The sequence below is a fragment of the Nocardiopsis sp. NPDC055551 genome (genome assembly GCF_053619415.1).
Window position 1 is genome coordinate 114,664 of record NZ_JBSHJJ010000004.1, and the last position, 56,095, is coordinate 170,758.

The 56,095-nt window shown below is 69.4% G+C and carries 54 protein-coding genes and 8 tRNA genes (2 of these 62 running past the window's edge); 24 read left to right on the plus strand and 38 right to left on the minus strand.

Annotated features, from left to right (window positions below):
- The 4 genes from ACWGSK_RS09050 to ACWGSK_RS09065 form a co-directional block, all read left to right on the plus strand.
- A protein-coding gene (locus ACWGSK_RS09050; RefSeq protein WP_452455591.1) for an NAD(P)-dependent oxidoreductase crosses the window boundary here: on the plus strand, positions 1-54 show its final stretch. Its footprint begins 837 nt before the window's first position; the window shows 54 of its 891 coding nt (coding positions 838-891); its start codon lies beyond the left edge, outside the window; its stop codon occupies positions 52-54.
- Positions 55-388: 334 nt separating this feature from the next.
- The gene (locus ACWGSK_RS09055; protein WP_452455592.1) at positions 389-1,897 is read left to right on the plus strand and encodes a flavin monoamine oxidase family protein; all 1,509 of its coding nucleotides are present in this window, start codon (positions 389-391) and stop codon (positions 1,895-1,897) included.
- Between the two features lie 33 nt (positions 1,898-1,930).
- Positions 1,931-3,133 (plus strand): cytochrome P450, encoded by a 1,203-nt coding sequence (locus ACWGSK_RS09060; protein ID WP_452455593.1) that lies wholly within the window; start codon positions 1,931-1,933, stop codon positions 3,131-3,133.
- A 72-nt stretch (positions 3,134-3,205) separates the two neighbouring features.
- The gene (locus ACWGSK_RS09065; RefSeq protein ID WP_452455698.1) at positions 3,206-3,961 is read left to right on the plus strand and encodes a thioesterase II family protein; all 756 of its coding nucleotides are present in this window, start codon (positions 3,206-3,208) and stop codon (positions 3,959-3,961) included.
- A gap of 400 nt (positions 3,962-4,361) precedes the next feature.
- On the opposite strand, the gene ACWGSK_RS09070 is transcribed toward ACWGSK_RS09065, so the two are convergent.
- The 3 genes from ACWGSK_RS09070 to ACWGSK_RS09080 form a co-directional block, all read right to left on the minus strand.
- Positions 4,362-4,435, minus strand: a tRNA-Val gene (locus ACWGSK_RS09070).
- Positions 4,436-4,449: 14 nt separating this feature from the next.
- Positions 4,450-4,520, minus strand: a tRNA-Cys gene (locus ACWGSK_RS09075).
- Positions 4,521-4,562: 42 nt separating this feature from the next.
- Positions 4,563-4,635: transfer RNA gene (locus ACWGSK_RS09080), tRNA-Gly, on the minus strand.
- Between the two features lie 182 nt (positions 4,636-4,817).
- On the opposite strand from ACWGSK_RS09080, the gene ACWGSK_RS09085 reads away from it, so the two are divergent.
- Positions 4,818-6,026 (plus strand): molybdopterin molybdotransferase MoeA, encoded by a 1,209-nt coding sequence (locus ACWGSK_RS09085; protein ID WP_452455594.1) that lies wholly within the window; start codon positions 4,818-4,820, stop codon positions 6,024-6,026.
- 117 nt (positions 6,027-6,143) lie between these two features.
- Here the strand turns inward: ACWGSK_RS09085 and ACWGSK_RS09090 are convergent, their stop codons facing one another.
- Positions 6,144-7,781, minus strand: coding sequence for an MFS transporter (locus tag ACWGSK_RS09090; protein ID WP_452455595.1), 1,638 nt, complete (start codon positions 7,779-7,781; stop codon positions 6,144-6,146).
- A gap of 192 nt (positions 7,782-7,973) precedes the next feature.
- Between ACWGSK_RS09090 and ACWGSK_RS09095 the strand changes: the two genes are divergently transcribed.
- Positions 7,974-8,525 carry a TetR/AcrR family transcriptional regulator gene (locus ACWGSK_RS09095; protein ID WP_358511436.1) on the plus strand — a complete coding sequence of 184 codons (552 nt, stop codon included), beginning with the start codon at positions 7,974-7,976 and terminating at the stop codon, positions 8,523-8,525.
- 11 nt (positions 8,526-8,536) lie between these two features.
- Here the strand turns inward: ACWGSK_RS09095 and ACWGSK_RS09100 are convergent, their stop codons facing one another.
- Entirely contained in the window at positions 8,537-9,034 is a 498-nt protein-coding gene (locus tag ACWGSK_RS09100; protein WP_358511433.1) for a GNAT family N-acetyltransferase, read from the minus strand.
- Positions 9,035-9,402: 368 nt separating this feature from the next.
- On the opposite strand from ACWGSK_RS09100, the gene manA reads away from it, so the two are divergent.
- Both manA and ACWGSK_RS09110 read left to right on the plus strand, forming a co-directional pair.
- On the plus strand, positions 9,403-10,587 hold the full coding sequence (gene manA / locus ACWGSK_RS09105; RefSeq protein WP_358511430.1) for a mannose-6-phosphate isomerase, class I: 1,185 nt from the start codon (positions 9,403-9,405) through the stop codon (positions 10,585-10,587).
- A gap of 76 nt (positions 10,588-10,663) precedes the next feature.
- A complete protein-coding gene (locus tag ACWGSK_RS09110; RefSeq protein ID WP_358511427.1) occupies positions 10,664-11,038 on the plus strand; it encodes an FKBP-type peptidyl-prolyl cis-trans isomerase in 375 nt (124 codons plus the stop codon).
- Positions 11,039-11,125: 87 nt separating this feature from the next.
- Here ACWGSK_RS09110 and ACWGSK_RS09115 read toward each other — a convergent pair whose 3' ends face one another.
- Positions 11,126-12,301: an acyl-CoA dehydrogenase family protein gene (locus ACWGSK_RS09115; RefSeq protein WP_358511425.1), complete on the minus strand. Its 1,176-nt coding sequence runs from the start codon at positions 12,299-12,301 to the stop codon at positions 11,126-11,128.
- 193 nt (positions 12,302-12,494) lie between these two features.
- Here ACWGSK_RS09115 and ACWGSK_RS09120 point away from each other — a divergent pair, with 193 nt between their 5' ends.
- Entirely contained in the window at positions 12,495-13,169 is a 675-nt protein-coding gene (locus ACWGSK_RS09120) for a TetR/AcrR family transcriptional regulator (RefSeq protein WP_358511422.1), read from the plus strand.
- Here ACWGSK_RS09120 and ACWGSK_RS09125 read toward each other — a convergent pair.
- A complete protein-coding gene (locus ACWGSK_RS09125; protein WP_358511549.1) occupies positions 13,162-13,743 on the minus strand; it encodes a TetR/AcrR family transcriptional regulator in 582 nt (193 codons plus the stop codon). The two genes, ACWGSK_RS09120 and ACWGSK_RS09125, sit on opposite strands and share 8 nt — an antisense overlap.
- A gap of 65 nt (positions 13,744-13,808) precedes the next feature.
- Here ACWGSK_RS09125 and ACWGSK_RS09130 point away from each other — a divergent pair, with 65 nt between their 5' ends.
- Positions 13,809-14,993 carry an MFS transporter gene (locus ACWGSK_RS09130; protein ID WP_452455596.1) on the plus strand — a complete coding sequence of 395 codons (1,185 nt, stop codon included), beginning with the start codon at positions 13,809-13,811 and terminating at the stop codon, positions 14,991-14,993.
- Here the strand turns inward: ACWGSK_RS09130 and ACWGSK_RS09135 are convergent.
- Entirely contained in the window at positions 14,974-16,632 is a 1,659-nt protein-coding gene (locus tag ACWGSK_RS09135) for a hypothetical protein (RefSeq protein ID WP_452455597.1), read from the minus strand. The genes ACWGSK_RS09130 and ACWGSK_RS09135 overlap by 20 nt on opposite strands.
- Positions 16,617-17,408 carry an ABC transporter ATP-binding protein gene (locus tag ACWGSK_RS09140; RefSeq protein WP_452455598.1) on the minus strand — a complete coding sequence of 264 codons (792 nt, stop codon included), beginning with the start codon at positions 17,406-17,408 and terminating at the stop codon, positions 16,617-16,619. Before ACWGSK_RS09140 ends, ACWGSK_RS09135 begins: the two co-directional genes overlap by 16 nt.
- 184 nt (positions 17,409-17,592) lie before the next feature.
- Between ACWGSK_RS09140 and ACWGSK_RS09145 the strand changes: the two genes are divergently transcribed.
- The 3 genes from ACWGSK_RS09145 (at position 17,593) to ACWGSK_RS09155 (ending at position 20,159) form a co-directional block, all read left to right on the plus strand.
- Positions 17,593-18,900 (plus strand): sensor histidine kinase, encoded by a 1,308-nt coding sequence (locus ACWGSK_RS09145; RefSeq protein ID WP_452455599.1) that lies wholly within the window; start codon positions 17,593-17,595, stop codon positions 18,898-18,900.
- Positions 18,900-19,589: a response regulator gene (locus tag ACWGSK_RS09150; RefSeq protein ID WP_452455600.1), complete on the plus strand. Its 690-nt coding sequence runs from the start codon at positions 18,900-18,902 to the stop codon at positions 19,587-19,589. Before ACWGSK_RS09145 ends, ACWGSK_RS09150 begins: the two co-directional genes overlap by 1 nt.
- A gap of 123 nt (positions 19,590-19,712) precedes the next feature.
- Positions 19,713-20,159, plus strand: coding sequence for a carboxymuconolactone decarboxylase family protein (locus ACWGSK_RS09155; RefSeq protein WP_358511410.1), 447 nt, complete (start codon positions 19,713-19,715; stop codon positions 20,157-20,159).
- Between the two features lie 33 nt (positions 20,160-20,192).
- On the opposite strand, the gene ACWGSK_RS09160 is transcribed toward ACWGSK_RS09155, so the two are convergent.
- The 3 genes from ACWGSK_RS09160 to ACWGSK_RS09170 form a co-directional block, all read right to left on the minus strand.
- The gene (locus ACWGSK_RS09160; protein ID WP_452455601.1) at positions 20,193-20,498 is read right to left on the minus strand and encodes a hypothetical protein; all 306 of its coding nucleotides are present in this window, start codon (positions 20,496-20,498) and stop codon (positions 20,193-20,195) included.
- Positions 20,495-21,307 carry a hypothetical protein gene (locus ACWGSK_RS09165; RefSeq protein WP_452455602.1) on the minus strand — a complete coding sequence of 271 codons (813 nt, stop codon included), beginning with the start codon at positions 21,305-21,307 and terminating at the stop codon, positions 20,495-20,497. The genes ACWGSK_RS09160 and ACWGSK_RS09165 overlap by 4 nt, the downstream gene beginning before the upstream one ends.
- A gap of 119 nt (positions 21,308-21,426) precedes the next feature.
- The gene (locus tag ACWGSK_RS09170; protein WP_358511406.1) at positions 21,427-21,924 is read right to left on the minus strand and encodes a DUF7144 family membrane protein; all 498 of its coding nucleotides are present in this window, start codon (positions 21,922-21,924) and stop codon (positions 21,427-21,429) included.
- 223 nt (positions 21,925-22,147) lie between these two features.
- Between ACWGSK_RS09170 and ACWGSK_RS09175 the strand changes: the two genes are divergently transcribed.
- Complete coding sequence (locus ACWGSK_RS09175; protein WP_358511404.1) at positions 22,148-22,663, plus strand: ArsR/SmtB family transcription factor; 516 nt, start codon at positions 22,148-22,150, stop codon at positions 22,661-22,663.
- Between the two features lie 47 nt (positions 22,664-22,710).
- Here the strand turns inward: ACWGSK_RS09175 and ACWGSK_RS09180 are convergent, their stop codons facing one another.
- The 4 genes from ACWGSK_RS09180 to ACWGSK_RS09195 all read right to left on the minus strand — a co-directional run bounded on the left by ACWGSK_RS09180 (position 22,711) and on the right by ACWGSK_RS09195 (position 27,813).
- Entirely contained in the window at positions 22,711-23,616 is a 906-nt protein-coding gene (locus ACWGSK_RS09180; RefSeq protein ID WP_358511401.1) for a carbohydrate ABC transporter permease, read from the minus strand.
- Position 23,617: 1 nt separating this feature from the next.
- Complete coding sequence (locus tag ACWGSK_RS09185; RefSeq protein ID WP_358511398.1) at positions 23,618-24,565, minus strand: carbohydrate ABC transporter permease; 948 nt, start codon at positions 24,563-24,565, stop codon at positions 23,618-23,620.
- Positions 24,565-25,908, minus strand: coding sequence for an extracellular solute-binding protein (locus ACWGSK_RS09190; RefSeq protein WP_452455603.1), 1,344 nt, complete (start codon positions 25,906-25,908; stop codon positions 24,565-24,567). Before ACWGSK_RS09190 ends, ACWGSK_RS09185 begins: the two co-directional genes overlap by 1 nt.
- Positions 25,909-25,971: 63 nt before the next feature.
- Positions 25,972-27,813 carry a glycoside hydrolase family 2 protein gene (locus tag ACWGSK_RS09195; RefSeq protein WP_358511392.1) on the minus strand — a complete coding sequence of 614 codons (1,842 nt, stop codon included), beginning with the start codon at positions 27,811-27,813 and terminating at the stop codon, positions 25,972-25,974.
- A 174-nt stretch (positions 27,814-27,987) separates the two neighbouring features.
- On the opposite strand from ACWGSK_RS09195, the gene ACWGSK_RS09200 reads away from it, so the two are divergent.
- The 6 genes from ACWGSK_RS09200 (at position 27,988) to ACWGSK_RS09225 (ending at position 33,877) form a co-directional block, all read left to right on the plus strand.
- Complete coding sequence (locus ACWGSK_RS09200) at positions 27,988-29,034, plus strand: LacI family DNA-binding transcriptional regulator (protein ID WP_452455604.1); 1,047 nt, start codon at positions 27,988-27,990, stop codon at positions 29,032-29,034.
- Between the two features lie 309 nt (positions 29,035-29,343).
- Positions 29,344-31,116 carry a sensor histidine kinase gene (locus ACWGSK_RS09205; protein ID WP_452455605.1) on the plus strand — a complete coding sequence of 591 codons (1,773 nt, stop codon included), beginning with the start codon at positions 29,344-29,346 and terminating at the stop codon, positions 31,114-31,116.
- A 101-nt stretch (positions 31,117-31,217) separates the two neighbouring features.
- Entirely contained in the window at positions 31,218-31,637 is a 420-nt protein-coding gene (locus tag ACWGSK_RS09210) for a roadblock/LC7 domain-containing protein (protein WP_358516240.1), read from the plus strand.
- A complete protein-coding gene (locus tag ACWGSK_RS09215) occupies positions 31,634-31,996 on the plus strand; it encodes a DUF742 domain-containing protein (protein ID WP_358516237.1) in 363 nt (120 codons plus the stop codon). The genes ACWGSK_RS09210 and ACWGSK_RS09215 overlap by 4 nt, the downstream gene beginning before the upstream one ends.
- Positions 31,977-32,603 (plus strand): GTP-binding protein, encoded by a 627-nt coding sequence (locus ACWGSK_RS09220; RefSeq protein ID WP_452455606.1) that lies wholly within the window; start codon positions 31,977-31,979, stop codon positions 32,601-32,603. The genes ACWGSK_RS09215 and ACWGSK_RS09220 overlap by 20 nt, the downstream gene beginning before the upstream one ends.
- 77 nt (positions 32,604-32,680) lie before the next feature.
- Positions 32,681-33,877 carry a cytochrome P450 gene (locus tag ACWGSK_RS09225; protein ID WP_358516246.1) on the plus strand — a complete coding sequence of 399 codons (1,197 nt, stop codon included), beginning with the start codon at positions 32,681-32,683 and terminating at the stop codon, positions 33,875-33,877.
- A 46-nt stretch (positions 33,878-33,923) separates the two neighbouring features.
- Here the strand turns inward: ACWGSK_RS09225 and ACWGSK_RS09230 are convergent, their stop codons facing one another.
- Positions 33,924-35,165, minus strand: a complete 1,242-nt coding sequence (locus ACWGSK_RS09230) for a cytochrome P450 (RefSeq protein ID WP_452455607.1) — start codon at positions 35,163-35,165, stop codon at positions 33,924-33,926.
- A gap of 171 nt (positions 35,166-35,336) precedes the next feature.
- Entirely contained in the window at positions 35,337-35,744 is a 408-nt protein-coding gene (locus ACWGSK_RS09235) for a nuclear transport factor 2 family protein (protein WP_358514626.1), read from the minus strand.
- Positions 35,745-35,876: 132 nt separating this feature from the next.
- On the opposite strand from ACWGSK_RS09235, the gene ACWGSK_RS09240 reads away from it, so the two are divergent.
- Positions 35,877-36,641 (plus strand): enoyl-CoA hydratase/isomerase family protein, encoded by a 765-nt coding sequence (locus ACWGSK_RS09240; RefSeq protein WP_452455608.1) that lies wholly within the window; start codon positions 35,877-35,879, stop codon positions 36,639-36,641.
- Between the two features lie 9 nt (positions 36,642-36,650).
- Here the strand turns inward: ACWGSK_RS09240 and ACWGSK_RS09245 are convergent, their stop codons facing one another.
- The 12 genes from ACWGSK_RS09245 to ACWGSK_RS09300 form a co-directional block, all read right to left on the minus strand.
- A complete protein-coding gene (locus ACWGSK_RS09245; RefSeq protein WP_452455609.1) occupies positions 36,651-38,075 on the minus strand; it encodes an acyl-CoA synthetase in 1,425 nt (474 codons plus the stop codon).
- Between the two features lie 120 nt (positions 38,076-38,195).
- Positions 38,196-40,136 (minus strand): ABC transporter permease/substrate-binding protein, encoded by a 1,941-nt coding sequence (locus tag ACWGSK_RS09250; RefSeq protein ID WP_452455610.1) that lies wholly within the window; start codon positions 40,134-40,136, stop codon positions 38,196-38,198.
- Entirely contained in the window at positions 40,126-41,664 is a 1,539-nt protein-coding gene (locus tag ACWGSK_RS09255; RefSeq protein WP_358514618.1) for a sugar ABC transporter ATP-binding protein, read from the minus strand. The genes ACWGSK_RS09250 and ACWGSK_RS09255 overlap by 11 nt, the downstream gene beginning before the upstream one ends.
- On the minus strand, positions 41,657-42,673 hold the full coding sequence (locus ACWGSK_RS09260) for a LacI family DNA-binding transcriptional regulator (protein ID WP_358514616.1): 1,017 nt from the start codon (positions 42,671-42,673) through the stop codon (positions 41,657-41,659). The genes ACWGSK_RS09255 and ACWGSK_RS09260 overlap by 8 nt, the downstream gene beginning before the upstream one ends.
- 243 nt (positions 42,674-42,916) lie before the next feature.
- Positions 42,917-43,879 carry an MsnO8 family LLM class oxidoreductase gene (locus ACWGSK_RS09265; protein WP_358514614.1) on the minus strand — a complete coding sequence of 321 codons (963 nt, stop codon included), beginning with the start codon at positions 43,877-43,879 and terminating at the stop codon, positions 42,917-42,919.
- A gap of 441 nt (positions 43,880-44,320) precedes the next feature.
- Positions 44,321-44,641 (minus strand): hypothetical protein, encoded by a 321-nt coding sequence (locus ACWGSK_RS09270; RefSeq protein ID WP_452455611.1) that lies wholly within the window; start codon positions 44,639-44,641, stop codon positions 44,321-44,323.
- A gap of 19 nt (positions 44,642-44,660) precedes the next feature.
- Positions 44,661-45,527 carry a metallophosphoesterase family protein gene (locus ACWGSK_RS09275; protein ID WP_452455699.1) on the minus strand — a complete coding sequence of 289 codons (867 nt, stop codon included), beginning with the start codon at positions 45,525-45,527 and terminating at the stop codon, positions 44,661-44,663.
- A gap of 696 nt (positions 45,528-46,223) precedes the next feature.
- A tRNA-Val gene (locus ACWGSK_RS09280) sits at positions 46,224-46,297 on the minus strand.
- Positions 46,298-46,318: 21 nt separating this feature from the next.
- Positions 46,319-46,393, minus strand: a tRNA-Cys gene (locus ACWGSK_RS09285).
- A gap of 50 nt (positions 46,394-46,443) precedes the next feature.
- A tRNA-Gly gene (locus tag ACWGSK_RS09290) sits at positions 46,444-46,516 on the minus strand.
- Positions 46,517-46,589: 73 nt separating this feature from the next.
- Positions 46,590-46,662: transfer RNA gene (locus tag ACWGSK_RS09295), tRNA-Gly, on the minus strand.
- Positions 46,663-46,808: 146 nt separating this feature from the next.
- A complete protein-coding gene (locus ACWGSK_RS09300; protein ID WP_358514608.1) occupies positions 46,809-47,240 on the minus strand; it encodes a roadblock/LC7 domain-containing protein in 432 nt (143 codons plus the stop codon).
- 365 nt (positions 47,241-47,605) lie between these two features.
- Between ACWGSK_RS09300 and ACWGSK_RS09305 the strand changes: the two genes are divergently transcribed.
- A complete protein-coding gene (locus tag ACWGSK_RS09305; protein WP_452455612.1) occupies positions 47,606-48,448 on the plus strand; it encodes an aminotransferase class IV in 843 nt (280 codons plus the stop codon).
- Between the two features lie 140 nt (positions 48,449-48,588).
- On the opposite strand, the gene ACWGSK_RS09310 is transcribed toward ACWGSK_RS09305, so the two are convergent.
- The gene (locus ACWGSK_RS09310) at positions 48,589-49,011 is read right to left on the minus strand and encodes an SsgA family sporulation/cell division regulator (protein ID WP_067605082.1); all 423 of its coding nucleotides are present in this window, start codon (positions 49,009-49,011) and stop codon (positions 48,589-48,591) included.
- A 485-nt stretch (positions 49,012-49,496) separates the two neighbouring features.
- Between ACWGSK_RS09310 and ACWGSK_RS09315 the strand changes: the two genes are divergently transcribed.
- Positions 49,497-49,570, plus strand: a tRNA-Val gene (locus ACWGSK_RS09315).
- A gap of 175 nt (positions 49,571-49,745) precedes the next feature.
- Here ACWGSK_RS09315 and ACWGSK_RS09320 read toward each other — a convergent pair.
- Positions 49,746-50,039 (minus strand): PGPGW domain-containing protein, encoded by a 294-nt coding sequence (locus ACWGSK_RS09320; protein ID WP_358514604.1) that lies wholly within the window; start codon positions 50,037-50,039, stop codon positions 49,746-49,748.
- 555 nt (positions 50,040-50,594) lie between these two features.
- On the opposite strand from ACWGSK_RS09320, the gene thrS reads away from it, so the two are divergent.
- The gene (gene thrS, locus ACWGSK_RS09325; protein ID WP_358514602.1) at positions 50,595-52,568 is read left to right on the plus strand and encodes a threonine--tRNA ligase; all 1,974 of its coding nucleotides are present in this window, start codon (positions 50,595-50,597) and stop codon (positions 52,566-52,568) included.
- 75 nt (positions 52,569-52,643) lie between these two features.
- Here thrS and ACWGSK_RS09330 read toward each other — a convergent pair whose 3' ends face one another.
- From ACWGSK_RS09330 to ACWGSK_RS09355, 6 genes are all read right to left on the minus strand, one after another.
- Positions 52,644-52,799, minus strand: a complete 156-nt coding sequence (locus ACWGSK_RS09330; protein ID WP_452455613.1) for a hypothetical protein — start codon at positions 52,797-52,799, stop codon at positions 52,644-52,646.
- Between the two features lie 97 nt (positions 52,800-52,896).
- Positions 52,897-53,571 carry a hypothetical protein gene (locus tag ACWGSK_RS09335; protein WP_358514598.1) on the minus strand — a complete coding sequence of 225 codons (675 nt, stop codon included), beginning with the start codon at positions 53,569-53,571 and terminating at the stop codon, positions 52,897-52,899.
- Between the two features lie 294 nt (positions 53,572-53,865).
- A complete protein-coding gene (locus tag ACWGSK_RS09340) occupies positions 53,866-54,759 on the minus strand; it encodes a serine/threonine-protein kinase (protein ID WP_358514596.1) in 894 nt (297 codons plus the stop codon).
- A 74-nt stretch (positions 54,760-54,833) separates the two neighbouring features.
- A complete protein-coding gene (locus tag ACWGSK_RS09345) occupies positions 54,834-55,241 on the minus strand; it encodes a type II toxin-antitoxin system VapC family toxin (protein ID WP_358514594.1) in 408 nt (135 codons plus the stop codon).
- Positions 55,234-55,497, minus strand: a complete 264-nt coding sequence (locus ACWGSK_RS09350; protein ID WP_358514592.1) for a type II toxin-antitoxin system Phd/YefM family antitoxin — start codon at positions 55,495-55,497, stop codon at positions 55,234-55,236. The genes ACWGSK_RS09345 and ACWGSK_RS09350 overlap by 8 nt, the downstream gene beginning before the upstream one ends.
- 105 nt (positions 55,498-55,602) lie before the next feature.
- On the minus strand, positions 55,603-56,095 hold the final stretch of the coding sequence (locus tag ACWGSK_RS09355; RefSeq protein WP_358514590.1) for an acyl-CoA dehydrogenase family protein. It continues 665 nt past the right edge of the window; only the last 493 of its 1,158 coding nucleotides appear in the window; the start codon falls outside the window, past its right edge; the stop codon is at positions 55,603-55,605.

Here is a 56,095-nt window from a genome sequence, read left to right on the forward strand (position 1 = left end):
GACGCCGAGAACAGCTACGCGTCCATGGTCAAGCAATTCCGCCGGAAGGCGTGAACCCTCGCCGTCAGACCGCCGGCACCGTCGTGTGAGCGGGCGGTCCCGGCGTTAGCCGCCCGCATCGGGTGAAGCGGCGCATCTGCGGACGCCGATGCCGGCCCACGGGCAGACCGGGCCGGCCGGTATCGGCGATCCCCGCGCCGCCGCGGGGCCGAGGGCGGGCGGCAGGTGGACGATCACATCGTCCACGGGGCTACGACCACCTCGGTTCCATGAATGAACGCGAACGCGGGAACGAGCGATCGGTCCAGGACCGGCGAGACCCGTCCGATGGCTCGTTCCGGCGTCCGTTGATTTCTGGTTGAAATTTCAGTTCATCTCGGGGGAAACAATGTCTGAGAACGGAAGACGCCGCAGACTGACCGGGCGGCACCTGTCAAGACGGAACATACTGAAGGCGGGCGGCCTCGCCGTCGCGAGTTCGGCGGTGGGTCTGGTGACGCCGGCGGTGGCCGCGGCCACCGAATCCACCGAGTCCAGGGGGTCATCCGACTACGACACGATCATCGTGGGTGCCGGCCTGGCCGGACTCACAGCGGCGCGAGAGCTCCGGCGCAAGGGGAAACGGGTGCTCATCCTCGAGGCGCGCAGCCGCATCGGCGGCCGCGCCTGGACGGATCGGTTCAACGACCATCAGATCGAGCGCGGCGGTGCATGGCTCGATCCACTCCAGCCGCACGCCTGGCGCGAGGCATCGAGATACGACCTGAAGATCGTCGCCGATGAGGGGCCCGAACGAGTCCTCATGCCGACTCCGGACGGCTTCGAGGAATTCGATCCGGTCACCGCCTACACCCGCCAGGCAGAATTGTTCACCCCGTTCTTCGACGGCTCCGAGGACTACTTTCCCGAGCCGTACGATCCGTTCGCGCGCGAAGACCTCATCGCTCCACTTGACCGGCTCTCCCTTCGCGACCGCCTGGACCAGCTGTCTTACCCGCCCGAGGACGAGATGCGCATGACCGGAACCACCGGCATGTACGGGGCGCCGACCGCGCGCGGGTCGATGCTGCACTTGGCCCAATGGTGGGCATTGGCCGGTTGGAACTACACAGGATTCTCCGGGGTGAACACCTTCCGTATCGAGCGTGGCACCGTCGCACTCGCCGACGCGATCCTGGCCGACGGCAAGCCGGACCTGAAGCTGAATTCGCCGGTCGAGTCGGTGTCGGAGAACAATGGCCGGGTCACGGTGACCACACGCGGCGGTGGTTCCCACACGGCGCCCGAGGTCATCATGGCGGTTCCGGTGAACGTCTGGAAGAACATCACGTTCACACCCCGGCTTCCGCAAACACACCGTGACGCCACTCAGCAGGGTTATGGTGTGCCCCGCCAGCGCAAACTCTGGCTCGACCTCGCTCTGCCCGAGGATCGATTCATCGTCGAGGCGCCCGAGGATTACACGTTCACCATCATGGGGCGTCTCAACGAGAACGCTCCCGTCGTGGCCTTCACGATCGACGACAGCGTGAATTTCGACAACCCCGCCGAGGTCGAGGCGGCGGTTCACCAGATGATCCCGACGGCGTCGCTGCGCGATTACATGGTGTGCGACTGGCAAGCGGAGGAATTCTCTCTCGGTGGCCCCGCGTATCGTCGGCCCCTGCACTTGACGCAGCTGCACCGCGCCATCAACGAACCGTCCGGCAAGGTCAAGTTCTGCGGTGACGACCTCGCACTCGGTTGGTGCGGATACATGGACGGCGCCATCGAGTCGGGCCTGCGCGTCGCCGGGTCGCCGACACTGTCACCTCATCCCGGCGCGGAACCCGACCTTTCCGGTCTTGCGGTTCCCGACGTCGACCGCACTGTCTACCGTCCTCTTCTTGCGCTGTGACGACCCGATAAGATACCAGATCAGGGGAATGCAATGAACGAAATTGGCTCGACCGCGGCCGAGAAATCCGCAATGGAACCGATAGACTCGCTCTTCTCCTGGTTCCGCGCGATGCAGGATCAGAACCCCGTCCATCACGACGACGACTACGGCTGGCAACTGTTCGGCCACGCCGATATCAGTAAGGTCCTTACCGACCCGGTGACATTCTCATCAGAGACGGTGTACCTGTTCAACGATCCGCAACCCGACCTCGACCTGTTTCTGTCGGGGAACCTCGTCACCAACGATCCGCCGCACCACAAGCGGCTACGTAAGGTCGTCAGTCGTGCGTTCACACCCCGTGCGGTGGGCAGGCTCCACGACCAGATCAGGCGCACCGTTGACGGACTGCTCGACGAAGTACCGAGCTCGGGACGGTTCGACCTGATCGAGACCGTTGCCTATCCACTACCGATGATCGTCGTCACGGAAATGCTCGGGCTTCCCCGTGAGGACGTCCACATGTATCGGTCGTGGGGCGACGCGCTGGGCGCCATCGATGCGGCGACCGTGCCGAAGGATGTGATGGAAGCCGAGGTTGTGCCGGCGATCCAGGAAATGAACGCCTATATCCTCGGCCATGTGCGGGAGCGTCGGAGGAATCCGGTGGATGACATGCTCACGGAGCTGGCGCTGAACACCGTTGACGGCGAACCGTTGGAAGACGGGCACGTGATCGGTTTGGTGGGGTTGATCCTGTTCGCCGGACACGCGGCGTCCATGGCGCTGCTCGGAAACTCGGTGCTCACCTTCGACCGGCATCCGGGGACTCTCGCGGAAGTGCGCGCCGACCGAGAACTGATCCCGGGAGCGGCGGAGGAGCTGATGCGCCTGTATCCGCCGTTCTCGCGGATGGCACGCCTCACGACGGCGGAAACCGAGCTGGGCGGTCGCCGTATCGGGAAGGGCGAGCTCGTCACTCTGTGGACCGGTGCGGCCAATCGCGATCCGGCACAGTTCTCGGAGCCCGACGCATTCGACATCCACCGGAAGGCCGGGGGGAACATCGCGTTCGGGCATGGTGTCCATTTCTGCCTCGGAGCTCCCCTTGCCAGGCTGGAGATCAAGATCGCACTGGACGCGCTGTTCGACCGATTCACCGACGTGGCGGTCGACTACGAATCGGGTGTCCGGTTCGAGGACCCGATGCGAATCATTTGCCCTCGCAGCCTCCCTGTTCGGGTTTCCTGGTAGTTCGGCACGGGGGGCGCCGTCGCCTGTACCTCTGAGAAGTCAGTAGAATGTTGGACTAGCGTAAAGCGAGTGATGATGGCGTCTGGAATGTCGAGCCCGTGGGTTCATCGTTACCACCCATCCGACGAGGCGAAGTTCCGCCTCATGTGTTTTCCCCACGCCGGTGGCTCAGCGAGTTACTTCTATCCTTTTTCGAAAGGGTTGACGTCGGACGTCGAAGTTCTGGCCTTGCAGTACCCGGGACGACAAGAACGGCGGACGGAGCCGCTTGTCGACGATCTGCTCGAGCTCGCCGATCGGATCGCCGGCGAAGTCCCCCGCTGGCTTGACCGTCCCACCGCGTTCTTCGGCCACAGCATGGGCGCCTCGCTCGCGTTCGAGGTCGCAAGACGCCTCGAGCGAAAAGGGATTCACATAGAACGCCTGTTCCTTTCCGGGCGGCAGGCGCCTCGCCGGACAACGCATGGCGGATCCTATCTGCTCAGTGACGACGAGCTGGTGGAAGAGGTGCGCAAGCTCAGTGGTACGGATAACGCTGTGTTGGACGATCCCGAAATCGTCCGCATGGTGCTGCCCGCGATCCGGAGCGACTACCGGGCCGCAGAGACCTATCGGTACTTGGACGGTTCTGACGTCAGCTGTCCGATCATCGCACTCATTGGGGACGAGGATCCGAGGGTGACGGTTGATGGAGTCCGAGCGTGGCGAGATTTCACCAGCTCCGAGTTCCGAAGCGAAGTTTTTTCCGGCGGGCACTTCTTCTTGAACGATCACGAGAGCGACATTCTCACTACCATCATCGATCACTTCAGAGTTCGCAGCCGATGACGCTGAACGGGATGAAGACCGGCATGGTGGGCTTGGATGTGCTGGGATAGCCGGGTCACTGAAGGCGACCCCCACCCGAGTCAGGGCTGTTGCAAGGTCGGGTGAGGGATGCGTCCGCTCTGTTCAAGGGCTCTGGAGTAGCGCGAGAGGGTGAGCGAAGGTCTCGTAGGACACCCGGCGCATGGCCTCGAGGATGCTGCTCATCCCCGGCTCGGTCAGTTGCGGCATCACCGAATCGTGTAGCATCGCCATGTTCTCCGGCCCGCACGCGCAGTGGAAACAGCGAAAGCGGGCTCCCGAAGGAACCCGCTTCGAAGATGATCTCTCGAATATCTCCCAAGGCGGGATGATCATCTTCGCCGCTACAGTCAGATAACTCTCTGACCTGCGGTGCTACTTGTGGGCGATACAGGACTCGAACCTGTGACCCCTACCGTGTCGAGGTAGTGCTCTAACCAACTGAGCTAATCGCCCTGGGTGGAACTGGGAGGTGGAGACGGGATTCGAACCCGTGTAGACGGCTTTGCAGGCCGCTGCCTCGCCTCTCGGCCACTCCACCGAGTACACGTGGGCGGGGTGAACCGCGCCAGCGTCTCCTCCGAGCGGACGACGGGATTCGAACCCGCGACCCTCACCTTGGCAAGGTGATGCTCTACCAGCTGAGCCACGTCCGCGTGCTTTCGGGCCTGACCACCGGTTTTTGCCGGGGCCGTGCCTTGCCGCTGGTTAAGACTTTAGCGGAGATTCGACGGACGGCAAAATCGATGTTGGGCGGGGTTGGGTGCGGCGGTGGTCGACGTGCCGAGGGCACCCGGTAGCGTCCGCGACACAGGGCCCGGTAGGGACGGGGCGCACCTTGCCGGAGAAGGAGGATCTGACCGTGGCGGAGGAGTGCGGGAGACACCAGGGGGAGACGACCTGGTCAAGGGCTCGGGAGCTGGCCCGGGGACTGGGGGAGCGGCGGGGTTGTCCCGTGGTGGACCTTCCGCTGGAGGGGGCCCTGGGCGGCCGGTTGGCCGAAGACCTGAAGGCGTTGGTGGGACTGCCCGCCTTCGACGCCTCGGCGATGGACGGGTACGCGGTGGCCGGCCCACCCCCATGGAAACCGACCGGAACCCAACTGGCGGGTACCCCGGTGGCCGGATTGTCGTTGACCGCCGGAGAGGCGGTGGAGATCGCCACGGGCGCGCGGGTTCCCAAGGGCACCGAGTCGGTGTTGCCCTACGAACACGCCGAGGTCGTGGACGGGTGGGTGAGCGGGGAAGCGCCGCCCGGCCGGCACGTGCGCTGGAGCGGTGAGGAGACCGCCCCCGGCGAGACCGTGCTGGAGGCGGGCACCGAGGTCACCCCGGCGGCGCTGGGACTGGCCGCCTCGCTGGGGCACGACACGCTGCCGGTGCGGCTGCCCACCGTGGAGGTACTGGTCACCGGGGACGAGATCACCGCCGACGGACTACCGGGGGAGGGAGCGGTACGTGACGCCATCGGCCCGCTGCTGCCCGGGGTGGTGTCCTGGGCGGGCGGCCGACTGCTGCGTACGCGCCACCTGGGTGATGGCCATGACGACCTGCGCGAGGCGTTGATCGGGGGCGGGGCCGACGTGGTGGTGGTGTGCGGATCCTCCTCCAAGGGCCCGGCCGACCATCTGCGCGCGGTCCTGAACGGACTCGGAGCGAACGTGGTGGTGGACGGGGTGGCCTGTAGACCGGGACACCCGCAGTTGTTGGCGCACACCGAGGAGACCGTCTTCGTGGGTCTGCCCGGCAATCCGAACGCCGCGCTGGTCGCCTCCCTCACACTGCTGGTCCCACTGCTGGCCGGGATGGTCCGCCGGGACGAGGCGACCCTGGGGTTGGGGCGAGCGCCGTTGGTCGGTGAGGTCCGGGGACGGAACGGGGGGCGGACCCGGCTGGTGGCGGTGCGCGTGGTGGACGGTCGCGCCGAACCGGTGGGTCACGACCGCCCGGGGAGTCTGCGAGGGGCCGCGCTGGCCCGGGCCTACGCGGTGGTCCCACCGGAAGGCCCGGGGACGGATGTGGAACTACTCCGGTTGCCGGGGGCGTAGGCCTTCGCCGGTTCCGTCCCTCGGCGTGGAGTCGGGGACCTCGGTCACCGATCGGATGTGCCATGAACCACAGGGGGCGGCCCCGGGGAGAACACGCTCCCCGGGGCCGCCCCTACCTCACCGAACCCGGGCTCGTGCGCCCTCTTCGGATTCGGACCCCTGGGTCGGGGCCGGGACCGGGGTCTCCACGGCCGGGTTGCCCCGCCCTCGCAGCAGGAACCAGGCTTGAACGGCGGCGACCAGCACGATCACCACGGCGATCGTCGAGGTCAGGTGCATGCCGTCGGTGAACGCGGCCCGCGCGCCGTCCATCAGGGCCGCGCCCGCGCCACCGCCCACCTGGTCCGCGGCGGTGGCCGCGCCGCCCAACGTCTCCCGTGCCGCCTCGGTGGCCGCGGTCGGGACCCCGTCCAGTTCGGTCAGGTTGGTCCGGTAGAACGCGGTCAGCACACTGCCCAGCACGGCCACACCGAGCGCTCCGCCCATCTCGTAGGCGGTCTCGGAGATCGCCGAGGCGGCGCCTGCCCGCTTGGGCGGGGCCGCGGACATGATGGCGCCGTTGGTCAGGGTCTCGGCGAAACCGGTGCCCAGGGCGATCAACGCGAACGCCGTGGCGACCAGGACCACACCACGGGTGACGTCGTCGGCGGGCGTGAACAGCAGGGCGGCGAACCCGCTCGCGGTGACGGTCAGGGACACCCCGAGCACGGTGGACAGGCTCAGGTGGCGGGCCACCCGGGCGGCGACCAGGCCGGCGACGACGGAGATCACCAGACCGGGCACCAGCACGATGCCGGCACGCATGGGCGAGACACCGAGGACCAGTTGCAGGTACTGGGTGAGGAAGAACAGCGACCCCACCATCGAGAACACGATCATCAGGTTGGTGACCACGGCGACGCTGAACACCCGTGAGCGGAACAGGTCGACGTCGATGAGCGGGTCCGCGAGCTTGCGCTGGCGTCGGACGAACAGGTAGCCCAGGGCCAGGCCGAGCACGAGGGAGACGACCGGCGCCACCGTCAGGCCCTCGGAGGCCAGCTTCTTGATCCCGTACACGACGGGCAGCATGGCGCCGAGCGACAGCACCACGCTGACCAGGTCGATCCGGCCGGAGTCGGTGTTGCGCGACTCGCGCACCAGCAACGGCACCAGGATCAGGATGAGCGCCATCACCGGCAGGTTGATCAGGAACACCGAGCCCCAGAAGAAGTGCTCCAGCAACCAGCCGCCCAGGATCGGGCCGAGGGCGGCGCCACCGGAGAACCCGGACGCCCAGATCGCGATGGCGAGCAGGCGCTGGCGTGGGTCCAGGAAGATGTTGCGCAGCAACGACAGGGTCGAGGGCATCAGTGAGGCGCCCGCGACGCCCAGCAGGGCGCGGGCGACGATCAGGGTCTCGGCGTTGGGCGCGAAGGCCGCGAGCAGGGAGGCCACGCCGAAGGCGGCCGATCCCGTCATCAGCAGGCGTCGTCGCCCGATCCGGTCACCGAGCGAACCCATGGTGATCAGCAGGCCGGCCAGGATGAAGCCGTAGATGTCGACGATCCACAGCAGTTGACCGGAGGTGGGGCGAAGCGCCTCGCTCAGCGCGGGTACGGCGAACCCCAACACGGTCATGTCGACCGAGATCAGGACCACGGGCAGGACCAGGACCGCGAGTGCGGCCCACTCGCGCGGACCCGCGAGCGTGGGCGGGGCCCCGTCGCCCCCGTGTGCGCGGACAGGGCCGTTTCCGGCCTTGGCGGAACTCATCTTTCCCTCGTTATCGGATCGCAGGGTCTCGCGCGACTCGTGTGAGGGCGCGGAGGTGGCCCGGGACGCGAGGTGTCGTCGTGTCCGGGCTGGGCGGGAAGTCTGGTCGACCGGTCGGGCCGCGGGACGCAGGACCGGGACTCTTCAACCGTCCAGCCGGTACAGTACCGTCCAGCCGGTACAGTGTCAATCGTGAGTACTTCGAACACACGTGACCGCATCCTCGACTCGCTCCAGGACATCCTCGTCGGCGTCGGTTACTCCGCGGTGACCCTGGAGGCCGTGGCGCGCGACGCCCAGGTGTCCAAGGGGGGACTGCTGTACCACTTCCCCTCCAAGGCCGCCCTGATGAACGGGCTGGTCCAGCGGCTGGTCGAGCTCGCCGAGGCCGAGTTCAAGGAGGCCCGGGAGGGCGGGGAGGGCGTGGTCCGGGTCTTCCTGCGCACGTCGCTCCCGCAGAGCCCCGAGGAACGGGAACTGTACTGGGCGCTCATCGCCGCCCTGCGCAGCCACGAGGAGTTGGAGGAGGAGGCGGTCCGGCACGTGCAGTACCTGTTCGCGCACTGGCGTGACCTTCTGCACGAGGAGCTCACCGACCCCGTTCTCGCCGAGATCATCCTGCGGGCCGGGGACGGCCTGTACATGGCGGCGATCGCCGGGCTGGGCCGACCCGACCCCGAACTCACCCAGAAGATGATCGACCGCCTGGTCGAGGAGTCGGACCGGGTCCGGCGTCACCGCTAGCCCGGCGGCCCCTACACCCGGTCCTCGAAGACCTGGACCTCGGTGCCGCGCACCGGCACGCGCAGGCTCCGCGTGAAGCCCTGATCCTCGTAGTAGCGGACCAGGGCGCCGTCCCCACCGGCCCAGCAGTCCACGCGCACCAGGGACGTCCCCCGCTCGCGCGCCCGCCTCCGGGCGTGGTCCAACAGGCGTCCGCCCACGTTGAGCCCCCGGTGTCCGCGGGAGACCAGAAGCAGGTGCACGTACAGCTCGGGTTCGGCCACGGGCGGGGTGTAGGAGATGGGGGTGTCACTGACGGCCAGTGCCCCGACGGTCGTCCCGTCCACCTCCGCCAACCACAGTTCCTCGGCGGCGATCTCCTTCACCTTCGCCACCTTGTCGGGGTCGCTCGACCAGGGTTCGGTGCCCCACTGGGCGCCGGACCCGCGTTCGGTCAACCAGGCCACCGCCTCGTCGAACAACCGCGTCAGCGTCGGAACGTCCTCGGTGCCGCCTCGGCGTAGCCGCATGGGCTCACTCCCGTGCTCGTGGGGGCGTGTGCGACGTGCCCCGCCGGTGAACAGGACGCGTCGAGGGCATGATGCCGGCCCCGGTTCCCCTCGCGCCGGCCGTTTTCGTGGTCCCCTGTACGGGTCCGGAAGGTGACAATGTGGTGCTGTTCACGCGTCCGGGAACGTGGTTTACTTCCCAGTAACTTCGTTGCCGTAGTCGGGTTTCGTGCCGGTCACGGGCCTGCTTACCTGGTGAGGTGAAGTGTGCACTACCTCGATGAGTGGGGTGTGCCGGGTCGACCCGGGGGCCGCCCTTCGCGAGACTGTTCCCACCTCGCCGGGGTGTCCACGGGGTGAGAACACGTAGACGGGAAAGTGGGGAGCGGATGCACAGGCTCACCAACCAGGTACGACCGTACGCCTGGGGAGCGCGGGCCGCCATCCCACGGCTGTTGGGTGTCGAACCCGACGGCACGCCCCAGGCGGAGCTGTGGCTGGGAGCCCACCACGGCGCGCCCAGCACCGCGCACTGCCGGGACGGCTCCAGGCCCCTGCCCGAGCTGATCACCCAGGACCCCGAGCGCGTGCTCGGTCCGGCCACCACCGAACGCTTCGGCGCCCGTCTGCCCTACCTCCTCAAGTACCTGGCGGCCGAGGCGCCCCTGTCCCTACAGGTCCATCCCGACGCCGCCCGCGCCCGCTCCGGATACGAGGCCGAGGAGAGCGCCGGGATCCCGGTCGACGCCGCGCACCGCAACTACCGGGACCCCCACCACAAACCCGAACTGCTGCTCGCACTGGAACCGTTCGACGCCCTGTGCGGTTTCCGAGAACCCGCCGCGACCCACGCCGACCTGGTCGGTCTCGACTCCGACCTGTCCGTGCGGCTGCGCGAGGACCTGTCGCACCCCGACACCCACGCCGCGCTGCGCGCCGCCCTGACCCGCCTGCTCAGCCTCCCGGGCGCCGACCGCGGTCGGATGATCGACGAGTTCGTCGCCGAGTGGGTCGAACGCGACCGCGTCTGCGCGCACGCCGAGATCGTCGCCGACCTGGCCGCCCGCTATCCGGGCGATCCCGGGGCGATCGCCGCGCTGCTGCTGAACCGGCTCACCCTGTGGCCGGGCCAGGCCCTCTTCCTGCCCGCGGGCAACCTGCACGCCTACCTGCAGGGCACCGCGGTGGAGGTGATGGCGAGCTCCGACAACGTGCTCCGCGCCGGGTTGACCGGCAAACACGTCGACGCCCCCGAGTTGCTCGACGTGGTGGACTTCTCCGTCCTGCCCATCCCCTACGCCCGGCCCGACTTCCTCGACGGGCGCCGTGAGTTCCGCCCGCCCGCCCCCGAGTTCGCGCTGCACGAGATCGGCCCCGGCCGCGTCACCGCGCACCTGCCCGGGGCCGGACCCACCGTGATCCTGGTCCTGCACGGCGAGGTGGAACTGGTCGCCGAGGTCGGCGAGGGCGTCACCCTGAGCCGTGGTGAGTCGGTGTTCGTGCAGGCCGACAGCGGGCCCATCAAGGTCGAGGGGCGGGGCCACGTGATCGCCACGACCGTCGGGTCGCACTGAACCATTCCGGGACGAGTGCACCGACAACACCGATAACGTGGGCCTCGCATTTCACAGAAGCGAGAGGGGACCCGTTATGGCGCTTGAGCGTCCGGAGATCGACTTCATCGAGGGCCCGCCGCCCGCCGACCTGGAGGTCACCGACATCCAGATCGGCGAGGGCGAGCAGGCCGGCCACGGCAGCAGCGTCAGCGTCCAGTACGTCGGGGTCGCCCACTCCACGGGCGAGGAGTTCGACGCCAGCTGGAACCGGGGCGAGCCGCTCAACTTCCGTCTGGGTGCGCGCCAGGTCATCCCGGGCTGGGAGCAGGGCGTCATGGGCATGCGCGTGGGCGGCCGTCGTCAGCTGGTCATCCCGCCGAACCTGGCCTATGGCGACCGTGGCGCCGGCGGCGTCATCAAGCCGGGGGAGACCCTGGTGTTCGTGGTGGACCTGGTCGGCGTCAACTGACCCGGTTCCGTCCCGTCGGGGGCTGACACGGCAAGGGCCCGCGGCACGCCTGGGCGTCCCGTCGGGCCCTTGCCCCTCCCGCTCGTCCTACCCCAGGGTTGCGCCCACCTTCACGTGGCCCTTGAGCAGGTCGCGGGCGATGGTGCGGCGCTGGATCTCGTCGGTGCCCTCGAAGATGCGCAGCAGCCGGACGTCCCGGTAGAAGCGTTCGATGGGCAGCTCGCGGGTGTAGCCCATGCCGCCGTGGATCTGCATGACACGGTCGACGATCTCGTTGGCCTTGACCCCGCCGAACAGCTTGGCGATGGACTGAGCGTGTCGTGAGTCGCGCCCCTGGGAGACCTGCCAGGCGGCGTGCAGCACCAGCAGCCGCAGCGCCTCGATCTCGGTCTGGGAGTCGGCGATCATCCACTGGATGGCCTGCCGGTCGGCGATCGGGGCGCCGAAGGTCTCGCGGGTCTTGGAGTACTCGATGGCCATGTCGAGCAGTCGTTCGCAGCCGCCCAGGGCACGGGCCGGCAGCAGGTAGCGGCCCTTGCCGATCCACTTCATGGCCAGCGCGAAGCCCTGTCCCTCCTCGCCGAGGACGTTGGCGTGCGGGACGCGCACGTCCTGGAAGACGAGCGAGGCGGGTCGGCGCTCGCCCATGGTGTCGATGGGCTCGGAGGTCCAGCCCATCTCGCGGTCGACGAGGAAGCACGTCACACCACCGTTGGCGCCCTTCTCGGGGTCGGTGACGGCGAAGACCATGGTGAAGTCGGCCTCGTTGCCACCGGTGATGAAGGTCTTCTCGCCGTTGATGATCCACTCGTCGCCGTCACGGACGGCCTTGGCGCGGATGGCCTTGGCGTCGGAACCGGCGCCGGGCTCGGTGATGGCGAAGCAGGACTTGCGCTCACCGGCGATGGTGGGCAGCAGGTAGCGCCGCTTCTGCTCCTCGTTGGCGTAGTAGAGGATGTTGTCGGCCTCACCGCCGAACTTGAAGGTCAGGAAGGTCCTACCGAGTTCGATCTCGATGAGGGCCTCGCTGACCGCGTCCAGGCCCATGCCGCCGTACTCCTCCGGCGTGGCCACGCCCCAGAAGTCGGACTTGCGGGCCAGGGCGCGCAGCCGGTCGCGCTCCTCGGCGGTCAGCCCGGGAGGGTGGCCCTCGCGTTCGCGCCGCAGAACCTCGTTCTCCAGCGGCATCAGCTCCCGCTCGACGAAGGTCCGCACCCAGCTCTGGATGGCGCGCTGCTCCTCGCTCAGTGAGAAATCGATCACGGCTGCTCCCCAATAACCTAACGCTGTTCGGTTATTTGAGGGTACGGTGTGCCTCGCCCTCCCCGCAAGGGTGTAACCGAACAGTGTTAGGACGAATGGTCGCGGGCCCACCTCACCACGCCGTCGTGCGATGATCGGCGGACGCCGAGCCGGACGGGCCGGTGGCGGCGCAGCGTAGAAGGAGAGCCTTTCCGTGGCCCGACCCAAGACTCCGCTTCTGAGCAAGCCGGCCATCCGGCAGGTCGCGCTGACGCTCATCGACCGAGATGGCCTGGAGAAACTCTCCATGCGCAGGATCGCCCAGGAGTTGGACGTCCAGGCCGCCTCGCTGTACAGCCACTACCGCACCAAGGAGGAGCTGCTCAGCGACGTCGCCAACGAGGTCATGGCGCACGTGGACGTCAGCGAGTTCGAGGGCGGGGACTGGCGCGCCGGGTTGATCGCCTGGGCCCGTTCCTACCGCGCGGCGTTGGCCGAGCACCCGAACCTGCTGCCGGTGATCGCCTCCGGGCCCGGGCGTCGGGAGGAGGCGCTGCGCCGCGCCGACGCGGTCCACGGGGGACTGGTGGGCGCCGGATGGCCGCCGCGCTTCGCCACGATGATCGGCGCCTCCACCAAGTACCTGGTCGTGGGCGCCGCCACCAACTCCTTCGCGCGCGGGTTCGACGACGACGCGCGTGTCTACCAGGACCGTTATCCGAACCTCTCCCAGGCCCACCGGCTGGCCGAGGTCGCCGCGGAGATCGACGAGGACAGCTTCGAGCTGGCGCTCACCGCGTTCCTGGACGGACTGGCCCCGGTCTTCGAGAAGGTCCGGGTCGAGGCGGCCCAGACGACCGAGAGTGCGAAGGATCGATCCTTTAACTGAGGGCGGGTGCCTGGGCGTCGATCCAGGCGCACAGCTCGTCCAGGGCCGACTCCACGCGTTCGACGTCGCCGGTGATCAGGTGATCGGTCTGTAGGCCGGAGAAGGCCGCGTTCAGGAGGGTGGCCAGGTGCGAGGCCCGGCCTCCGGGGACTCCTCGCAGGGTCAGGCAGGAGGCGACGAACTCCGCCCGTCCGCGCACGAAGCCCATACCGGAAACGGGCAGGCGTTCGGCGGCGGCCAGCCCTTCGATCTCGCGGATGAGCCGGGTCATGGCGCGTTCGTCGACCAGGTTGCGCCGCCACGCCGACCGGACGATGTCACCGATCGGGACCGTCGGGTCCTCCCAACCCCCGGTGTCGAGCAGGGCCCTGTGCTGACGTTCGTCCAGGCGCTCCAACACCGCCGTGACCAGGGCCTCCCTGTCGGCGAAATGATGGGTGAGCACGCGTGTGCTCTGCCCCAGGCCCTGGGCGAGGCCGCGCAACGTGAACCCGGTGACCCCGGTGTGCGCGAGCTGGTCGATGACGGCGTCCAGTACCTCGCGGCGTCGTGCGGGGTCGGCCCTGCGCGGCATGCGCACCTCCTTGATCCCCACACTCTGGCACACAGCATTAGGGTAACAAGTGTTACCTTTATTCTATGCGAACCCCACCCCTCTGGCTTCTCGCCCTCGCCCTGGCCGCCTTCACCGTGCAGACCGACGACTTCGTCATCATCGGGGTCCTGCCCGCCCTGGCCGCCGACACCGGGGTCTCCGAAACCGCCGCCGGCCAACTGGTGACGGTGTACTCGCTCGTGTACGCGCTCACCGCGCCGCTGTGGGCGTTCGCCCTGGTCCACACCTCTCGACGCCGTGCCCTCATGGTCGCGCTGGCGGTGTTCGTCCTGGCCAACCTGGCCGTCCTCGGAGTGGACGACCACGTGACCCTCATGGTGCTGAGAGTGGTCGCGGCCCTGGCCGCCGCGGTGGTCCTGCCCCTGGCCCTGGCCGCGGCGAGCAGCGGCGCCCCCGAAGGCGAACGAGGCCGCTATCTGGCCACGGTGATGACCGGACTGACCGGGGCGGTGTTGATCGGGGTGCCCACCGGGACCTGGATCGGGGCCGTGGCCGATTGGCGCGCCACCTTCGTGTTCTGCGGGCTGCTGGGGCTGGCCGCCCTGACGCTGATCGCATGGGGCCTCCCCGAGACCGACCCCGTACTGAAGGAGCCCGAGGAGAGCGCCCCCGGACGGTTCCGTCTCGACCCGGTGATGATGGGGCTGCTCGTGGTCACCGTGCTGGTGGTGGCCGGCAACCTGGGGTTCCAGACCTACCTGGCGCCCTTCCTGGCCGGCCTGTCCGAGGTCGAACCCCGGGACCTGGCCGTACTACTGGTCGTCTCCGGGGTGGGCGGGCTCCTGGGCACCCGGTACTCGGGACGGCTGGTGGACCGGTCCGGGGCCCGAGCGACGTTCTTCCTGGCGGGTGGGGTGTTCTGCCTGACCATGGTGGCGCTCGCGCTGCTCTGGCTCCTCGCGCCGGTGCACGTCGTGGTGACCGGTGCCCTGCTGGTGTGCTGGTCGGCCGCGGCCTGGGCGCTGCCGCCCACCCTGCAGGCCCTGGTGCTCGATCGAGTGGAAGCCCGCACGGCGACCCGGGTCCTGGCCGTGCTCAGTAGCGCCGTGTACGTGGGCGCCGCGCTCGGCGGGGCGGTGGGCGGCACGGCCATCGCCCATGGGGTAGGGCTGGTGCCGTTCGTCGCCGCGTTGGTGGCGGGTGTTGGTCTGGCCCTGGCACTACCGCTCACCCGCCGGCGGAGCCCGCTCAGGAACCGGTCGGCTTGATCTCCTCGTTGGTGGCCAACGCGCCGCGTTCCAGCCGGTCGAGCAGGCCGCCCCCGGTCGTGGACAGCGACTGTCGCGCGATCTCCTTGCCGTAGCGGATCCGGGTGAAGGTCTCCGGCAGCCGGCCCGCCAACCTTCGGTGGGCGACCCGCCCCAGCAGCCAGGCGGCCAGGACCCCGTTGAGCAGGGCCACCGGCACCGACCACCACGGCGCCCCCTGGAACGCCCCCCACACCAGGACCGCCAGGGTCGGCGACGACAGCAGCGGGACGGCGAGCAGCATGATCCACACCTGCACCTGGTTGTCACCGGTGTCGTTGGCGTCCACGCGCTTGTGGGGGTCGACGCCCGGGGTCACGGTCACCACCGACAGCAGGGACGCCAACCCGTTGCTCACCCCGACGAACACCAGCAGACAGGCGAGCACGTAGGGGACCGCCCAGTACTCACCGGAAACGACGATGGCCGCCGCGCTCAGCAGGGTCGCCGGCGGGGCGATGAGCACGGCGATGGCGATCTGTCTGCCGCGCACGTCGGCGCGGAGGGTGTCGTGGTCCTGACCGACCACCGTGAGCCACAGGGCCGTTCCGTCGTGCCCGTACATGTTCGCCCCGCCCATGCCCATGATGAGCACCGCGAACACCCCGGAGAACAGCATGACCTGGGGGATGTCGGTGAGCAGCCCCAACAGACCGATGAACAGGCCCGCGTACAGGGCCGCCCTCAGTTCCAGGCCGCGCCAGGGGTCCCGCCACCAGGAGCGCAGCTCCTTGCCGACCACCGCGCCCATCGGGGTGTCGGGCAGCAACGACCGCCGGCGCTCCAGGACCCCGGAGCCCAGGGGACGGGACCGCCTGCGCACCCCACGCGTGGACACGCTCGGCGCCAGCAGACGCCCGGTGACCAGCACCGTCACCACGGTCAACAGCGCGAACGCGCCCAGCCACGCGAAGGCGGCGCTCCACGAACCCGCGGTCGCCGCGTCCACGGCCAGCACCGGCCAGGAGGTGGGCAGCACGGCCAGGACCGTCGCGGTCGTTCCTCCGAAGCCCCTCTCGGTGAGGGCCCCCGCCGCGACGAACGCCGGCTGGACCGCCACCCAGCCGAAGAACAGCCCGGCGACGATCAGACCCCACTGGAGCGAGGCGATCTCCATCCCGATCCGTGAGTGCATCGCGGCGCCCAGCGCCCGGAACACCAGTCGGCCCAGGGAGACCGAGAACACCACCAGCGCCAGCATGCCCAGCAGCCCCAGGAAGAGGGTCGCCGGATCCGAGGCATGGGCGTGCCAGACCAGGGCGGCGGCGGACACCAGCGTCATCGCCGGCCCGAACCCGGCGAACATGGTCACCAGCAGGCCCATGCCCACCCGGTCGCGGTCCAGCGGCAGGAGGGTGAAGTACTGCGAGCGCAGTACCCCCACCCCGTTGGTGATGGTCGGGCCCAGGATCCACGAGCCCGCCCACACCGCCAGGGCCAGCATCAGCAGACTCGACCGCACGGCGTCCGAGGCGGCGGCCACGGCCAGGAACCAGGTGGAGGCGGTGCCGCCCACGAGCAGGATCACCGTCAGCCACCGGGTACCGCTCTTGGTGTGCCGGCCCAGGGTGAACTTGAGTCGGATCAGGAGCTCAACCACGCCAGGTCCCCCTCTCCGACCTCGCGCGCTCCGACCAGCCGCACGAAGGTATCCTCCAGGGTCGCGTCCGTCCCCCGCACCTCGGAGAGGGTGCCGTCGGCCAGCACCCGACCGTCGGCGATGATCGACACCCGGTCGGTGAGCTGCTCGACCAGCGCCATGACGTGGCTGGAGATGACGACGGTCCCGCCGCCGTCGGTGAACCGGCGCAGGATGGCGGTCAGCACCCGCGCCGACACCGGGTCCACGGCCTCGTACGGCTCGTCCAGGACCAGGACCTGCGGCGCGTGCAGCAACGCCGTGGCCAGCCCGATCTTCTTGCGCATACCGGTGGAGTACTCGGCGACCAGGACCCCGTCCCCTTCGGCCCGATCCAGCTCCAGCACCTGGAGCAGTTCCTCGGCCCGGGTACGGGTGAGCTCCCGTTCGAGACCGCGCAGCCGCCCCCAGTAGTCGAGGAGCTCCCCGGCGGTGAGGCGCTCCGGCAAGGAGAGACCGTCGGGGAGCACACCCAAGCGCCGTTTGGCGCCGACCGGGTCGGTCCACACGTCCACGCCCAGGACCCGCGCGGTCCCCGAGTCCGGGCGCAACAGTCCCACCGCCATCGACAGCGAGGTGGTCTTGCCCGCGCCGTTGGGGCCGACCAACCCCAGCATCGTGCCGCGGGGGACGGCCAGGGACACCCCGTCCGCGGCCCGGGTCTCGTTGAAGGTCTTGGTCAACGCGTCCAGCTCCAGGGCCGGAATGTCACTCGTGGGCGGGTCTGTGCTCTTCATGCCTTCCATGCTGGTCGTGGACACCGGCCGCGCGCATCGGCCGTACGGACATCCACGGCCGGTCGGGTGGACAGGCGGGCTCGCCGAATCCTCGGGTTCGGTGGCCACACGATCGAGGCCCGACGACGGGTGACCGTTCTAACCTGGGGTGGACGGCCGCGGTACATGGGGGAGGAGGCAAGGCGTGGAACCAGACCACCGAAGTCGCCGTAGCCGCCGCGACGTGGCCGTGGACGCCCTGCTGATCGCATTCGCCGTGCTCTACGGCCTGGCGGGTTTCTCCTCCTACGGCGGGGACCTGCACCCCGTCGACCGGGTGCCGGACTGGGTGCTGTGGCTGGACCTGGCCTTCCTGCCACTCTCCTGCGCCGGCCTGTGGCTGCGACGCTCGCACCCCCTCACGGTGGCCCTGTGCGTCACCCTGGTCTCGGTGTTCTCGGTGTCGGCGGTGGGCGCGCTGGTCGTCGCCCTGATCTCGCTCGCGGCCTACCGGCCCTTCGTGCAGGCCGCGGCGGTCACGCTGTTGGCCGTGGTGTTGTCGCTGCCCTGGGTGCTGCTGGTCACGCCCTACCCCGCGGGCGCGATCGTGACCATGGTGACGATCGTCGTGATGCTCAGTGCCTGCCTTGCCTGGGGCACGGCGATCCGGTCCCGGCGCAGCCTGGTCGAACGTCTGCGCGAGGACGTGCGCCGCGAACGACAGATGCACGAGGAACGTCTGATCTCGGCGCGGGTGGAGGAACGCCGCCGGATCGCGCGGGAGATGCACGATGTCCTCGCCCACCGGATGTCGCTGCTGTCCGTGCACGCCGGGGCGTTGGCCTACCGCACGGAACGGGCCGAGACGGGGGAGGCCGAACCGCTGGAGCCCGCCGAAGTGGGGTCGGCGATGCGGGTCATCCGCGACAACGCCCACCGGGTGCTGGACGAACTCGGTGACATCCTCGACGTGCTGCGCTCGGGAGACCTGGTCGGGGAGGGACCGGAGGAGGACCGCTCCGCACCGCAGCCGCGCCTGGACGACCTGTCGCGGTTGGTCCGGGAGGTGGTCGAGGCCGGGGAGCGGGTCGAGTTCGACCTCGCTCTTCCCGAGAGCGATCGGCCCCGCGAACAGGTGCAGCGGACCGCCTACCGGGTCGTGCAGGAGGGACTCACCAACACCCGCAAGCACGCCCCCGGCGCGCGGGTCGCGGTCGCGGTGACCGGAGCGCCGGGCCGCGGGCTGGAGGTGGCGGTGCGCAACATGTTGCCGATGGGCCTGGTGGCGCTGGAGCTCCCGGGGGCCGGGGTCGGGCTGGCGGGGTTGGGCGAACGGGTACGCCTGGACGGCGGACGTCTGGAGCACGGCCCGGAGAACGGGTGGTTCCACCTGGTCGCGGCCCTGCCCTGGCCCGCGGCGGGGGCCGGCGAGGGCTCAGGGCCCCATACGGAGGAGGCCGAGGCCGCGCGGCCCGGTGACGGCATGGAGAACGAACCTCGGAAGGTGACCTAGTGGCGACCGATTCCCCGATCCGCGTCCTGCTCGTGGACGACGACCCCCTGGTCCGCTCCGGACTGCGCATGATGCTGTCCGGAGACGGTGACATCACGGTGGTGGGCGAGGCCGCGGACGGGTCCGAGGTGCACGCCGCGGTCGCCGGACACCGTCCCGACGTGGTCCTGATGGACGTGCGCATGCCGGGGGTGGACGGGATCGCGGCCACCGAGGAACTGCGTTCGGGCGACGGTACCGGACCGCAGGTACTCGTCCTCACCACCTTCGACGCCGACGCCACCGTGGTACGGGCGCTGCGCGCCGGGGCCGCCGGCTACCTGCTCAAACACACCGAACCGGAACGGATCGTGGAGGCGGTGCGCAGGGCCGCCGCCGGTGAACCGGTGCTCTCGCCCGGTGTCGCGCGCACCCTGATGGAACGGGTGGCCGGGGAGGATCCGGCCGAAGGCGCCCAGGCGCCCCGTCGCGGGGAACGGGCCCGAGCGCGCCTGGAGCTGCTCAGCGTCCGGGAACGGGAGGTCGCCGAGGCGGTGACGGCGGGGTTGTCCAACGCCGAGATCGCCGATCGGCTGTACATGTCGATGGGAACGGTCAAGGCGCACGTGTCCAGCGCCCTGACCAAGCTGGACCTGAGCGGAAGGATCCAGTTGGCGTTGCTCACCCACGACGCCCAGAGCCCCGACTGAGCCGGAGGAACCACCCCGTGTCGCCGTGTGTCGAGGCGATTCCGCGTGGGGTGCACGGTTCGGGGGGCGCCCCCGGACATAGCATCGCCTTCGACGAGACGTTCGACCGAGGAGGTAGTGCCCGTGGCCGAGAACCGTGTGGTCTGGGGGAAGAAGGTCCCGCAGGTCTACAAGAAGCTCGACGAGGTCGACCAGCTCCTGGCCGAACACCTCGACACCACCGTGCTCGAACTGATCAAACTGCGTTCCTCGGTGCTCAACGGCTGCGCCTACTGCGTGGACCTGCACACCCGGCGGGCACTGAAGGAGGGCGAGTCGCAGCAGCGCCTCTTCCTGGTGCCCACCTGGTACGAGGCGGGTGACATCTTCACCCCCCGCGAGCGGGCCGCCTTCGCCCTCACCGACGAGATGACCGAGATGGGCGAACACGGGGTGTCCGACGCCACCTACGACGCCGCGGCCGGGCACTTCGACGAGACCGAACTCGCCGCCCTGATGTCCGCCATCGCGATGATCAACCTCTACAACCGACTGGCCGTGACCGGACGGCTGCACGTCAAGAGGCGCTGACGGGCAGGGGGTGGGGACGGTCGGGGTTCGCGGTCAGAGTTCCTCGCCGGGGACCCGGCAGTGCCCTGCCCCGTACTCCAGGGCGGACAGGGTCATCTCCACCACCCGGGCCCGGTGCTCGGCGAGTCGGTCGACGTCGACGAAGGTGCGCAGGGCGCCCGGGACCAGGGTGGCCAGGGCGCCCTCCACCAGGGGTTCGGTCAGCCGGGTGCGCAGCCCGGCCACCGTGCCGGGCCATCGGGCCTCAAGGATCGCGCCGTCGGCCACCGCGGTGTGCCAGACCGAGGTCAGGTACGGCTCCGGGATCACCCCGGACAGGCCACCGTGGTGTGCCTTCAACGCCGTGGCCAGGTCCTCTTCCGAGGTACCCCAACCGGCCAGGACCGCGGCCAGTGGTCGGTGCGCCTCGGGGACGTCGTGGTCCAGGTCGACCAACACCGGCGTGCCGAGGTTCCAGCGCAGGAACGGCAGGGCCCTGGGGGGTCCAGGACGCCACCACGGTGGCGCACCGGCCCGGGGGCGAAGCAGACCGACCTCCGAGGCCCCTGCGCGTCGTTGCCGACCAGGCTCGGATGGTCCTCGTGTTCCACCGTGTTGGGCACCGCGACCAACGGGGCGAGGCCGCGCTCGCGCATGAAGCGTAGAACCGCGCGATCCCCGGGCACACCGGAGAGCTCGGTGTCCTCCAAAAAGCGCGCCAGCTCCACGGAGAGCCCCCGTGGCAGGACCAACGCCACGATGGGCGCGTAGGGGTTGACCACCGGGACCGCGCCGGCCCCGGTGAACACCGCCCAGCGGGCCAGGACGGCGGTGCGCGAGCCCCACTCGACGAACAGCGACACCGGTGACCCGGGGTGAGCGGCCAGGATGGTCCCCAGGGTGCCCGCGAACCCGTCGGCGAGACGGGCGTCGTCCTGCAACACCAGGTGGTGATCGGTGCGGTGGAGCGCGGCGGCCCCGAACGCCATCCGGGCGGCGCGCAAGGCGGTGGGCGGCCCGCCCGGTTCCGGGTCGGTCGCCACCCCGGCCCTTGGCAGCCCGGTCCGCTCGGCGAGCAGCGAGGCCCGTTCGGCGCGGTCGGGGTGGGTCATCACCACGGCGGACACGGAGGGAGGAGGCGCCCAAGCGCCGTCGAGGGGGGAGGCCATGCCCCGATTCTAGTTCTCCCGACCCCGCTCCGGAGGGTCGTCCACAGGTTGTTCCCCTCGTCGATGAGGGTCTCCGCCCCGTTCCGGAACAGGCGGAACGGGGCGGAGGTCGGGTGTGGTCAGTTCGTGGACCGGCGGCGTGGTCCGTCCTGTTCCGGGGAGGCGGTGGGCCGGGGCGTGGTGGCGGGTTTCTCCTGAGCCGCCCGGTACCCGGCCCGGTAGACGGCTGTGGCGCCGCTCTCGCGGACGGCGGTCGGCCACGCCGCCGTGAGGCCGAAGACGATCAGGATGTCGATGGCGATCACGATCGCCGACCACAGCGGCATGGCGATGAGGAAGACCAGTTGGGCGAGCGCGTTCACCGAGGCCAGGAAGGCGCCGAGGGCCCGCGCCCAGGTGTGGCCGGTCAGCACCGCCGCGCCGGCGGCGATCATCAGCACGCCCCAGGCGCCGAACAGCAGGCCCCAACCCTCGTACTCCAACAGCAGCAGCCGTGACTCGGGGGCCAGGAAGAAGGAGGGGGTGAGGAAGGCGGTGAGCCCTTGGACGAGGTTGACGGCACCGATGACCACGAGCAGGATGCAGACGAAGTACCGCCAACCGTTGGCTGCGCGCATGTGATGCTCCTTACCGGTCGTTCGACGGGCCGCGGGCGGGCCGCTGGGGACGAAACCTCGGGTGGACAAGGGGCGAGCGGCTGCCTGGACCGCCCCTTCATCATGGGATACGCGCCGTCACGGGGACGGAACCGGTTGCTCTGGATCGGGCAAAGTCGGGCGGGTCTGTCCGAGCCCATAGTTCGTTCTTACGTAATCCCGTAGCCTTCGGTAGGCTGGGCGCGTGAGCCAGAGATCCACCGAGCAACGCCTCGCCGACCTGGAAGCACGGGTCGCCGAGCTGGAACGGCGTCCCGAGGCCGCCACCGGACCGAGGGGCGAGCCCTCCGCGACCGAGACCCTCCGGGTTCTGGAGACCCTCAAGGAGCACGGGCCCCGAGGCGGATCGGTGTTCTACGCGGGCCACCTCGAAACCGAGGAGGGACCCGTCGAATGGCAGTACGGCCTCGGCGTCGACAAGCTCGCCGAACTCGACTGGGCCTCCCTCGCCGCCGGCTTGGACGCCTTGGGCAACCCCGTCCGGCTCAACATCCTGCGGGCCGTGTGGTCGGGGATCTCCACCGTCGCCGAACTCAAGGAACAAGAGGGCTTCGGCACCACCGGCCAGATCTACCACCACGTCAACCAGTTGGCCTCGGCCGGTTGGCTCACCACCCGCCGCCGCGGCCACTACGTCGTTCCCGGCGATCGTCTGGTGCCGCTCCTGGTGATCCTCGTCGCCACCAAGGGTGTCCTTTGAACCCGACGGCGGCCCAGGCTCGGTGACCGGTGCGCTCCCTATACCGGCTACTGGCCGCCCATGCCCGTCGTGGCCACGCTGTTGACGATCTGTCGCTGGAACAGCATGAACACGACCACCATCGGCGCCGCCGCGACCATCGAGGCCGCCAACTGGGAGGCGTAGAACGTCCCGTAGGAGTCCAGGATGTTCGGAATGCCCACCGGCAGCGTCATCAGGGCCGGGTCGGTCGTGACGATGAAGGGCCACAGGTAGTTGTTCCAGGCGGTGATGAACACGAAGATCGACACCGCCGCGAGGATCGGCCGGGACAGCGGCAGGATCACCGAGGTGAACAGCCTCCAATACGACGCCCCGTCCATGCGGGCCGCCTCGTCCAGCTCGCGTGGTACCGCGTCGAAGAACCGCTTCAACACGAACACGATGATCGGCGCCACCAACTGCGGCAGGATGACCGCCGCGTAGGTGTCGACCAGGTCCAACGACACCATCTGCTGGAACAGTGGCACGATCAGCAACTGCGGCGGCACCACGATCGCCACGATCGTGAAGGCCATCAACGCCCAGCGCCCCCGAAAGTCCATCCGCGACATCGCGAACGCCGCCGGCGCCGCCACCACGATCGTGAACAGCGTGACCAGCACGGCGATGACCAGGCTGTTGAACAACCACATCTGGATGTTGCCCGCCGCGAACAGGTTTGCGTACTGCTCGAAGGTGAACCCTCCCTCGGGGACCAGGGTCGGCGGCAACGCCACCGCGTCGCCCTCGGTCTTGAACGAGGTGATCAGCGACCACACCATGGGGAGGAGCCACAGCACCGCGAGGACCACCAGCACCGCCATGGCCACGACCCGCGGCCCGCGTCCACCACCCAGGATCAGGTCGCGCTGTCGGGCCCGATCGCGGACCCTCTCGGCCCGCCGCGTCGAACGAACACTCCGCATGTCCATGTCAGCCCCTCCTCCGCGCGCTGATCCACAGTTGGAACGCGGCGACGCCCAGGACCAGCACCAGGAACAGGTAGGAGACGGCGGCGCCGTATCCGAACCGGTAGCCGGTGAACCCCACGTCGTAGATGTAGAGCAGCAGTGAGCGTGTCGAGTCGCCCGGGCCGCCCCCGGTCAGCAGGTAGATCTGGTCGAAGACCTTCAGCGAGGCCAGCATCTGCAACAGCAGTACGACCAACGTGGTGCCTCGCAACCGGGGAAGGGTGACGAACCACAGTCGGGCCCACGCCCCCGCGCCGTCCAGGGCCGCCGCCTCGTACAGGTGGTCGGGGACCGACTGCAGGGCGGCCAGGTACAGCAGGAAGTTGAACCCGACCGTCCACCACACCGTGGTCAGGGCCACCGACCACATCGCCACGCCCTCGTCGGTCAGCCAGCCCAGCCCTTCCATCCCGAACAGGCCCAGCACGCTGTTGAACAGCCCGAAGTCCTCCACGTACAGGAACTTCCACACCAGCCCCACGGTGGCCACCGGCAGCAGGAACGGCAGGAAGAACGACAGCCGCCACAGCCACTGCCCGGGCAGCCCCGTGTGCACCAGGACCGCCATGGTCAACGCGACCACCACGAGGGGGACCGTGGTGATGAGGGTGAACAGGACGGTGTTGCCCAGGGTCCGCCACACCAGTGGGTCGCCCAAGACCTCGGCGTAGTTGTCCAGGCCGACGAACGCGCCGCCCGCCCCGTTGAGGGCGATGTCGGTGAAGCTCATCCACAGGCCGCTCAGCAACGGCCAGACCAGGAACACCGCGTACACCAGCAGGAACGGCGCCAGGAAGACCAGGGGCGAATCGGCGAAGCGTCGCCGGGCGCGGGCCAGGGCACCGGGCGGGGGCGGCGGTGGCCCGGCGCCGGTTTCGGAACGGACGGGGGAGTCGGTGAGGGCGCTCATCAGGCACCTCCGGGGTCGGTACGGGAGGCCCAGGAGTCCAGCGTGCGACCGAGTTCCTCCACCGCCGCCTCGGGACCACTTCCGGTGAGCGCGGTGCGCAGGGTCTGGCTCACGTCCGTGTGGAACTGCGAACCGGCGCCCGCGAACCACACCTCGGGGTCCAGCACCGGGGTCTCACCGGCCACCGCGTAGTCCGACTGCGGCGACAACCCCTGGTACTCCGGGGACTCGGCCACCGGGGAGTAGGCGGGGATGTGCCCGGCCTCGCCCCAGGTCAGGCTGTTGCGCACCATCAACGCCACGAACTCGTGGGTGGCGCGTGTCCGCTCGGGGTCCGTGTCACTCTGGCGGGGTAGTACGAACGCGTGCGAGTCGGCGTAGGAACCCGGCTGCTCGAACACCGTGGGGAAGGGCGCGGCCCCCAGGTTCTCCACGTGCTCCATGAGGTAGGGCAGCTCCCACTCACCGGAGATCAGCATCCCCGAACGCCCGGACGCGAACGCCGCGAGGGCAGTGGGATAGTCCTGGCCGGGTTCGGAGGTCCGCCCGTCGAACGCCTCGGCGAGGAACTCGAACACGCGCAGCGCCGCCTCGTGGTCGAGCCCGGCGGGCCCGCCCTCGGGTAGTTCCAGGGAGGCCCCGGTCTGGTTGTAGAGCATCCAGAACAGCCGCCACCCCTGGGAGTCGTCGTTGACGTGCCCGAAGGAGACCCCATCGCCGCCGCCGGCCTCGGCCAGCGCCCGCGCGGCCTCCACGAAACCCTCCGGCGAGTCCACCCCGATCAGGTGTCCGTCGCCGTCGAGCGCCCCGGCCCGTTCGGCGATCTCGGTGTCGTAGAACAGGACGACCGGGTGGGTGTCCATCGGGATCGCGTACGTGGCGCCGTCGTGGACGCAGCGATCCCACAGGTCGGGTACGAAGTCCTCGGCGGTGACCCCGAACTCGGCCAAGAGGTCCAGGTCGAAGGGTTGCAGCAGGCCGCCGGGCGCGTACCCGGGCAACCGGGACATGTGCAGGATGGCGGTCTCGGGGGCGCGCCCGCCCACCGAGGCCACCGCAAGCTTGGTGTAGTACGGCGGCCCCCACGCCAGGGTGCTGGAGGTGACCCGCAGGTGCGGCGCCTGTTCGCGCACCGCCTCCAACATGGTCTCCACGCGTGCGCCGTCCCCGCCCTGGAACAGGCTCCAGAAACGCACCCGGGCGTCGTCGGGACCGGGGGAGCAGCCGGTCGCTCCCAGGGCCGAGCCGAGGGCGAGGGCGCCCGCGCCCAGGAGCACACCGCGACGTGAGGGTGGGGGAGCCGAACCGGCCGGAGGTGGCGGTCTGTGGGGGGTGAGGGACATCGTCGGCCTCCTTGAGATGTCCTGGGGGTCGAAGAGGGTGAGGAGAGGGGGAGCGGGGGACGGTCAGTCGTCTCGCGGGTCGCTTTCGAACGCGGCCGGTCGACGCTGCGCGGTCGCGATCCGGTCGACGTCGAGCTTCTCGCTCCGGTCGAACCGGTAGACGCCGTTGCGTTCCTGGAACACGTCGGTGAGCTGGGTGTAGCAGTAACCGAACATCTCGGGGTTCTCCAGCAGCACGCCGGTCAGCCCCTCGAAGCGGGTGTGGAACTCCTCGACGGTGCGAGGTCCGGCCCCGTATCCCCAGGACCCGCCGCCGTCGTCGGTGTCAGGATCCCAGCGGATCCCGCCGAACTCGCTGCAGAAGTAGGGCTGCCCGCGGTAAGGCACGGACCACTCGCGCCCGTCCTCACCACGGTTGACGTAGGGGTCGTCCTTGGCCGACCCGCTCATCTGTTCGCGGAACGCCTCGGGGTCCTGCTCGTAGCTGTGGGAGTCGTAGACGTCGGTCTCGGGGACGCGGTGGGAGTAGCCGGAGGCGTCCACCACCGGACGCGAGGGGTCGATGGCCTTGGTGGCGAGGAACATCGCGCGGGTGACGTCGTCCAGCGCGGTGAAGCGGTCGTGCAGCCGCTGGAAGGTCTCGTTGAGGGGGCACCAGCCCACGATGCTCGGGTGGGAGTGGTCGCGCTCCACGGCCTCCAGCCACTGGGTGACGTAGGAGGCGTCCGGGCGTTGGTTGTCGAGGGCGGCCGGGCCTTCGGTCGCGCACCCCCAGTCGCCGAACTCGCCCCACACGAGGTAGCCGAGCCGGTCCGCGTGGTAGAGGAACCTCTCCTCGAAGACCTTCTGGTGCAGGCGGGCTCCGTTGAACCCGGCCCGCAGCCCCAGTTCGATGTCGCGCACCAACGCCGCGTCGTCGGGGGCGGTCATCAGCCCGTCGGGGTAGTAGCCCTGGTCCAGAACCAGCCGTTGGAAGACGCGGCGGCCGTTGATCAGGATCGCCTTGCCCTCGATGGAGACCGAGCGCAGGCCCGCGTACGATCCGGCCCGGTCCACGACCTCGCCGTCGGCGTCGAGCAGCTCCAGACGCAGGGTGTACAGGTGGGGGTCCTGCGGAGCCCAGATGCGTCGTCGCTCCTCCGGGACCGTCAACGTCACCCGGGGCGCGACGTCGAGGTCGGCGCGGACCTCGGCCACGGCGACCTCCCCGTCCCCGTCTTCGAGGGTGGCGCGGACCCGCAGTCCACGGCCGGTCCGGGACAACGGCAGGCGCACGTGGAAGGCCCCGTTGGCCAGGTCGGGGGTGATGTGCGGGCGCCTCAGGTGCGCGTCGGGGACCGGTTCCATCCACACGGTCTGCCAGATCCCGGTGGTGCGCGTGTAGTGGCAGCCGGAGTTCTCGTACCAGGTGGCCTGCTTGCCGCGGGCCTGGTGGCCGTGCCTGCTGTCGCGGGCGCGCACGACGATCACGGCGTCCTCGCCCGGAGCGGCGATCCCGGCCAGGTCCGCGGTGAAGGGGGTGAAACCGCCGCGGTGGCGGGCCACCTCCACTCCGTTGACCCACACGGTGGTGTCGTGGTCCACGGCCTGGAAGTGCAGCAGGGCGCGCTTGCCGGCCCAGGCCTCGGGGACGCGGACGGTGCGCCGGTACCAGACCGCCTCCAGGAAGTCGGTGTCGCCCACTCCGGACAGCTCGGACTCCGGGCAGAAGGGCACGGTGATGGTGCCGGAGAGTTCGGCCTCCCGTAGTCCGCGTTCCAGACCGCTGTCCCCGCGGTCGACCTCGAAGTCCCAGGCGCCGTTCAGGCACAGCCAGTCGGGGCGGGTGAACTGCGGGCGGGGGTACTCGGGGCGGGGCGGGGCCGTGGGCCCCTCCTCGTGCGGCGGCTGGATCTGCGTCGGCACGGGTTCTCCTTGCTGCGCGGTGGCTCTGTGACTGGCGTCACGGATATGGGAGCATACTTTTACATCGATGTAAATACCCGGAAACGGAGGTCGAGAGGGCTGTCGATCCCGGTTTCGTACCGGGGTGGGACGCGGGTTCGGTACGGTCCAGGGTGCTGTCGAACGGAGGTGGACGTGGGTACGAGGCCACGCATCAAGGACGTCGCGCGTCGAGCGGGGGTCTCGGAGAAGACGGTTTCCAACGTCATCAACGACCATCCCCACGTCAGGCCCGCCACGCGCGCCGCGGTGGAGGCGGCCATCGAGGAACTGGGGTACCGGGTCAACCTGGCCGGGCGTCACCTGCGTCGCGGCGAGACGGGTGTGATCGCGCTGGCCGTGCCCGAACTCGACCTCGGCTACTTCGCCGAGCTCGCCGACCTGGTCATCCGTGAGGCCGAACGCCGCTCGCGCACCGTCCTGGTCCACCAGAGCGAGGCCCGGCGCGAGAGGGAGGAGTCCGCCCTCGACGGGTTCGGGGCCGACTTCGTCGACGGGGTGATCCTCAGCCCGCTCGCGATGGACGACGCCGCGCTCCAGGCCCACGGATCCCGCCTGCCGGTGGTGCTCCTGGGTGAGGTGCCGCACGCGGTCCGGCACGACCACGTCGCCATCGACAACGTGGCCGCCGCCCGGGAGGCGACCGAACACCTCCTCGACGGTGGACGGACCCGGATCGCGGTGGTGGGCGGGCGCCCACCGGGCCCGGCCGGAACCGCGGAGCTGCGAACCCGGGGCCACCGGGAGGCGCTGGAGGCCCGCGGTATGTCCCTCGACCCCGCGCTGGTGCGACCGGCCGAGGCCTTCCACTGGTCGGACGGGGCCGAACTCGCCGCCGAGCTCATCGCCGACCCCCGGCCGCCCGACGCGCTCCTGTGCATGAACGACCTGCTCGCGCTGGGCGCGATGCGGGCCCTGCACGACGCCGGGGTCCGGGTCCCCGAGGACGTGGCGGTGGTCGGGTTCGACGACATCGCCCCCGGGCGGTACGCCGTGCCCAGCCTGACCACCATCGCCCCGGACAAGTCGACCCTGGCCGGCGAGGCGGTGCGTCTGTTGGTGGCGGCGGTGACGGCCCGTCGCGGCGCTTCCACCGACGACCCCGGAGAGCCCCGGCGACCGGAGAGGGTCGTCGTCGAGCACACGCTCCTCATCCGGGAAAGCAGCTCCGCCGCCGGCTGACCGCCGACGAACCCTCGTTCCTTGAGGAATCAGGGGAGAGAAACCTTCGCGTGCCCTCTTTTCTGGAATGCCGGAAAAGGGGGCTTTCTGTCCTTTTCATGGATTGAATCCGGTCTGGAATGACACCGTAAGCGCAGGTCGTCGGGTGGTGTTGCGAGAAACTCCACGCACCATCCCCGGGTGGTCTACCGTGAAATCGAACCGGCCCGGAGAATTCCCTTTCCGGGTCGCAGGGATGTGTCCCGTGCCCTCTTTCGGGTGAGGGCCACGACTCCTCCACCCCGGACCCACGCCGCGAGGAACCCATTCATGGCAGCACACCTGTCCGACCGGAAACGCAATCACCCGCGCCCCGGCCAACAGGCTCTCGTCGCACTCCTGATCGCCGCCGCGATCACCGCACCGACCTGGTCGTGGGCGGTGATCGAGAGCCCGGTGGAGATCCGGACCACCGTCGGGCTCGCCGGGGGCCTGGCCGCGTTCCTCCTGTGCGCCGCGGTGGCCACGGCCGCCCATCAGGCGGCGGTCGCGCGCAACACCCGTGCCCACGCCGGCCGGATCGGCGCCGGCGCTCGCACGCTGGAGGAGGAGACCGGGTGGGTGGTGGACGTGCTCCTGCCCGCGCTCGCCCACGCCGTCCGCGAGGACCGCTCACCCCAGGACGTGTTGTCCGAACATCCCAGGCCCTCCCACCCCGCCGTCGATCGGCTCACGCACGCCGTCACCGCGCGGATCGCCTCGGCCGAGAGCCGGTCGACCCAGGAGCGCATGGCCCGCGCCGAGATCGAGGAGCAGATCGCCGCCCTGGCCGACGTCGGCATCCCCCTCATGCGGCTGCGCATCGATGAGGACCTGCCCACCGCGGAGGAGGTCCTCCAGCAGGAGCTGCCGCCGGTCCACCCGCCCGTCGCCCACCTGCGCGGACGCGTCCTCCAACGGATGTTGGCCGGTGACCGGCGCGCCGAGCGGGCGATGATCACGACCTCCGAGTGCGGGGCGCGCATCCAGGCGCACCTGACCACGCTGCTCGCCCAGCTGCGAGAACTCCAGGAACGCTATGGGGATCGCGGCGACATCTTCGCGGACCTGCTGGAGGTCGACCACAACGTCTCCCGAACCGGACGCCTGGCCGACCGGGTGGTCACCCTCGCCAAGGGCCGATCCGGCCGCCGCTGGACCCGCCCCATCGTCATGGAGAGCATCCTGCGCGGGGCCATGGGCCGCATCACCGCCTACCGCCGGGTCCGCCTGCACTACACCAGCAGCAGCGTCGCCGTGGTCGGTTACGCGGCCGAGGGCGTGATGCAGGCGTTGGCCGAGCTCATGGACAACGCCGCGAACTTCTCCGCCCTGGGCACCGAGGTGCACGTCTACGCGGAGGAGGGCGACAACGGCGTCACCATCACGGTCGAGGACAGCGGCATGGGTCTGCGCCACCGTGAGAGGGCGGTGGCCGAGAGCCTGCTGACCGAACCCCGCGACCTGTCCACCGTGCCCTCGGGGCGCGTGGGGCTGGCCGTCGTCGGACGCCTGGCCGACCGGTACGGGCTGCGGGTCAGTCTGCGACCCTCCGCCCGCGGTGGTATCGGCGTCGTCGTCCTCATCCCGCCGAACCTGCTGACGGAGTCGCGGCGCTCTCGGCCCGTACCGCGCCTGAGCGAGACCGGGTCCCAGGTCTCGGTGCCCGCCCCCACCCGTCCGGCTCCGGCCCACTCCGCGGCCGGACCCCAGCCCGGCACGGAACCGCCGCCTGTCCGGTCCACACCCCGGGACCCCCGTCCGCCCCTGCCCCGACGCGACGGCGCTCGCGGCTCCCAGGCTCCGACCGGGGAACGACCCTGCCACGAGGGCAAGGACGCCTCGAACACCGAGAAGACCGAGAAGACCGAAGAGCAGCACTTCGAACTGCCCCAACGGCACCGTGGACTCACCCTGGCCGAAGCGGTCAGGGAGAACCCCGAACAGCTCTACCCCGACCGGAACCGGGGCGGGAACCTCTCACGCGGGGGCCTGCCCACCCGCTTCTCCGCCTTCCGGGACGCCGGAACCGACGACGAACACCACCCCGATGGCGGCGCCTGACCACGGCTCCCACCGCACACCACCGGCAGACAAGCGACCGAACAGGAACGGAGGGAGGGGCACCGGGACGCGCGTCGTTCCGGGGCCGCCCCGACAACCCGATGACCACGACCGACTCCAGTCTCGACTGGATGCTGGAGAACCTGCGCAGCGGGACCACCGGTGTCCACCACGTCCTGGTGCTCTCCCGGGACGGACTCAAGATGTGCCACACCCGAGAACTCGACGTGGACCGGGCCGACCAACTCGCCGCGATATCCGCGGGCATCCAGAGCCTGTCCCTGAGCGCCTCCGCCGAGTTCGGCGACGCCACCGGCGCCGGACAGGCCATGCTCGAATACGGCGGTGGACTCCTGCTGATCGTCGGGGCCGGTGAGGGCGCCCACCTGGCCGTGGTCACCGGAACCGAGGCCGACGTCGGCGTGGTCGCCCGCCGGATGAACGAACTCGTCGACCAGATCGGCCACCACGTCGCAGTGCCTCCCCGACGGAGGCCCTACGAGAGGGACCTGAAGCGATGAGTCCCGAACCCGCCGGCAAGGAGGCGCCGGACCGGCTGTACACGGTCACGGGTGGCCGTGGCGGCACCGACGAATCCTCCCTCGACTCCGTCGCGCTCATCGTCGCCGAGTCCGAACCCGCCGCCGACATGCAGTCCGAACACGCCGACATCCTGCGGTTGTGCCCGCGTCCGATCGCGGTGGTGGAGCTGTCCGCCGAGCTCGGGCTCCCCGTCAGCGTCGTCCGGGTCCTCCTGGTCGACCTGCTCGACACGGGGGCCGTGACCGTTCGGCACCACGTACCCTCCACCTCTCAGGAAGGGCCCCGGCACGACCCCGACACGCTGAAGCAGGTGCTCCTTGCCCTCCAACGCCTCTGAGCGGATCACGCCCGCACCGGGCCGAACCCCCCTGGCCGCCACGATCGGCAACGCCCTCAAGATCGTGATCGTCGGGGGCTTCGGCGTGGGCAAGACGACCATGGTCGGAGCGGTCAGCGAGATGCGTCCGCTGAGCACCGAGGAGGTCATGACACAGGCCGGCGCCGAGGTCGACGACCTGCGCGGGGTCCGCGACAAACGCACCACGACCGCCGCCTTCGACTTCGGCCGCATCACCGTCGACGCCACCCGGGTCCTCTACCTGTTCGGCGCGCCCGGCCAGAAGCGCTTCTGGTTCCTGTGGGAACAGTTGTTCATCGGCAGCCTCGGCGCGGTCGTCCTCGTCGACACCACGCGGGTGGAGGACTCCTGGTACGCGATCGACCGGCTCGAACACCACGGCACGCCGTTCATCGTCGCGGTCAACCGTTTCGGCCCCGGCCCCGACCTGGAACGGGTGCGCGGCGCCCTGGACCTGTCCGACGACGTGCCCTTGCTGGAGTGCGACGCCCGCCGCCGTGAGTCCGGCCGCGACGTCCTGATCACCCTCGTCCACCACCTGGCCTCGATGGAGCGGGCCCGGTCCGCCCTGAAGGAGACGCCGTGAACGACAGCGCGGGGTTTCGGACCAACGTCACCACGACGACGGGTTCCGTGCCCCATTCGCCCGACCACGCCCACGCCATGCGCTTCTACGGGCCCGACATCGCCCGTGACCCGCTCTCGCTCTACGAGGAGATGCGGCGTCGCTTCGGCCCCGTCGCGCCCATCCTGCTGGACGGGGACGTGCCCGCGTGGTTCGTCCTGGGTTACCGGGAACTGCACCATGTGACCGGCCACCCCGAGTGGTTCGCCCGAGACTGTCGTCGTTGGAACCAGTGGGACCGCGTCGGCGGCGATTGGCCGTTGCTGCCCTACGTGATGTGGACCCCGTCGGTGATGTTCGCCGAGGGCGCCGATCACCGGCGGCGGGCGGGGGCCATCGGCGACGCGTTGGACGCCGTGGACCGGGCCGACCTGCACGCCGTGTGCAACCAGGTCGCCGACGGGCTCATCGACCGCTTCGCCGGGGACGGCGAGGCCGACCTGGTCAGCCAGTACGCCCACCAGATTCCGGCCGGGGTGATCGCCCGCCTGTACGGCATCCCCGCGCAGGAGGTCCCCGAGATGGTGCGGGACAACCTGCTCTCCCTGGACGTCACCGCGGAGGCGGCCGGAGCACACCAGCGGCTCCAGGAGCGGATGCGGCGGGTCGTCGCCCAACGGCGCGCGCACCCGCGCAAGGACGTCCCGTCCCGGTTGCTGACCCATCCGGCGGGGCTCACCGACGACGAGGTCCTCATGGACCTGCTCGTGATCATGTCGGCCGCGCAGGCGCCCACCGGCAACTGGATCGGCAACACGCTGCGGCTGATGCTCCTGGACGACGACTTCTCCCTGACCCTGCAGGGCGGGCGCAGCAGTGCCGACGAGGCGCTCAACGAGGTGCTGTGGAAGAACACCCCGACGCAGAACTTCATCGGCCGTTGGGCGGTACAGGCCTGTGACCTGGGTGGACGTCGGATCCAGCGGGGTGATCTGTTGGTGATGGGGATGGCCGCAGCCAACGCCGACCCTCGGCTCAACACCGGGGACCTGAGCATCCACGTCTCCAACCGGGCCCAGATGTCGTTCGGGCACGGCGAACACGGTTGTCCGTTCCCCGCGCCCAGGGTCGCGGAGGTCATCGCCCGCACCGCGGTGGAGGCCCTCCTGGACCGGCTGCCGGACGTGCGCATGGCGGTGCCGCCCGAACAGCTGCGGTGGCGGCCCTCGGTGTGGATGCGCGGCCTGTACGACCTACCGGCCCGATTCAGTCCCATCATCGGTTCCGGCCGCTGACCCGGCCGACCCGGGGCGGGGAGCGTCCCCCGCCCCGGGTACGCGTTCAGCCGCCCCGACGTGGCGAGGGCACCCCGGAGGGGGTGAACTCCAGTGGCAGGTCTCGCAGGCCGCGGGTGAACAGCCCTTCTTCCGCCGGTTCGGCGCCCGGGGCCAGGCGAACGTCGGGCATCGCGTCCAGCAGGTCGTTCACCCCGACCCGCACCTCTGCCTCGGCCAACAGCGCCCCGACGCAGAAGTGTCGGCCCAGGGCGAAGGACAGGTGTTCGGCCGCCGCCGAGAAGGACGTGGTGTCGGCGAGCTCGGCGCGGAACACGTCGAAGGTGTCGGGGTCGGCGAACCGGTCCGGGTCGCGGTTGGCCGCACCGATCAGGCAGGTGACCGTGGACCCGGCGGGCACGGTGGCGCCGCCGATCTCCACGTCCTCGGCGGGTTGGCGCATGATCATCTGCACCGGCGGGGTGTAGCGCAGGGACTCGGCGAAGGCCCTCGGGATCAACGACCGGTCATCGCGCACCGCGGCGAGCTGTTCGGGGTGGTCCAGCAGGTTCGCGAAGAGGCTCGCCAGTGCCTTGTCGGTGGTCTCGCCGCCCGCGGCCAGCAGCAGGCTGCAGAACGCCTTGATCTCCTCGTCGGTCATCCGGGTGCCGTCCACCTCGGCCTGGCACAGCCGCGACAGCAGGTCGTCGCCGGGTTCCTCGCGTCTGCGTTGGATGATCGGGATGAGGTGGTCGGCGAGTTCGTCGTGTGTGCGCAGCCCCGCCGCGGTCACCTTCGGGTCCTGGCTCAGGTTCCCGAGGAAGGCGATGATCGCGGTGTACCAGTCGTGGAAGCGGTCGTGGTCGTCCTGGTCCAGGCCGAGCATGTCCACGATGACGTTGATCGGGAACCGGGTCGCGTACTCCGACACCAGGTCCACCCGGCCGCGGTGGCGGAACCGGTCGATCAGCCTTCGGCTGTTGTGCTCGATCACCGGAAGGAAGCGTTCGCGCAGGTCCTTGCCGCGGAAGGCGGGGGCCACCAGGGCCCGCCGCACGGCGTGTTCACGGCCGTCCAGTTGCAAGATGGTGCGCCCGTGCACGGGTTCCAGTTGCCAGGCGTAGTTCTCGGTGGAGAAGACGTCGTTCTTGAACGCCCGACGCACGTCCTCGTACCGGGAGACGACGTAGCTCCCGGTGGCCTCGTGCCACAGCAACGGGGCGTCCTCACGCATCATCCGATAGGCCGCGTAGGGGTCGGCGGCGAACTCGGGGGAGAGCAGGTCCGGGACCTTGCGGGTTGTGGTCACAACGATCACGCTCCTGGAGGTGGGCCGAGCGACCACAGTAGGTAGGAGCGTCGCGGTAGACCAGAGCCCAGCGTTATATCCAGGCGAAATGCGTGATACGTCCGCCTTTGGAATGTCCGGAATGCGGGTGGACGCGCGGGATTCGGTCGGCCGAGAGCGTGACGCGTGGGGTCATGCCTGCCCGGTCGCCTCCTCGGCGGCCTCCTGGGCGATCCTTTCGAACTGGGCTCCCATGGCCTCGGCCAGGGCGGTGGCCGCGGACAGTGGGCGGACCATGACGACGAGGTCGTCGATGAGGCCCTCCTCGTTCACGTGCAGGAAGTCGCAGCCGTTGATCCACCGGTCTCCGACCTTGGCCTCGAACACCAGGGCGTGGTCACGGCCGTCGGCGTCGGCGATCTCCCGGACGTAGCGGAAGTCGCTGAAGACACGGTCGACCCCGCGCAGGATCGCGGCGGTGATGGAGCGCCCGGGATAGGGCTTGAAGGCGACGGGACTGGTGAAGACCACGTCCTCGGCGAGCAGGGCGCGGATGGCTTCGTGGTCGCCGGCCTCGACGGCCTTCCTGAAGGGATGCACGGTGCTCCGATGGTCGAACGAACATGTGCGTGGAAGGTTATCAACCGGGCCGCGGGCGGCCCGGTCGCGACCGCCCGGTAACCTCGTCGCCGTTCGCCCTCGACCGGCCCCGTCCAAGAGAAAGGCACTCCCATGAGCGAGGAGTTGTCCGCGCGCGTCGACGACCACGTCGGTGTACTGGAGATCCACCGACCACCGCACAACCACTTCTCCCTGGACGTGCTCACCGAGCTCGCCGACACCGCCGAGGAACTGGCGGCGGACGGATGTCGGGCGTTGGTGTTGTGCTCCGAGGGCAGGAACTTCTGCGCGGGGGTGGACTTCGCTGCGGGCGGTGTCGGAAACAACCCCGTGGACACCCTCAGCGCCATCTACGGGCAGGGCCTGCGTCTGTACTCGCTGCCGGTCCCGGTGATCGCCGCCGTCCAGGGCGCCGCGGTCGGCGGTGGGCTCGGGCTGGCCTGCTCGGCGGACTTCCGGGTGGCCTCGCCCGGCACCCGCTTCCACGCCAACTTCGGTCGGCTGGGACTGCACCAGGGTTTCGGGCTGACCGTGTCGCTGCCGCGCATCGTGGGCGCCCAGAAGGCCGCCGACATGTTCTACACCGCCCGTCGGATCCCGGGGGAGGAAGCGCACGCCATCGGCCTGGCCGACCACCTGGTCGAGGACGGGGCGGTCCGCGCCGGGGCCCTGGAGCACGCGCACCGGATCGCCGCGTCGGCGCCGTTGGCGGTGCGCTCCATGAAGGCCACCATGCGCGCGAACCTGCTGGCGGCCCTGCCCTCCGCGCTGGAGCGCGAGATCGTCGAACAGGCCCGTCTGATGTCCACGAAGGACAACGAGGCGGGTGTCACCGCGTCCCTGGACCGCACCGACCCCGTCTTCACGGGGGAGTGAGCCGACGGTTCAGGAACCCAGGGCGCGTTTGAGGATCTTGCCCATGTCGTTGCGGGGCAGCGCTTCCAGCACGTGGAGGCGTCGCGGGCGCTTGTGCGGGGCCAGTTGCGCGGCCACCAGGTCGGCCAGCTCCGCCAGGGTGGGCGCCTGCGCACCCCTGGGAACGATCCACGCCACGACCCGCTCGCCCAGGTCGGGGTCGGGCTCGCCGGTGACGGCGGCCTCGGCCACCCCGGGGTGCGCCAGCAGCACGTTCTCGATCTCCCCGGCGCCGATCTTGTAGCCACCGCTCTTGATCAGATCGGTGCTCTTGCGTCCCACCAACCGGACCAGACCCCGGGAGTCGACGGTGGCCATGTCCCCGGTTCGGAACCAACCGTCGTCGGTCATCGCCTCGGCGGTGGCCTCGGGACGGTTCAGGTACCCACTGAACAGGTTGGCGCCGCGCACCTGCACCTCACCGACCTCCTCGCCCGCGGGGAGCGCGGCCCCGTCGTCGCCGACCAGACGCAGTTCCACCCCGTCCAACGGGGTACCGACCGCGCCCGGGCACGGCGGGTGGTCGAGGCGGACACTGGTGTTCATCAGGGTCTCGGTCATCCCGTAGCGCTCGACGACCCGATGTCCGGTGGCGGCGGTGAGGCGTTCGTGGTCGGGCAACGGGAGCGCGGCCGAACCCGACACCAGCAGGCGGGCCCCGGCCAACGCCCGAGCCAGGGACGGATCCTCCCGCACCGCCTCGGCCAGGCGGTGGTACATGGTCGGCACCCCGAACAGGAGCGTGCCCTCGCCCTCCAGACCTCGACGGACCGCTTCGGGTTCGAATCGACCCAGGTGGTGCAGGGAACCACCCAGGTACAGGGGCCCGAACACGCCCAGGACGAGGCCGTGCACGTGGAAGAGCGGCAGACCGTGCACGAGCACGTCCCGTTCCGTCCACGCCCAGGCGTCGGCGAGCGCGTCGAGGCCGGCCAGGATCGCGCGGCGGGAGATCAGCGCCCCCTTGGGCGGGCCGGTGGTACCGGAGGTGTAGACGATCAACGCGATGGACTCGGGGTCCACCTCGCGCACGAGCGGGGGAGTGACCGGGTCGGCGGAGGCGTCGACCTCGCGCACGGGGAGATCGGCCAAGGCCTGGGGGAGAGCGACGCCGGGCGGAGCGAGCAGGAGTTCGGGTCGGCTGTCGTCGATCACGTGCCGCAGCTCCCGTTCCCCGGATCGAGGGTTGAGCGGGACGACCGGGACCCCGGCCAGGACCGCCGCGGTCACGGCCACGCAGGTGTGCGGTGACGGGGTCGCCCACACCGCGACCCGGCCGTCGGGCAGGTCGGCCGCGAGTCGGGAAGCGGCCCCGGCCAGTTCCCGGTAGGTGAGACGGTGGTCGCCGAACCGGAGGGCGGGTCGGTCGACAGGAGCTGTGACGAGGGGGAACACGGGCTGGTCCCTTCGTGGTGGACGGTGTGCCGGAACCATCCCTATACCATCGGCGCGGTGCCCGACCCCTGGGAGCCGGACACCGCGCCGATGGGTTCGTTCCTCGGAGGGAACGATCGCTCACTCGAACTCGTCGACGTTCTCCTCGGTGACGACCTCCACCGGGACCATCACGGTCTCCTCCAGGCTCTCGCCCTCCACGGCGGCGATCGCGTTGCGCAGCGCGACCCGACCCAGTTCGGCGGGTTGCTGGGCCACGGACGCGTACAAGGTGCCCTCGGCGACCGCTTCGAGACCCTCGGGGGTGCCGTCGAAGCCGATCACGACGGCCTCCTCGCCACGGGAGGACAACGCCGCGGCGGCGCCGAGCGCCATCTCGTCGTTCTCCGCGAACACGGCGTCGATGTCGCCGTTGCCCTGGAGCATGTTCGTCATCACGTCCAACCCCTTGGACCGGTCGAAGTCGGCGGGCTGTCGGGCCACCACCTCGATGTCGGGGAACTCGGCGATGCCCTCCTCGAAGCCGGAACCGCGCTCACGGCTGGCGGAGGTGCCCGGGGTGCCCTGCAGCACCACGACCCGGCCCTCCTCGCCGATCGCCTCGGCCAACTCCTGGGCCGCCAACCGGCCGCCCTCGACGTTGTCGGAGGCCACCAGGGTCTCCACGTCGGCCTCGTTGACGCCGCGGTCGGCCGCGACCACGGGGATGTCGGCGTTGTTGGCACCGCCCACCGGAGGACCCGCGGCGTCGGAGTCCACCGGGTTGATCACCATGGCGGCCACACCGGTGCTGACGAAGTTCTGGATCTGGTCGGCCTGCTGCGACGCGTCGTCCTGGGCGTCGGTGACGACCAATTCCACACCGGCCTCGTCCGCCTCCGCCTGTGCCCCGTCCCGCATCTGCAAGAAGAACGGGTTGTTGAGGGTGGACAGTGACATCCCGATCCGGGTCGTTTCGGTCCCGGAGTTCGGTGTCAGGAACGACAGGGCGCCGACCACGAGGGCGGTCGCGGCCGCCGCGACCGCGAGCTGGATCCCCCGTTTGCCACGGCCTCCGTTCGCGCCGGAACCGGCACCGGAACCCGCGCCCGCGCCACCGGAGCGGCGGCGCAGCGTGTCGAACAGGACGGCGATCGCGATGACCACACCGATGACGACCTGCTGCCAGAACGCCGACACCGACAGCAGGTTCAGTCCGTTGCGCAGCACCGCCAGGATCAGCGCACCGACCAGGGTGCCGAACGCCGAGCCCACGCCACCGGCGAGGCTGGCGCCACCGATGACGACCGCGGCGATCGCGTCCAGCTCGTAGCCCTGGGCGGCCTGTGGCTGGGCCGAGGCCAGACGGGAGGCCAGGATGATGCCGGCCACGGCCGCGAACAGACCCGACAGCGCGTAGATACCGAGCTGGTGCCGCTTGACGCGGATGCCGGACAGACGCGCGGCCTCCTCGTTGCCACCGATCGCGTACATCGCGCGTCCGGCGAAGGTCCGGCGCAGGATCACCGCGGTGACCAGCACCATCACCAGCATGATGATCACCGGGACGGGCAGCCACCCGCCCAGCGAACGGCCCAGGACGGCCACGGAGTCCGGCAGTGAGATCGGGCTGCCCTCGGACAGCACCAGGGACAGGCCGCGTCCGATCGACAACATCGCCAGGGTGGCGATGAACGAGGGCAGCCTGCCGTAGGCGACCAGCACACCGTTGACCAGACCGCACGCGACACCGGTGGCGGCGGCGAGGGGAAGCGCCAACCAGATCGGGACACCCTGCACCGTGGCCAGGAAGCCCAGCACCGTCGCCGACAACGCCGCCACCGAACCCACCGACAGGTCGATCCCGCCGGCGATGATGACGAAGGTGACACCGAAGGCCAGGATCGCGATGACGGCGGCCTGCACACCCACGTTGAGGAGGTTCTGCGCCGTCAGGAAGTCGTCGGAGAGCAACGACATGACCACGACCAGGATGGCCAGGGCGGTCAGCGCACCGTTCTCCAGCAGGAATCTTCGTAGGGCGGACCAGGTGCCGCCGCTCTTGTCCGTATCAGTGGCCATCGTGGCCCTCCACTCCGTGCTCTTCAGTGCTCGACCGGGGGCCGGCGGCGACCGCGAGGGACATCACGGCGTCCTGTGTGGCGTCCTCCGCGGAGAGCTCCCCGGTGATGCGGCCCTGGGCCATGACGAGGATCCGGTCACTCATCCCCAGCACCTCGGGGAGGTCGCTGGAGATCATCAGCACCGCGTGACCGGAGGCGGTGAGTTCGTTGACGAGCCGGTAGATCTCGACCTTGGCGCCGGCGTCGACGCCGCGGGTCGGCTCGTCCAGGATCAGCACCCGAGAGTCGGCCAGCAGCCACTTGCCGATGACGACCTTCTGCTGGTTGCCGCCCGACAGGGTGCGCACGTGCTGGGAGATGCTCGACATGCGCACGCCCAGGTCGCCGGCGATCCGCAGGGCGGAGGCGCGCTGCCCCGCCAGGTTCACGAACCCGGCCCTGCTGGTGGGGCCCAGCGTGACCAGCCCCAGGTTCTCCTCCACGGAGGCGTCCAAGACCAGGCCCTGACCCTTGCGGTCCTCGGGGACCAGCCCCAGACCGGCGGTCATGGCCGCGTTGACGTCACCGCCGGGCAATGGACGGTCCAGGACCTCGACCGTTCCGGAATCGTAGGGGTCCGCGCCGAAGACGGAGCGGGCGACCTCGGTGCGTCCGGCACCCACCAGCCCGGCCAGCCCCACGACCTCGCCCGCGTGGACCTCCAGGTCGACGTCCTCGAAGTGACCGACCCGGGTCAGCCCCCGCACCCGCAGCAGCGACTCGCCCGTCCCGGGGCGTTCGCGCGGGTACTGTTCGTCGATGCTGCGCCCCACCATCAGGCGCACCAGTTCGTCCTCGGGGGTGTCGGCGCCCACGTGCGCGACCGAACGGCCGTCCCGCAGCACGGTCACCCGGTCGGCGAGCGCCCCGATCTCCTCCAGGTGGTGGGTGATGAAGACGATGCCCACACCCTCCTCACGCAGGCGGCGCGCGATGGTGAAGAGCCGCTCGACCTCTTCCGTGGTGAGCACGGCGGTGGGCTCGTCCATGATGAGGACCTTGGCGTTCAGACTGAGCGCCTTGGCGATCTCCACCATCTGTAGACGGGCGATGCCCAGTCCGCGCACCTTGGCGCGCGGGGACACGTCCACGCCCACGCGTTCGAGCAGCGCGGCGGCCTCGGCCTCCATGCGTCGGTGGTCGATGAACCCGAACCGGCGGGGTTGGCGGCCCAGGAAGATGTTCTCCGCCACCGTGACGTCGGGGACCAGGTTGAACTCCTGGTAGATGGTGGCGATGCCCAGCCGTGCGGCGTCCTGGGCGTCCCGGATGAGGGTTTCGGAATCCTCGACGAGGATCCGGCCGCGGTCGGGGCGGTGGGCACCGGAGAGCACCTTGATGAGGGTGCTCTTGCCGGCCCCGTTCTCACCGAGGAGGGCGTGGACCTCGCCCCGACGCAGGTCGAAGTCGACGTCGTCGAGGGCGACCACCCCGGGGAAGGCCTTACGCACCCCCTCGATGCGCAGGAGTTCGTCCGTACTACTCACGTGTGGCTCCCTTGGTTTCCGGCTCGCCGCAGGAGCGGCGCACGACGAGGTGGGCGGGCAGGACGGTGGATGAGGCGGGCGCCCCCGCGATGAGGTCGGTCAGGGCCCGCACCGCGACCCGGCCCAGCTCCGCCGTGGGTTGGGCGATCGTGGTGATCGGCGGGTCGGTGTGCGAGAACCACGGGATGTCGTCGAAGGCGGCCAGGGCGATGTCGTCGGGGACCCGCAGACCGCGCGCACCGATCTCGTCCAGGGCGCCCAGCGCCATGAGGTTGTCGGTGGCGAAGACGACGTCGGGGGGCTCCGCCAGGTTCAGGAAACGTTCGGTGCAGACGCGTCCGCTCTCGGCCTGGAAGTCGCCGCGGCCCACGTACTCATCGGGCAGCGCGAGGCCGTGGACGGCCAGGGCCGCGCGGAAGGCGTCCACGCGCTCGCGGCCGGTGGTGGTGGCCGCGGGCCCGGTGATGATGGCCAGACGCCGGTGGCCGAGCGCGTGCAGGTGGTCGACGAGGTCGGCGATGGCCGTGCGGCCGTCGGATCGGACCACGGGCACGTCGACGCCGGTGATCCAGCGGTCGACGAACACCACCGGGGTGTCCCCGGCCGCGGCCTCCAGGGTCATGGGGGAGCGGCCGTCGGCGGGGGAGACGAGGAGGCCGTCGATGCGCCGGTCCAACAGGCCGCGTACGTGGTGGTCCTCCAGGTCGGCGCGTTCGTCGGCGTTGCCGATGATGACGCTGTAGCCGAGTTCGCGGGCCTCCTCCTCCACGGCGCGGGCCAGTTCGGTGAAGTACGGGTTGAGGACGTCGCTGATGACCAGGCCGATGGTTCCGGTCCGGTGGGTGCGCAGCGAACGGGCCACGACGTTGGGGCGGTAGCCGAGCGTGCCGGCGGCGGCCAGGACCCGTTCGCGGGCGTCGTCGCTGACCGAGGGGTGTCCGTTGAGCGCCCGGGAGACCGTGGCCACGGACAGGCCGGCCGACTCGGCGACGTCCTTGATGCTCACCATGGCGTCCACACCCCTCTCTCATCTCGTGGAAACGATTACATGGTCGAAAGCGATGATGCCAGACGAGAAGGACACAAAAGTTCACACACTGGGGCCGCAGAGATCTGGAACACACGAATTTCCCGGTATGTGTGGTTTTCCGGCATGCTTCACGGAGGAAAATGTGATGCCGGTCACAGGGTTCGCTTCGCCGGTGTCACCGGTAGTAGCGCCACCACGTCGCACGAGCAAGCGCTGAAAGGTTCAGAGTGACGCCAGGAACTCGTCGATGCCCTCGACCTCGGCGCGATCGTAGGTGCTGACATTGGCGAGGAGTTCGGCGGCGCCGGTTCGCTCGACGAGGTCGGTGAGCGAGTCCACCACCTGGTCCGGGGTACCGGCGATCGCACCGGACAGCCAGTCGTCCACCGCCCTGAGCTTCATCGCGCTGGTCGTACCAGCGAGCAGTCGACGGACCTCCTCCACGGGCCTCAGCGCCCGGAACTCGCCCACCTCCCGCGAGTCCGCGTAGGCCCAGGCCTCGGGAAGCAGCAGGTCGCGGGCCCGCTCGGCGGTCTCCGCGACGGCGATGTCCACGTTCACGACCAGGTAGGGCTCAGGCGCGGTCGGACCCGGTCGGAAGTCCTGGAAGTAGCCGGCCAGGCGATCCGGGTCGCGTAGCAGCGGCCCTCCGGCCACCACGGGCAGCCCCAGGTCGGCGGCCAGGGTCATCCCGCCCTTGATGGCGAGCATGAACACCGGGGGAGGTTCGACGCGCGGCCTGACGGTGATGTCGGCCGTCCCGTTCAGATATTCGAGGACCTCCTCGACCTCGGCCGGGTACTCGCCCTCCCGCAGGGCGGTCCGCCCCAGCGCCCTGCGGATCCGCGTGGTGAAACCGAGCGAGCCGCCGAGCCCCAGGTCGAACCGGCCGGGGAAGAGCGCCGCCAAGAGCAGGGCCTGCTCGGCGATCACCATCGGGCTGTGGTTGGGGACCATGATCCCGCCCGTGCCCAGCCGGATCCGGTTCGTCCGGGCTCCGATCGCGGCGAGCAACACCGCGGGGGCCGAGCCGGCGATGCCCGGGACCGCGTGGTGCTCGGCGGTCCAGAACCGGTGGAAACCCAGCTCCTCAGCGCGCACCGCCCTCTCGACGGTCGTCGCGATCGTCTCCGCGTCGGATTCTCCCGCGCGGGTCCGTGAACGGTCGAGCAGAGAGACGCGCATGGCCTTGATTCCCCTCGTTCGCGGCCGTGGGTGGTCCGCTGGATGCTACGCGGTTTCGCGCCGACCCTGGAAACAGCGAAAGCGGGCTCCCGAAGGAACCCGCTTCCGTTATCTGTGGGCGATACAGGACTCGAACCTGTGACCCCTACCGTGTCGAGGTGGTCACAGCCTCGGGACGACCTGCGTAAACCTGCATCCGTGCACGTCAGAGTGTTCCGTTGAGGGATCTTCACACCGGACTGGGAGATTCCTTCCCCGTGGGGTCCCTCGGTCACCAGGAAAGGGTGATCGGGATGGAGCCCTCCCGTTGGTCACGATGGGTCACCATCACGGCCGTTCTGCTGCCGGCGATGATCGGGGGCGGAGGGGCACTGAGACCGATCTGTAGATCGTGCACGATCCGAATGAGGAGCCCAATGGAATGCCTGCTTTGTCTCCGTTTCAGGATCGGGCTTGGCGATGGGCGCTGGAACGCCGGCGCGAGACGGGGGATCTCCCGAGCGGCAACGCCTCTGGTTCACCGCCCTGGCCCGGATGGCGGAACTGTCCGTGTCCAGCACCGCGTCCGCCAGGGGGCGGCTCCTGGCGACGGCCCCACGCCACGGCGGCACGGCGCGGGCCCGAGGGCTGCGCCGTGCCGCCGACTTCACTGGCCAGGGAACCCGGGGCGACCCCCGGTAGGGGCTCGTCCTCGGCATTCCAGTCCTCCTCGTAGTAGTCGTCGTCGAGAATGAGGCCGCTCTCCTCGAGTGCGCGAATCATGGACGGAGCCGGGTCGTGGTCAGTCCAGAGCCGACACAGGGAGGATCTGGACCGGCCACCTTCGCCGATCGCCGAAATGGCGCCACTCCCTCGGGTAACCCAGCGACACCTCTCGGAAGGGAACCCCGTCGTGGACCGTCTTCCGGGGTATGTGCAGGTGGCCGTAGACGACCGCGGTCACGTCGGGACGCAGGTGCCACTCGGCGGTCCGTACGGTACCGCACCATTGGGCGAACTCCGAGTAGCGCAGGACACGGGTCGGGTCCTCGACCAAGGGGTAGTGGTTGACGAGGATCTTGGGAGTGTCGATGTCGCACAGGGCGAGTCTGCGCTCGGACTCGCGGACCCGGGCCGCGCACCACGCCTCCCTGGTCGGGTACGGATCGGGATGCAGTAGGAATTCGTCCGTGCACACCACGCCCTTCTCCTTCGCCAGGGCCAACGAGCTCTCCTTGGAGTCGGTGCCCGGCGCGAGGAACGAGTAGTCGTAGAGCAGGAAGAGGGGCACCACCTGGGCTGGGCCTCCGTCACCGGTCCAGACGGGGTAGGGGTCCTCCGGGGTGAGGACCCCTAGGTGGCGGCACATGTCGACCAGGGCGCGGTACCTCGCCTCGCCCCGGAGCTGGATCGGATCGGACGGGTGGGTCCACAGCTCGTGGTTACCCGGTACCCAGATCACGCGGGCGAAGCGGGCGGCGAGTGTGCCGAGGACCCGTTCGATGTCGGCGAAGACCTCACCGACGTCTCCGGCCACGATCAGCCAGTCACCCTCGGTCGACGGGGTCAGCTGATCGACGATGTCCCGGTTCTCGGGATGAGACACGTGAAGGTCGCTGACGGCGAATAGCCGAGCTCTGTCGGAAGACCGGGGTGGAAGGGCTGGCAGAAAAGACACGGGAAAGGTTTCACTTTCTCTTCGTTGGCCGGCGTGACTGTACGAGGGCGGCGCGGTGCTCCTCGGCCAGGACCATCATCACCCCCGACGCGACCATTCTCCGGAAAATCCTGGTTAGTGCATAGGCGGTCGCAACGCCCGATCCGCCGCTCACTGTCGGGCGAGTCCAACCAGTCGTTGCAACACCGGGCTGTTCGCTGTGCACCGGCCATACCGGTCTACATGGGCGCGGCCGTGGCACTGGGTGGATCGGCGCGACTGGCATGGGTCGCCGACCACGACCCCCACGTCAGCTCTTTGCTCAGACCTCACTTCCCCGACGTGCCCAACCTCGGCGACCTCGCCGCCGTGAGATGGAATCGGGTCGAGCCGGTCGACGTGATCACGGCCGGTTTCCTCTGTCAGGACATCAGCGCTGCTGCCAGGGATCACGTTCAACGAGGCGGGACGGCACTCTCACCGGACCGGGCAGGGACACAGTGTGCCGGGGATGGGTCGGGTCTATGAGCACGTCACGCCGCAGATGCGGCGGCGTGTACTCAGGCTCGAAGCCCGGTGGTGAGGGAACGTGGCGGCTCTTACCCACAAGGAACGGGAGCGGTTGTCCGGTATGGCGCCGATGCTCGAAGAGCACTACCGTGGAAACAGCGAAAGCGGGCTCCCGAAGGAACCCGCTTCCGTTATCTGTGGGCGATACAGGACTCGAACCTGTGACCCCTACCGTGTCGAGGTAGTGCTCTAGCCAACTGAGCTAATCGCCCTCATGCGAGATGAGGTACATCTGGAGCCGGCGACGGGAATCGAACCCGTGTGCAGGGATTTGCAGTCCCTTGCCTAAGCCACTCGGCCACGCCGGCTTGGTCGAAGCACGAGGTCGCCGAACGGCACCCGTATGTGCCTTTCTCCGAGCGGACGACGGGATTCGAACCCGCGACCCTCACCTTGGCAAGGTGATGCTCTACCAGCTGAGCCACGTCCGCGTGTGGTCTGGAACGCGAGGTTCCAGGCCCGATCCGAGATTATCACCGATGGGTGAGTGCTTCGGATCATCCGAGCGGACGACGGGATTCGAACCCGCGACCCTCACCTTGGCAAGGTGATGCTCTACCAGCTGAGCCACGTCCGCGCGGCGAGTGCTTGCCACGGCCTTGACCGTGTCCCTCGCTGCGTTAAGAACTCTAGCGGATGTTCGGGCAAGTACGAAATCGGCTTCTCAAAGGGGTTGTGCGCCCTGCCGAGGCAGGCCGACGTGGCCCGCCGCGGCGGCAGGGGCTACTTCTCCACATGCGCGGGTGTGGAAGGAATGTCGGGGCGCGGAGGCGCGGACAGGTACTGGCCGACCCGTTCGATCACCTTGTTCATCTCGTAGGCGATCAGGCCCACGTCACTGTCGGCGTCCGCCATCAGGGCCATGCAGGCCCCGTCGCCGGCCGCGGCGACGAAGAGGAAGGCGCGGTCCATCTCGATGATGCTCTGTCGGATGTCGCCGGCCGAGAACTGCTTACTGGCCCCTCCCGCGAGGCTGTGCAGTCCGGAGGCGATCGCCGAGAGGTGTTCGGCGGCGGGACGGTCGAGGCCACTGGAGGTGGCCATGAGGAGCCCGTCGGTGGACAGGACGATGGCGTGCTGTGTGCCCGAGGCGCGAGTCAGGAGGTCGTCCAGCAGCCAGCTGAGTTCGCCGCGGGCGGTGCTCGGTGGGGTCATGTCTCTCTTCGCTGTGTCGGTCGTCGGTCGTGCGTGGAGCACGCGCTCTGCGGGGGCGCGCGGTGCGGGGCGGAAGGGTGTCGGGGGCGTTGTCCTCCGGTCCCGCATAAGCGTTGCCCAGATGATAGTCATTCGTAACTTATCTGTCCGGTCATCGTCCCGTGGACCAGGTGGGCCGGCCACCCCACATGCCGCCCTGACCAGTGAGGACGGCGCGGAAAAAGTCCCGGAGGCGTCGCTCGACGGCCGGTGCCGGTCAACGCACTTGCCAAGGTGTACCGCCGGAAGGTAGCGGCGGGCCCGATGGTGGGAGGATTCAGGGGAAACACCGGCCCGACCAGGGCCCTTGAGAGTTGGGGGTTGAGATGAGGGTGTGGATCGCCGGAGCCGGCTACGGCCGCGGCGCCGTGCTGGAGGAGAAGGACGCCCGGATCCCCGTGGTAGACCACGGCATCACCGTCGGCGACGGAGTGTTCGAGACGGTGCGAGCCCAGAACGGTCGACCGTTCGCGTTGACGCGGCACCTGAGGCGCCTGGCCCGCTCCGCCGCGGGTCTGGGTATGGACGAACCCGACCTCGAACTGATCGCGGACGGCGTGGCCCGAGCGGTGGCGGCCAACCCCGAGATGACCGACGCGCGGGTGCGCGTCACCGTCACCGACGGGATCGGGCCGCTGGGTTCGGACCGGGGCCAGGGCGAACAGACCATCATCGTGGTCCTGGGTCCCTTCCCCGGCATCCCCGCGCACACGAACGTGGCCCTGGCCCCGTGGCCGCGCAACGAGTTCGGCGCCCTCGCCGGGCTGAAGACCACCTCCTACGCCGACAACGTGCGAGCCTTGGCCTACGCCCGAGAGCGCGGCGCCACCGAGGCGATCTTCCGCAACGTCTCGGGGAACCTGTGCGAGGGCACCGGGAGCAACATCTTCGTCGTGCTGGACGGGCGACTCGTCACGCCGCCGCTGTCGGCCGGCCCGCTGGCCGGGATCACCCGTGAGCTCGTCCTGGAGTGGCACGGTGGAGAAGAGGAGGACGTGCCGATGGAGCGTCTGCCCGAGATCACCGAGGCGTTCTTGACCTCGACCGGACGTGACGTGCAGCCGGTGCTCCACATCGACGACCGGCGGGTGTCGGCCGAACCCGGGCCGATCACGCTCAAGGCGATGGCGGTGTTCGCCGAGCGTTCCGCCGCGGACCTGGACCCGTGATCCCCGCTTGAGACGGCGAGAGGAGGGGACGGCGCCCAGGCGCCGTCCCCTCCTCTACTCGTTCACCCTGTTCCCCGTGGTGTCGGTGGTGTCCGAAGATCGCGCCGCCCCGCGGAGGATGCCCCACACCGACCGATCACTCAGGAGTGGAGGTGCTGCTGGATCTCCTCGTCGAGGTCGACGAAGGTTCCCTCCTGGCCGGCGGGGACGATCTCGTAGGTGCGGTGCAGGAACTCGGCGAGTGGGGACACCTGGGTGTCGAACTCGGCCTGACCGAAGGGGGAGGAGAGAGCGATGCTCACCGAACGCTCGCCCTCCTCGTCCTTGGAGGGCCACACGCGCACGTCGCCCTCACCGACGGGACGCACGATGCCCACGGTGAGGAGTTCTCGCGCGAAGATCCACTCGACGGGGGTGTCCTCGCCGGTGTGGAAGGCCACGCGAATCGCGTACGGGTCGTCGGAGCTGTAGTCGAGTCGCGCGACCAGTGGAACCGCGGTGCGCTCCGGGACCACGAGTCGCAGGCCCAGCTCGGCGGTGGCAGTCGTGTCGCTACTGTTCATGTTCGCCAAACCTTTTCTCGTCCGGCCCAGGCGTTCCTGGGGCGCCGGCCGGTTGCCGTCTCACTTGGTTCGACGCGGCTGGCCGCGGATCATGACGTGAGTACGGAGACTTTTTTCTGGTCGATGGGACCGGAGGTCTCGCTGCCCGCCCAGCGGGTCCAGCGCGCCGCGGGGCGGCACCACGATCCTTCGTCACTGTAATGACCAGGAGAAACCAAAGATTTCCCCATGTCGAGTGTCCCGTGTCACGCGAAGGTCGACTCGCGCTTGTCTCGGGCGGGTCCACGAAACCGGGAACTCCTACTCATTGCGGGGATCGCGGCCGTGGGCGTCCCCTTGTGGGGGAACCCGAACGACGTTATGTGACCTCCGTCACGCTCCAGTGAATCCGCCGGGCGGTCCGTGGTGTGCCGAGCACTCCAGAACATGCGCTAAAGTTTTTCTTGTCAGGCCGACGAGGCCGGACGGGGGCACAAGCCCGACAGGGGCGATTAGCTCAGTTGGCTAGAGCGCATCGTTCACACCGATGAGGTCACTGGTTCGAGTCCAGTATCGCCCACAACCAAGAAGGACCGGATCCGTATCACGCGGATCCGGTCCTTCTTTTTCTGGTTTTGGTCGCCCCAACCCCGGGCAACGTGCGCCTTTGCGTCGGGGTGTCGGTTTCGGCGCCGACCGTCCCGGAAAACGTCCGCGCCCATTTTCCGGGGAGGCCCGGGCCCTGCTTCGTGGCACTAGCGTGAGCGGCGGAGGGCCTTGCGTCGGGCGCGATGTTCGCGGAACCTTCGCAGGTAGTCGTCCTTGAGCCGTGTGGCCCACCGTTCGCCGCGCATCGTCCAGACCTTCGCCGGGTGCAGCAGCCGCCGGGCCCAGCGGAACTCGGTGCTGAGGATGAGCAGCCCGAGCAGCATCGAGGCGATGCCCGGTCCGGGGACCACCAACATGACGATCCCGGCGAGGATGACCACCGCTCCCACGGTGCCGACCAGCAGGCGCCAGGGCATGTGCAGGACCGGGTGGGTGTGCATGTACCTCCGGAACAGGCGCAGTCGTGCTCGAAGGCGACGCCACCGGCGTACGTGGGCTCGGTGACCAGGGGATGTCTCCTGTGTCGGAGGTCCGTCGGATGGACTCGCTGACATGCGCTCACAGTATTCGGTCGAAGCTCGGCTCGGCATTCGGGTCATACTCGGGGCGGGTCGGTGGTCTGCCGATTCTCACTGATCTCGGGTGAGTGATCAATGGGCCGGCGCCGAACCCGAGAAGAATCAGGAGGAAGCCGACCTTCCAGGGCATATACGTCTGTGTGTGACCAGGCCGGATTCTCCGGAGAACTTCGACGGACCCGGTCGGCCGATGGCCGAATCCACCGACCGAATCAGGACGGCCGGCCCTCACCCCCGCACCCATCGTCCTTCCCGAACACAAGAGCCCCATTCCTCCGGTCGCTCGACCCTGTGGACAACGCGTCGACCTCCTCTCGAAGCCGCTAGCATCGAAGACGGAACACCAGGCCGCCGCACCGGTGGCCGGTGTCGAACCGAGACGCACCCATCAACCGAGACGTATCCCTAGGAGTCACCGTGTCCGCCGCGCCTGAGCTGCACATCACCCTCGCCGGAACCCCGCGTGCGGTGGCGGCCACGACCACCGCGGGGCAGGCCCTGGAAGCGGACGGCAGGACCGTGATCGCCGCCCTGGTCAACGGCGAGCCCCGCGACCTCTTCCGGGAACTGGCCGATGGCGACACCGTCGAGCCGATCACGATCGACTCCGAGGAGGGGCGGGCGATCCTGCGCCACTCCACCGCGCACATCCTCGCCCAGGCCGTCCAGGAACTCTTCCCCGAGGCCAAGCTGGGCATCGGCCCGCCCGTCGAGAACGGTTTCTACTACGACTTCGACGTCGCCGAGCCCTTCACCCCCGCCGATCTCAAGAGCATCGAGAAGAAGATGCAGCAGATCGTCAAGCAGGGACAGCGCTTCGACCGCCGGGTGGTCTCCGACGACGCCGCCCGCGCCGAGCTGGCGACCGAGCCCTACAAGCTGGAGCTGATCGACCTCAAGGGCGGCGCGGCCGAGGCCGCCGATGGCGCCTCCGCGGAGGTCGGCGCCGGTGAGCTCACCATCTACGACAACGTCCACCCGCGCACCGGCGAGCTGTGCTGGAAGGACCTGTGCCGTGGGCCGCACATCCCGACCACCAAGGTCGTCCCCGCGTTCAAGCTGATGCGCACCGCCGCCGCCTACTGGCGCGGCAAGGAGACCAACCCGCAGCTGCAACGCGTCTACGGCACCGCCTGGGAGGACAAGGAGTCGCTCAAGGCGTACCTGACCTTCCTGGAGGAGGCCGAGAAGCGCGACCACCGCAAGCTCGGCTCCGAACTCGACCTGTTCTCCATCCCGGACGAGATCGGTTCCGGCCTGGCGGTCTTCCACCCCAAGGGCGGCATCATTCGCCGGGTCATGGAGGACTACTCGCGCAAGCGCCACGAGGAGAGCGGCTACGAGTTCGTCTACACCCCGCACGCCACCAAGAGCACCCTGTTCGAGAAGTCCCAGCACCTGAGCTGGTACGCGGACGGCATGTACCCCCCGATGCAGCTCGACGGCGGTCAGGACTACTACCTGAAGCCGATGAACTGCCCGATGCACAACCTGATCTTCGACGCGCGCGGGCGTTCCTACCGTGAGCTGCCGCTGCGCATGTTCGAGTTCGGCACCGTGTACCGGTACGAGAAGTCCGGCGTGGTGCACGGGCTGACCCGCGCGCGCGGCTTCACCCAGGACGACGCGCACATCTACTGCACCAAGGAGCAGATGGCCGGCGAGCTCGACTCGCTGCTCACCTTCGTGCTGGACCTGCTGCGCGACTACGGCCTCGACGACTTCTACCTGGAGCTGTCCACCAAGGACCCGGAGAAGTACGTCGGTGAGGACGACGTCTGGGATGAGGCCACCTCGATCCTGCGCGGGGCCGCCGAGAAGCAGGGGCTGGACCTGGTCATGGACCCGGGCGGCGCCGCCTTCTACGGACCGAAGATCTCCGTCCAGGCCAAGGACGCCATCGGCCGGACCTGGCAGATGTCCACGATCCAGCTGGACTTCAACCTGCCCGAGCTGTTCGACCTGGAGTACACCGCGGCCGACGGCTCCCGTCAGCGCCCGGTGATGATCCACCGTGCCCTGTTCGGTTCCATCGAGCGGTTCTTCGCGGTGCTGCTGGAGCACTACGCGGGCGCGTTCCCGGCGTGGCTGGCCCCGGTCCAGGTCGTGGGCATTCCGATCGCCGACGAGCACGTGCCCTACCTCCAAGAGGTCGAGGCCAAGCTGCGCGCCGAGGGTATTCGCGTTGAGGTGGACGCGAGCGACGACCGGATGCAGAAGAAGATCCGTAACGCCCAGAAGCAGAAGATCCCCTTCATGCTGCTGGCCGGTGACGACGACATCGCCAAGGGCGCGGTGTCCTTCCGCTACCGGGACGGTTCGCAGAACAACGGCGTACCGGTCGACGAGGCGGTCGCCGAGATCGTCGAGGCCGTCCGCGAACGCCGCTGATCCGGTTCCACGAAAGCACGGAGCGCCCGTCCCTTGCGGGGTCGGGCGCTCTTTCGTGTGCCGCGGAGGGGCCGGTCAGGATCGCTCACGCGGGCGACGGGGTTCGTCGTCCTTGAAGAGGTCATCGCGAGAGATCTGCGCGGTGGCGTTGGGGTCGGGGGCGGCCTCTTCCTCGTCGTCCTTGAAGAGGTCGGCGCGTGAGATGCGGTGCGTGGAATTGGGGTCGCTCATGGGTCCACTCCTTGGAGGTTCGGGGCAACCCGGATTTTATCCGCAGCTCACAGTGTGGCCGAACGTCCGGATTCGCGCACGTACGGTCGCGGCGGGATCAGGGGTCGGCGGTATGGGGTTGCCAGGCATGGGCCGGGATCCGGTTCACCAGGTCGATCAGGTAGTCCGCCGCGGTCAGCGCGCGGTCGGGGTCCAGGCGCATCGGCGCCCAGGTGAGGATGTGGTCCCCGGTGAACCGGATCGGAAGCGACCGTGATCGACAGTCCGACAACAGCCACGCGGCGGTCGCGTGGTCGAGCACGGCCCGGGTGAAGTGTTCGTCGGCGCCGACGGTGCGGAAGGCGCCGGAGAAGGAGACTTCGACCTGTGCGGGTTCACCCCGCCCGTCGAAGGAGACGGCCCTGGCCAGGTCGCGGCGGTGGATCTCCAGGTCCGCCCCATGTCCGGGGGTGCGCACGGCCACGACGCGGTGCGTCGTGCCCTCGCCGCCACGTCGGTCGGGGGCGTGGGTGAGTTCGAAGGCGGTGACCTGGTGGCGGTCGCGGTGGCCGATCAGAACGTGGTGCGCGCGGGGGTCGTGACCGCGCAGCGCGTCGGGCAGGGTGGCGCCCTCCAGGGGCGAAGACCGTTGTTCGACGTACTCCCAGCCGTGTTCACGGGCCCAGGCGTTCAGCTCGGTGACGCGTTCCTTGCGAAAGTGCGCGGCGACGATGATCGCGCCAGCGGACACCACGACGGTGGCCAGGGCGATCATCGGCAGGGCGCCTTCCATCCGGTGTCTCCTCATGAGGACTGTGGGAGAGCCCTGGGATCCGGGGCGGGGGCGCCGCTGTCCGGATCGGACGCGCGCCCGGAAGAGCAGGGGGCCCGCGCCGGCCATGTACGCCCATTCTGTGCCGTTTGTCGCTGGTTGTCACCCCTCGGGAGTGTTCCCTGACGTCACCACACACACTTTCGTCGCACTGTGCACATCCACCCCACCTGCGCCATGACCGGCCACGCACGACCTTCACAGTGGGCGACCCGCCACCATCGCAGTGTGAACTCTGTCCGGATGTGGCCACGATCAGTAGGGGCGCATGACGCCGTTTCGGGCCAGGGACAGCAGGATCCGCTCGGGGGACGGACGGAGTTCGGGGGTGTTCGCCAGCGCCGCGCGCACCGTGGAGAGGTATTCACCGGGCAGGCCGATCAGGTCGGCCTCCGCGCGCAGGATCCTCCGGGTGATCGCCTCCGGGGCGGACCCGAACGGGTTGCGTCCGGTGGCGGCGTAGACGGTCAGTTGACCCCAGCCGAACACGTCCGAGGCGGCCGAGGCGGGAGCTCCGCGCAGGCGTTCCGGCGCGATCCACCCGGGGGTGCCCCAGACGGGGCCGTGCGGGGTCTGTTCGGCGCGCCGGGCGGCCACCCCGAAGTCCAGCACGCGGGGGCCGCGCGGGGAGAGGATGACGTTGCCGGGTTTGAGGTCGCGGTGCACGATTCCGGCCCGGTGGATGTCGGCCAGCGCCGCGGCGACTCCGGTGACCACCCGGGCCAGCGCGCGGTCCCGCAGCGGACGCACGTCGCGCACCTGTTCGCTCAAGGTGGGGCCGGGAACGTGCCCGATGGCCAACCAGGGGATGACCGCTCCGGGCGCGGCCCCCGCGAACCGTGGAACGAAGCGGCTGCGCACCCTACGAAGGGCGGCGACCTCCCGGGTGAAGCGTTCCCTGAACTCGGGGTCGTCGACCAGTTCGGGGTGGACCGCCTTGACCGCCACCAACCGTCCGAAGCGTGACCGCGCGAGATAGGCGGTCCCCATACCGCCGGACCCGAGCCTGCCGAGCAAGCGGTAGGGGCCCAGGCGCGCGGGATCGTGCGCCCCGAGCGGGGCCGCGCCGTTGGGGTCGTGCGACGTCGAGAAGAGAGGCGTGGGCACGGTGCCGAGTCCTCGGGGGGAGAGGGCGGGTACATCGAGCACGCCCATACTCTCAGCGCGCGCGTCCCGCCGGCCGGTGAGGGGCCCCTTCCTCACCCATACGGCCTTCCTCGGGTTCAGACCTCGACGATGTCCAGCGCGCTTTCGAGCCCCTTGAAGTCGTCCACGTTCCTTGTGTACAGGGCAAGCCCGTGGACGGCGGCGATAGCGGCGATCATCAGGTCCATCCTGCGTGGCTTCGGGCTTCGGTTCGCGGCCATGGTCAGCGCTACGAGGGTGCCGTATCGAGCGGCGGCTTCTCCGCTGAATGGGAGGGGGACGAAATCCACGGCTGCGATCTGGAGCCGTTCGGTACGTGCGGCTCTGGTCACCGGATCCTTCGCCATGGCCACTCCTTGATGAAGTTCGGCCATGGTGATGGAAGTGATCTCGGGATAATCGGGCAAGGCTGCGGGGTCGAGATCTGGAAGGTCGATGAAAGCGCAGGTGTCGAGTACCCCTGACGTGTGCTGTGGCTCAGTCATCTTCGCCTTCGTCGACCCGGTCCTCGTCCCCGAACAGCTCGTCGGCTTCGGCTCTCATCGCGGAGTGGTCGATCCTGGGTAGATGCCGGTGACGTTCGACGAGCTCTCGCGCGCTGAGCCTACGCCGACGGGGGACCGGTCGAACCTCGGCTACTTCGACTCCGTTTCGGGTGACATGAAAGGTTTCTCCGGCCTCCACCGCGTCCATGACAGAGGCGGCCTTGTTCCGGAACTCCCTCTGGGTGATGGTCTTCATACTCCAAGTGTAGCCCCGTGTGTCTCATCGTGCTACAGGGTGCAAGAAGCGGCGCCGGGGCGCCGTCGGGTTTCGATGGCGCCCCGGCGCCGCGTGGCCTTGTGGCTAGGCGGGCAATCCGAGTTCGCGGGCGATGAGCATCTTCTGCACCTCGCTCGTCCCTTCCCCGATCTCCAGGATCTTGGCGTCACGGTAGAACCGGCCCACCGCGTAGTCGTTCATGAACCCGTATCCACCGAACACCTGGGTGGCGTCGCGGGCGTTGTCCATCGCGGCGTTGGAGGCGATGAGCTTGGCGATCGCCGCCTCCTTCTTGAAGGGCTCGCCGGCCAGCATCCGGGAAGCCGCGTCGTAGTAGGCCAGGCGTGCCGTGTACGCGCGGGCCTCCATCTCGGCGATCTTGAACTGGATCGCCTGGTAGGCCGCGATGCTGTTGCCGAAGGCCTGGCGCTCGTGGGCGTAGCGCACGCTCTCGTCCACGCAGCCCTGGGCCAGCCCCACGGAGAGCGCCGCGATGGCGATGCGTCCCTCGTCGAGGATCCGCAGGAACTGGGCGTACCCGCGACCGCGCTCGCCCACGAGGTTGGCCTCGGGGACC

Coding starts and splice junctions, on each gene's coding strand:
- ACWGSK_RS09165 (WP_452455602.1), bottom strand. CDS start 21,307: ATGGCCTCCCCCCTCGACGGCGCTTGGGCGCCTCCTCCCTCCGTGTCC.
- ACWGSK_RS09125 (WP_358511549.1), bottom strand. CDS start 13,743: ATGCCGCGCAGGGCCGACCCCGCACGACGCCGCGAGGTACTGGACGCC.
- ACWGSK_RS09320 (WP_358514604.1), bottom strand. CDS start 50,039: ATGCACACCCACCCGGTCCTGCACATGCCCTGGCGCCTGCTGGTCGGC.
- ACWGSK_RS09055 (WP_452455592.1), top strand. CDS start 389: ATGTCTGAGAACGGAAGACGCCGCAGACTGACCGGGCGGCACCTGTCA.
- ACWGSK_RS09345 (WP_358514594.1), bottom strand. CDS start 55,241: ATGACTGAGCCACAGCACACGTCAGGGGTACTCGACACCTGCGCTTTC.
- ACWGSK_RS09260 (WP_358514616.1), bottom strand. CDS start 42,673: ATGGTGAGCATCAAGGACGTCGCCGAGTCGGCCGGCCTGTCCGTGGCC.
- ACWGSK_RS09090 (WP_452455595.1), bottom strand. CDS start 7,781: ATGAGTTCCGCCAAGGCCGGAAACGGCCCTGTCCGCGCACACGGGGGC.
- ACWGSK_RS09335 (WP_358514598.1), bottom strand. CDS start 53,571: ATGGAAGGCGCCCTGCCGATGATCGCCCTGGCCACCGTCGTGGTGTCC.
- ACWGSK_RS09350 (WP_358514592.1), bottom strand. CDS start 55,497: ATGAAGACCATCACCCAGAGGGAGTTCCGGAACAAGGCCGCCTCTGTC.
- ACWGSK_RS09060 (WP_452455593.1), top strand. CDS start 1,931: ATGAACGAAATTGGCTCGACCGCGGCCGAGAAATCCGCAATGGAACCG.
- ACWGSK_RS09140 (WP_452455598.1), bottom strand. CDS start 17,408: ATGAAGAGCACAGACCCGCCCACGAGTGACATTCCGGCCCTGGAGCTG.
- ACWGSK_RS09265 (WP_358514614.1), bottom strand. CDS start 43,879: ATGCGCGTCTCTCTGCTCGACCGTTCACGGACCCGCGCGGGAGAATCC.
- ACWGSK_RS09215 (WP_358516237.1), top strand. CDS start 31,634: ATGAGTCCCGAACCCGCCGGCAAGGAGGCGCCGGACCGGCTGTACACG.
- manA (WP_358511430.1), top strand. CDS start 9,403: ATGCACAGGCTCACCAACCAGGTACGACCGTACGCCTGGGGAGCGCGG.
- ACWGSK_RS09185 (WP_358511398.1), bottom strand. CDS start 24,565: ATGAGCGCCCTCACCGACTCCCCCGTCCGTTCCGAAACCGGCGCCGGG.
- ACWGSK_RS09210 (WP_358516240.1), top strand. CDS start 31,218: ATGACCACGACCGACTCCAGTCTCGACTGGATGCTGGAGAACCTGCGC.
- ACWGSK_RS09205 (WP_452455605.1), top strand. CDS start 29,344: ATGGCAGCACACCTGTCCGACCGGAAACGCAATCACCCGCGCCCCGGC.
- ACWGSK_RS09065 (WP_452455698.1), top strand. CDS start 3,206: ATGATGGCGTCTGGAATGTCGAGCCCGTGGGTTCATCGTTACCACCCA.
- ACWGSK_RS09240 (WP_452455608.1), top strand. CDS start 35,877: ATGAGCGAGGAGTTGTCCGCGCGCGTCGACGACCACGTCGGTGTACTG.
- ACWGSK_RS09170 (WP_358511406.1), bottom strand. CDS start 21,924: ATGCGCGCAGCCAACGGTTGGCGGTACTTCGTCTGCATCCTGCTCGTG.
- ACWGSK_RS09270 (WP_452455611.1), bottom strand. CDS start 44,641: ATGATTCGCGCACTCGAGGAGAGCGGCCTCATTCTCGACGACGACTAC.
- ACWGSK_RS09330 (WP_452455613.1), bottom strand. CDS start 52,799: ATGAGCGACCCCAATTCCACGCACCGCATCTCACGCGCCGACCTCTTC.
- ACWGSK_RS09190 (WP_452455603.1), bottom strand. CDS start 25,908: ATGTCCCTCACCCCCCACAGACCGCCACCTCCGGCCGGTTCGGCTCCC.
- ACWGSK_RS09300 (WP_358514608.1), bottom strand. CDS start 47,240: ATGACCCCACCGAGCACCGCCCGCGGCGAACTCAGCTGGCTGCTGGAC.
- ACWGSK_RS09130 (WP_452455596.1), top strand. CDS start 13,809: ATGCGAACCCCACCCCTCTGGCTTCTCGCCCTCGCCCTGGCCGCCTTC.
- ACWGSK_RS09180 (WP_358511401.1), bottom strand. CDS start 23,616: ATGGACATGCGGAGTGTTCGTTCGACGCGGCGGGCCGAGAGGGTCCGC.
- ACWGSK_RS09110 (WP_358511427.1), top strand. CDS start 10,664: ATGGCGCTTGAGCGTCCGGAGATCGACTTCATCGAGGGCCCGCCGCCC.
- ACWGSK_RS09310 (WP_067605082.1), bottom strand. CDS start 49,011: ATGAACAGTAGCGACACGACTGCCACCGCCGAGCTGGGCCTGCGACTC.
- ACWGSK_RS09100 (WP_358511433.1), bottom strand. CDS start 9,034: ATGCGGCTACGCCGAGGCGGCACCGAGGACGTTCCGACGCTGACGCGG.
- ACWGSK_RS09225 (WP_358516246.1), top strand. CDS start 32,681: ATGCGCTTCTACGGGCCCGACATCGCCCGTGACCCGCTCTCGCTCTAC.
- ACWGSK_RS09305 (WP_452455612.1), top strand. CDS start 47,606: ATGAGGGTGTGGATCGCCGGAGCCGGCTACGGCCGCGGCGCCGTGCTG.
- ACWGSK_RS09250 (WP_452455610.1), bottom strand. CDS start 40,136: ATGGCCACTGATACGGACAAGAGCGGCGGCACCTGGTCCGCCCTACGA.